The organism is Dyella sp., assembly GCF_036384435.1.
Taxonomy (GTDB): domain Bacteria; phylum Pseudomonadota; class Gammaproteobacteria; order Xanthomonadales; family Rhodanobacteraceae; genus GSA-30.
Genome location: NZ_DASVMI010000114.1, coordinates 1 through 57311, shown reverse-complemented (window position 1 = coordinate 57311; position 57311 = coordinate 1). Strand labels below are relative to the sequence as shown.

At 62.0% G+C, this 57311-nt stretch carries 51 protein-coding genes and 1 pseudogene (1 of these 52 running past the window's edge); 35 read left to right on the top strand and 17 right to left on the bottom strand.

Annotated features, from left to right (window positions below):
• From VF436_RS11700 to tgt, 3 genes are all read left to right on the top strand, one after another.
• Positions 1 to 1428: the 3' portion of a hypothetical protein gene (locus VF436_RS11700; RefSeq protein ID WP_330904206.1), read on the top strand. The gene continues 1095 nt to the left of window position 1, outside the view; only the last 1428 of its 2523 coding nucleotides appear in the window; the start codon falls outside the window, past its left edge; its stop codon occupies positions 1426 to 1428.
• 92 nt (positions 1429 to 1520) lie between these two features.
• Positions 1521 to 2549, top strand: a complete 1029-nt coding sequence (queA, locus tag VF436_RS11695; RefSeq protein ID WP_330904205.1) for a tRNA preQ1(34) S-adenosylmethionine ribosyltransferase-isomerase QueA — start codon at positions 1521 to 1523, stop codon at positions 2547 to 2549.
• Positions 2550 to 2588: 39 nt separating this feature from the next.
• Positions 2589 to 3713 (top strand): tRNA guanosine(34) transglycosylase Tgt, encoded by a 1125-nt coding sequence (tgt, locus tag VF436_RS11690; RefSeq protein ID WP_330904204.1) that lies wholly within the window; start codon positions 2589 to 2591, stop codon positions 3711 to 3713.
• Between the two features lie 164 nt (positions 3714 to 3877).
• Here the strand turns inward: tgt and VF436_RS11685 are convergent, their stop codons facing one another.
• Positions 3878 to 5293: a porin gene (locus VF436_RS11685; RefSeq protein ID WP_330904203.1), complete on the bottom strand. Its 1416-nt coding sequence runs from the start codon at positions 5291 to 5293 to the stop codon at positions 3878 to 3880.
• Positions 5294 to 5591: 298 nt separating this feature from the next.
• Between VF436_RS11685 and yajC the strand changes: the two genes are divergently transcribed.
• The 4 genes from yajC to VF436_RS11665 all read left to right on the top strand — a co-directional run bounded on the left by yajC (position 5592) and on the right by VF436_RS11665 (position 9516).
• Positions 5592 to 5936 carry a preprotein translocase subunit YajC gene (yajC, locus tag VF436_RS11680; protein WP_330904202.1) on the top strand — a complete coding sequence of 115 codons (345 nt, stop codon included), beginning with the start codon at positions 5592 to 5594 and terminating at the stop codon, positions 5934 to 5936.
• A gap of 87 nt (positions 5937 to 6023) precedes the next feature.
• Positions 6024 to 7904, top strand: coding sequence for a protein translocase subunit SecD (gene secD / locus VF436_RS11675; protein WP_330904201.1), 1881 nt, complete (start codon positions 6024 to 6026; stop codon positions 7902 to 7904).
• A 15-nt stretch (positions 7905 to 7919) separates the two neighbouring features.
• Positions 7920 to 8876 carry a protein translocase subunit SecF gene (gene secF, locus VF436_RS11670; protein WP_330904200.1) on the top strand — a complete coding sequence of 319 codons (957 nt, stop codon included), beginning with the start codon at positions 7920 to 7922 and terminating at the stop codon, positions 8874 to 8876.
• 70 nt (positions 8877 to 8946) lie between these two features.
• Entirely contained in the window at positions 8947 to 9516 is a 570-nt protein-coding gene (locus VF436_RS11665) for a DUF4339 domain-containing protein (RefSeq protein ID WP_330904199.1), read from the top strand.
• Positions 9517 to 9601: 85 nt separating this feature from the next.
• On the opposite strand, the gene VF436_RS11660 is transcribed toward VF436_RS11665, so the two are convergent.
• The 3 genes from VF436_RS11660 to VF436_RS11650 form a co-directional block, all read right to left on the bottom strand.
• A complete protein-coding gene (locus VF436_RS11660; RefSeq protein ID WP_330904198.1) occupies positions 9602 to 10720 on the bottom strand; it encodes a sterol desaturase family protein in 1119 nt (372 codons plus the stop codon).
• Positions 10721 to 10786: 66 nt separating this feature from the next.
• The gene (gene murU, locus VF436_RS11655; RefSeq protein WP_330904197.1) at positions 10787 to 11503 is read right to left on the bottom strand and encodes an N-acetylmuramate alpha-1-phosphate uridylyltransferase MurU; all 717 of its coding nucleotides are present in this window, start codon (positions 11501 to 11503) and stop codon (positions 10787 to 10789) included.
• The gene (locus VF436_RS11650) at positions 11500 to 12516 is read right to left on the bottom strand and encodes an aminoglycoside phosphotransferase family protein (RefSeq protein WP_330904211.1); all 1017 of its coding nucleotides are present in this window, start codon (positions 12514 to 12516) and stop codon (positions 11500 to 11502) included. The genes murU and VF436_RS11650 overlap by 4 nt, the downstream gene beginning before the upstream one ends.
• Before the next feature lie 102 nt (positions 12517 to 12618).
• On the opposite strand from VF436_RS11650, the gene VF436_RS11645 reads away from it, so the two are divergent.
• From VF436_RS11645 to VF436_RS11630, 4 genes are all read left to right on the top strand, one after another.
• Positions 12619 to 12978 (top strand): hypothetical protein, encoded by a 360-nt coding sequence (locus VF436_RS11645; RefSeq protein ID WP_330904196.1) that lies wholly within the window; start codon positions 12619 to 12621, stop codon positions 12976 to 12978.
• 68 nt (positions 12979 to 13046) lie between these two features.
• On the top strand, positions 13047 to 14294 hold the full coding sequence (locus tag VF436_RS11640) for a TolC family protein (protein ID WP_330904195.1): 1248 nt from the start codon (positions 13047 to 13049) through the stop codon (positions 14292 to 14294).
• Complete coding sequence (locus VF436_RS11635; protein ID WP_330904194.1) at positions 14291 to 15379, top strand: efflux RND transporter periplasmic adaptor subunit; 1089 nt, start codon at positions 14291 to 14293, stop codon at positions 15377 to 15379. The genes VF436_RS11640 and VF436_RS11635 overlap by 4 nt, the downstream gene beginning before the upstream one ends.
• Positions 15379 to 18465: a CusA/CzcA family heavy metal efflux RND transporter gene (locus tag VF436_RS11630; RefSeq protein WP_330904210.1), complete on the top strand. Its 3087-nt coding sequence runs from the start codon at positions 15379 to 15381 to the stop codon at positions 18463 to 18465. Before VF436_RS11635 ends, VF436_RS11630 begins: the two co-directional genes overlap by 1 nt.
• Positions 18466 to 18528: 63 nt before the next feature.
• Here the strand turns inward: VF436_RS11630 and VF436_RS11625 are convergent, their stop codons facing one another.
• Positions 18529 to 19872 carry an ammonium transporter gene (locus VF436_RS11625; protein ID WP_330904193.1) on the bottom strand — a complete coding sequence of 448 codons (1344 nt, stop codon included), beginning with the start codon at positions 19870 to 19872 and terminating at the stop codon, positions 18529 to 18531.
• On the bottom strand, positions 19862 to 20200 hold the full coding sequence (locus VF436_RS11620; protein WP_330904192.1) for a P-II family nitrogen regulator: 339 nt from the start codon (positions 20198 to 20200) through the stop codon (positions 19862 to 19864). The genes VF436_RS11625 and VF436_RS11620 overlap by 11 nt, the downstream gene beginning before the upstream one ends.
• A 236-nt stretch (positions 20201 to 20436) precedes the next feature.
• Between VF436_RS11620 and VF436_RS11615 the strand changes: the two genes are divergently transcribed.
• From VF436_RS11615 to VF436_RS11590, 6 genes are all read left to right on the top strand, one after another.
• Positions 20437 to 20898 carry an SUF system Fe-S cluster assembly regulator gene (locus VF436_RS11615; protein ID WP_330904191.1) on the top strand — a complete coding sequence of 154 codons (462 nt, stop codon included), beginning with the start codon at positions 20437 to 20439 and terminating at the stop codon, positions 20896 to 20898.
• Entirely contained in the window at positions 20895 to 22364 is a 1470-nt protein-coding gene (gene sufB, locus VF436_RS11610) for a Fe-S cluster assembly protein SufB (protein WP_330904190.1), read from the top strand. The genes VF436_RS11615 and sufB overlap by 4 nt, the downstream gene beginning before the upstream one ends.
• Before the next feature lie 21 nt (positions 22365 to 22385).
• Complete coding sequence (sufC, locus tag VF436_RS11605) at positions 22386 to 23150, top strand: Fe-S cluster assembly ATPase SufC (protein WP_330904189.1); 765 nt, start codon at positions 22386 to 22388, stop codon at positions 23148 to 23150.
• 23 nt (positions 23151 to 23173) lie between these two features.
• Positions 23174 to 24460: a Fe-S cluster assembly protein SufD gene (sufD, locus tag VF436_RS11600; RefSeq protein WP_414649844.1), complete on the top strand. Its 1287-nt coding sequence runs from the start codon at positions 23174 to 23176 to the stop codon at positions 24458 to 24460.
• Positions 24461 to 24480: 20 nt separating this feature from the next.
• A complete protein-coding gene (locus VF436_RS11595; RefSeq protein ID WP_330904187.1) occupies positions 24481 to 25722 on the top strand; it encodes a cysteine desulfurase in 1242 nt (413 codons plus the stop codon).
• 74 nt (positions 25723 to 25796) lie between these two features.
• On the top strand, positions 25797 to 26816 hold the full coding sequence (locus tag VF436_RS11590; RefSeq protein WP_330904186.1) for a TPM domain-containing protein: 1020 nt from the start codon (positions 25797 to 25799) through the stop codon (positions 26814 to 26816).
• Between the two features lie 33 nt (positions 26817 to 26849).
• Here the strand turns inward: VF436_RS11590 and VF436_RS11585 are convergent, their stop codons facing one another.
• Positions 26850 to 28898: a M13 family metallopeptidase gene (locus tag VF436_RS11585; protein ID WP_330904185.1), complete on the bottom strand. Its 2049-nt coding sequence runs from the start codon at positions 28896 to 28898 to the stop codon at positions 26850 to 26852.
• A gap of 201 nt (positions 28899 to 29099) precedes the next feature.
• Here VF436_RS11585 and VF436_RS11580 point away from each other — a divergent pair, with 201 nt between their 5' ends.
• A complete protein-coding gene (locus tag VF436_RS11580; protein WP_330904184.1) occupies positions 29100 to 29648 on the top strand; it encodes a GNAT family N-acetyltransferase in 549 nt (182 codons plus the stop codon).
• Positions 29649 to 29656: 8 nt separating this feature from the next.
• A complete protein-coding gene (locus VF436_RS11575) occupies positions 29657 to 29971 on the top strand; it encodes a non-heme iron oxygenase ferredoxin subunit (protein ID WP_414649843.1) in 315 nt (104 codons plus the stop codon).
• A 12-nt stretch (positions 29972 to 29983) separates the two neighbouring features.
• On the opposite strand, the gene VF436_RS11570 is transcribed toward VF436_RS11575, so the two are convergent.
• Genes VF436_RS11570 through VF436_RS11550 form a run of 5 tightly spaced genes read right to left on the bottom strand, consistent with a single transcriptional unit; the run spans position 29984 to position 35029 of the window.
• Positions 29984 to 30775: a MipA/OmpV family protein gene (locus tag VF436_RS11570; protein WP_330904182.1), complete on the bottom strand. Its 792-nt coding sequence runs from the start codon at positions 30773 to 30775 to the stop codon at positions 29984 to 29986.
• Positions 30772 to 31710: an efflux RND transporter periplasmic adaptor subunit gene (locus VF436_RS11565; RefSeq protein WP_330904181.1), complete on the bottom strand. Its 939-nt coding sequence runs from the start codon at positions 31708 to 31710 to the stop codon at positions 30772 to 30774. The genes VF436_RS11570 and VF436_RS11565 overlap by 4 nt, the downstream gene beginning before the upstream one ends.
• A complete protein-coding gene (locus VF436_RS11560) occupies positions 31707 to 32459 on the bottom strand; it encodes an ABC transporter ATP-binding protein (RefSeq protein ID WP_330904180.1) in 753 nt (250 codons plus the stop codon). Before VF436_RS11560 ends, VF436_RS11565 begins: the two co-directional genes overlap by 4 nt.
• 6 nt (positions 32460 to 32465) lie before the next feature.
• On the bottom strand, positions 32466 to 33599 hold the full coding sequence (locus tag VF436_RS11555; RefSeq protein WP_330904179.1) for an ABC transporter permease: 1134 nt from the start codon (positions 33597 to 33599) through the stop codon (positions 32466 to 32468).
• A complete protein-coding gene (locus VF436_RS11550; RefSeq protein WP_330904178.1) occupies positions 33596 to 35029 on the bottom strand; it encodes a TolC family protein in 1434 nt (477 codons plus the stop codon). The genes VF436_RS11555 and VF436_RS11550 overlap by 4 nt, the downstream gene beginning before the upstream one ends.
• Before the next feature lie 304 nt (positions 35030 to 35333).
• Here VF436_RS11550 and VF436_RS11545 point away from each other — a divergent pair, with 304 nt between their 5' ends.
• From VF436_RS11545 to VF436_RS11515, 7 genes are all read left to right on the top strand, one after another.
• Positions 35334 to 36035, top strand: coding sequence for an MtnX-like HAD-IB family phosphatase (locus VF436_RS11545; RefSeq protein WP_330904177.1), 702 nt, complete (start codon positions 35334 to 35336; stop codon positions 36033 to 36035).
• Positions 36036 to 36069: 34 nt separating this feature from the next.
• On the top strand, positions 36070 to 37476 hold the full coding sequence (locus tag VF436_RS11540) for an aspartate aminotransferase family protein (protein ID WP_330904176.1): 1407 nt from the start codon (positions 36070 to 36072) through the stop codon (positions 37474 to 37476).
• 195 nt (positions 37477 to 37671) lie between these two features.
• On the top strand, positions 37672 to 38337 hold the full coding sequence (locus tag VF436_RS11535) for a response regulator (RefSeq protein ID WP_330904175.1): 666 nt from the start codon (positions 37672 to 37674) through the stop codon (positions 38335 to 38337).
• Positions 38334 to 39728 (top strand): ATP-binding protein, encoded by a 1395-nt coding sequence (locus VF436_RS11530; RefSeq protein ID WP_330904174.1) that lies wholly within the window; start codon positions 38334 to 38336, stop codon positions 39726 to 39728. Before VF436_RS11535 ends, VF436_RS11530 begins: the two co-directional genes overlap by 4 nt.
• Before the next feature lie 107 nt (positions 39729 to 39835).
• Entirely contained in the window at positions 39836 to 41146 is a 1311-nt protein-coding gene (locus tag VF436_RS11525; RefSeq protein ID WP_330904173.1) for a TolC family protein, read from the top strand.
• Positions 41143 to 42162: an efflux RND transporter periplasmic adaptor subunit gene (locus VF436_RS11520; protein WP_330904172.1), complete on the top strand. Its 1020-nt coding sequence runs from the start codon at positions 41143 to 41145 to the stop codon at positions 42160 to 42162. The genes VF436_RS11525 and VF436_RS11520 overlap by 4 nt, the downstream gene beginning before the upstream one ends.
• Complete coding sequence (locus VF436_RS11515) at positions 42159 to 45191, top strand: efflux RND transporter permease subunit (RefSeq protein ID WP_330904171.1); 3033 nt, start codon at positions 42159 to 42161, stop codon at positions 45189 to 45191. Before VF436_RS11520 ends, VF436_RS11515 begins: the two co-directional genes overlap by 4 nt.
• A 12-nt stretch (positions 45192 to 45203) precedes the next feature.
• Here VF436_RS11515 and VF436_RS11510 read toward each other — a convergent pair whose 3' ends face one another.
• Positions 45204 to 46646, bottom strand: a complete 1443-nt coding sequence (locus VF436_RS11510) for a sensor histidine kinase (RefSeq protein ID WP_330904170.1) — start codon at positions 46644 to 46646, stop codon at positions 45204 to 45206.
• Positions 46643 to 47335 carry a response regulator transcription factor gene (locus VF436_RS11505; protein ID WP_330904169.1) on the bottom strand — a complete coding sequence of 231 codons (693 nt, stop codon included), beginning with the start codon at positions 47333 to 47335 and terminating at the stop codon, positions 46643 to 46645. Before VF436_RS11505 ends, VF436_RS11510 begins: the two co-directional genes overlap by 4 nt.
• A gap of 225 nt (positions 47336 to 47560) precedes the next feature.
• On the opposite strand from VF436_RS11505, the gene VF436_RS11500 reads away from it, so the two are divergent.
• Genes VF436_RS11500 through VF436_RS11480 form a run of 5 tightly spaced genes read left to right on the top strand, consistent with a single transcriptional unit; the run spans position 47561 to position 52136 of the window.
• Positions 47561 to 48193 (top strand): PepSY-associated TM helix domain-containing protein, encoded by a 633-nt coding sequence (locus VF436_RS11500; protein ID WP_330904168.1) that lies wholly within the window; start codon positions 47561 to 47563, stop codon positions 48191 to 48193.
• Between the two features lie 11 nt (positions 48194 to 48204).
• A complete protein-coding gene (locus VF436_RS11495; protein ID WP_330904167.1) occupies positions 48205 to 48720 on the top strand; it encodes a DUF2271 domain-containing protein in 516 nt (171 codons plus the stop codon).
• A gap of 20 nt (positions 48721 to 48740) precedes the next feature.
• Positions 48741 to 49553, top strand: a complete 813-nt coding sequence (locus VF436_RS11490) for a DUF4198 domain-containing protein (RefSeq protein ID WP_330904166.1) — start codon at positions 48741 to 48743, stop codon at positions 49551 to 49553.
• Positions 49554 to 49563: 10 nt separating this feature from the next.
• The gene (locus VF436_RS11485) at positions 49564 to 50526 is read left to right on the top strand and encodes an FAD:protein FMN transferase (protein ID WP_330904165.1); all 963 of its coding nucleotides are present in this window, start codon (positions 49564 to 49566) and stop codon (positions 50524 to 50526) included.
• Positions 50527 to 50534: 8 nt separating this feature from the next.
• Entirely contained in the window at positions 50535 to 52136 is a 1602-nt protein-coding gene (locus VF436_RS11480) for a sulfite reductase flavoprotein subunit alpha (protein ID WP_330904164.1), read from the top strand.
• A gap of 24 nt (positions 52137 to 52160) precedes the next feature.
• On the opposite strand, the gene VF436_RS11475 is transcribed toward VF436_RS11480, so the two are convergent.
• From VF436_RS11475 to VF436_RS11465, 3 genes are all read right to left on the bottom strand, one after another.
• Positions 52161 to 52700, bottom strand: a complete 540-nt coding sequence (locus tag VF436_RS11475; protein WP_330904163.1) for a GNAT family N-acetyltransferase — start codon at positions 52698 to 52700, stop codon at positions 52161 to 52163.
• Entirely contained in the window at positions 52700 to 53182 is a 483-nt protein-coding gene (locus VF436_RS11470) for an SET domain-containing protein (RefSeq protein ID WP_330904162.1), read from the bottom strand. Before VF436_RS11470 ends, VF436_RS11475 begins: the two co-directional genes overlap by 1 nt.
• Before the next feature lie 151 nt (positions 53183 to 53333).
• Positions 53334 to 53681, bottom strand: a complete 348-nt coding sequence (locus tag VF436_RS11465) for a ComEA family DNA-binding protein (protein ID WP_330904161.1) — start codon at positions 53679 to 53681, stop codon at positions 53334 to 53336.
• Between the two features lie 182 nt (positions 53682 to 53863).
• Between VF436_RS11465 and VF436_RS11460 the strand changes: the two genes are divergently transcribed.
• From VF436_RS11460 to VF436_RS11445, 4 genes and pseudogenes are all read left to right on the top strand, one after another.
• Entirely contained in the window at positions 53864 to 55285 is a 1422-nt protein-coding gene (locus VF436_RS11460) for a M20 family metallopeptidase (RefSeq protein ID WP_330904160.1), read from the top strand.
• Between the two features lie 49 nt (positions 55286 to 55334).
• Positions 55335 to 56057, top strand: coding sequence for a YggS family pyridoxal phosphate-dependent enzyme (locus VF436_RS11455; RefSeq protein WP_330904159.1), 723 nt, complete (start codon positions 55335 to 55337; stop codon positions 56055 to 56057).
• 241 nt (positions 56058 to 56298) lie between these two features.
• Positions 56299 to 57003: a C40 family peptidase gene (locus tag VF436_RS11450; RefSeq protein ID WP_330904158.1), complete on the top strand. Its 705-nt coding sequence runs from the start codon at positions 56299 to 56301 to the stop codon at positions 57001 to 57003.
• A gap of 169 nt (positions 57004 to 57172) precedes the next feature.
• A pseudogene (locus tag VF436_RS11445) lies at positions 57173 to 57311 on the top strand (IS3 family transposase); the annotation flags it as partial.

Here is a 57311-nt window from a genome sequence, read left to right as displayed (position 1 = left end):
AGTGCGCCTGCCGCGCCGGAGAAAGACTCCAAGGTCGCCACGCTGGTCGATGCCATCGTCGCTGCGGGCGGCGAGCCGGCGGTGGGTGCCGATCGCCTGGCGGCCTTGTGCTACGAAGCTGGTCGCTACGATCTGGCCGCCAAGCTCTTGGACAAGACGCATGGACCGCTGACCAGTTGGCTGCGGGCCAAGCTTGCCCTGCAGAAGGGCGACATGGCCGCCGCTGCGGCCGCCTATGCCGAGGCCGCCAAGGCATTTCCGAAGGCCGATGATCCTCAGGCAAACATTGAGCCCAGCAATACCCAGCTGATCCTGGGCGAGCAGGGCGTGCTGGCGCTGGCTCGCGGTGAATACGTCGAGGCGATGGGGCATCTGTTCGATGCCGCAGTGCGTGTCGGCGGTGATGGTAACCAATACAACGGTGAAGAGGCCGACCCCGACGATGCCGGTACCGGTTACGCCAATGATATGAACTTCGTTGCCGAGCGCGTGTTGACCGTTGACGAGCTGAAGTCCTTCGTCGATGCGCATGCCCCGGCTTCACCTGCCCCCCAGCCGAAAGCTGACAAGAACGCCGAGGGCGGCGGCTATAGCGTGATCCCCGTTGCCGATAGCCTGCGCTGGTTGCTTGCGCGTCGATTGATGCGGGCCGGGCGCTACGATGAGGCCTTGGCGTATTTTCCCGCCAGCGGCGATTCGCGCTTCGGCAATGTGGATCTGCGTGCCAAGGCCAAGGAATATGCGCAGGATCTGCACGACGCCGAGCACCGTTGGACCGACATCGGCAAGGCGCAGGCGGCCTATGCTGCCGCCGCGATCGCACGTGCCAATGGCATGGAGATCCTTGGCTATGAGCAGAATCCGGACTTCACTGACAACGGTGGCTCGTTCCCGGGTGGCAGTGGCCAGGACGAGAAGAGCATGAAGCAGACCTTCGTCACCGATGGCGAGCGCCAGCGTTACGACCAGAGCCAGGCCAAGCCCAACCAGCGTTTCCACTACCGCTATCTTGCGGTGGATCAGGCCTCCCGTGCGGCCGACCTGCTGCCGCCGCGTTCCCAGGCCTTCGCCGCCGTACTTTGCAAGGCCACGGGCTGGATGATGGATGGTCCGGGCGATGACTACTTCGACTATAACGACCAGTCGCCCGCGAAAGACAAGGACGACGAGCGCACCCGCCGCATCGGCGCTCTGTATGGTCGTTACGTCAAGCAGGGGCCTTATGTGGAGTGGGCCGACGACTTTGGTCGCGGCTGTCCCGAGCCCGATTTCGACGCTGCGCGCAAGCTCAAACGGGCTCAGCAGATTCGCGCGATCAAGCATGCCATTCGCCGCCACTGGCCGATGGAACTGGGTGGCCTGGTTGTCGTGGTGGCCGGTGTGGCATTTGCCCTTGGACGCCGCCGCAAGAACAAGCCGCAGGTTTGATCGAATCGTCGTTTATCGGGTGCGCCAGGAGGTGCACCCGACGTCCTCTCGGGTTTGCGCGATAATACCCGTCTGTTGCTGCGGGTATTACCGTGAAAAAGTCTGATTTCGATTTCCAGCTTCCCCCCGAGCTGATCGCCCAGGTGCCATTGGCGGAACGCTCGGCCAGCCGCCTGCTATGGCTCGATCCGGTTGCCGGCTCCCGGCAGGATCGCACGTTTCGCGAGTTGCCCTCGTTTCTGCGACCGGGCGATCTGTTGGTCTTCAACGATACCCGGGTGTTGCCCGCGCGCCTGTACGGTCGCAAGGAGTCCGGGGGAGCGGTCGAGATCCTGATCGAGCGTGTCACCGGCGCGCATGAGGCGATGGCGCAACTGGGCGTGAGCAAGAAGCCCAAGGAGGGCGGGCGGATCGAACTGGCCGATGGCAGCCACGCCACGGTGCTGGGGCGCGAAGGGCCGTTTTTCAGATTGCGCTTCGAATCGCACGACCCGCTTGAAAAACTGCTTGGACGCCTTGGCGAGATGCCGCTGCCGCCCTATATCGAGCGTGGCGCCGACGATAGCGACCTGGAGCGCTATCAAACGGTTTACGCGCGTGAACCGGGTGCGGTGGCCGCACCCACGGCAGGCCTGCATTTCGATGAAGCCATGCTCGCGCTCTTGCGCGAGAAGGACATTGATTTTGGTTATGTCACCCTGCACGTGGGGGCCGGCACGTTTCAGCCGGTGCGTGCCGACAATATCCAGGACCACCAGATGCACCGCGAGTGGTTGAACGTGGGGGCCGGGCTGGTGGAACAGATCCGGCGTACGCGTGCCGCAGGTGGCCGAGTGATCGGCGTGGGCACCACCGTCGTGCGTGCGCTGGAAAGCGCAACTCGCGACGGCCAGGTACAGCCCTTTGCTGGCGAGACACAGATATTCATCTTTCCTGGCTACCGCATCACCAGCATCGATGGCCTGATCACCAACTTCCACTTGCCGCAATCGACGTTGCTCATGCTGGTCTGTGCGCTGGCGGGACAGGATTTCGTGCTGGAGGCGTACCGCCACGCCGTGCAACAGAAGTACCGCTTCTTCTCCTACGGGGATGCGATGCTGATCCTGGCCGGCCAGTGACCGGCCCTTCCGAGCTGGCAAACAAGCGATAATTGCGTGATGAATCCTTTGAATTTTGATATTTCCGCCACCGATGGCGCGGCGCGCCGCGGCCAGCTCACGCTCAATCATGGCGTCGTGGAAACACCTGCCTTCATGCCGGTGGGTACCTATGGTTCGGTCAAGGCGATGACCCCTCGCGATATTCGCGACATCGGTGCGCAGATCATCCTGGGCAATACCTTTCACTTGTTCCTGAGGCCGGGACTGGAGGTGGTGGAGCGTTTCGGTGGCCTGCACCGCTTCATCGGCTGGGACGGCCCAATCCTCACCGACTCCGGCGGCTTCCAGGTATTCTCGCTGGCACACAAGCGCAAGATCACCGAAGAGGGCGTGAACTTCGCCTCGCCGGTGGATGGTTCAAAGGTATTTCTATCGCCGGAAGTGTCGATGCGGATTCAGACCGCGCTGAACTCCGACATTGCGATGATCTTCGACGAGTGCACGCCGTATCCGGCCACGGAGAAAGTGGCGCAGTCGTCCATGGAGCTCAGCTTGCGCTGGGCAGAGCGTTCGCGTCGTGCCTTCGACGAGCTGGGCAACCCCAATGCCCTGTTCGGCATCGTCCAGGGCAGCACGTATGAACACTTGCGTCGCCGTTCGGCCGAAGAACTGGTGCGTATCGGTTTTCATGGCTATGCGGTCGGCGGCCTGGCCGTGGGTGAGCCGGAGGCCGAGCGCAACCATACGCTCGACGTCACGCTGCCGTTGCTGCCGCATAATCAGCCGCGCTATCTGATGGGTGTTGGCCGTCCGGAGGACATCGTCGAGGCGGTGTGCCGTGGCATCGACATGTTCGATTGCGTGATGCCCACTCGCAACGCTCGCAATGGTTTTCTGTTCACCGACCAGGGCACGCTGCGCATCCGCAATGCCAAGTTCATCACCGACACGCGAGTGATCGAGGAGGGCTGCGACTGCTATGCATGCGCCAATGGTTTCTCGCGCGCCTACTTGCGCCACCTGGATCGCTGCAATGAGATCCTTGCCAGCCAGCTCGCGACGATGCACAACCTGCGTCACTACCAGCGCCTGATGGCCGGCCTGCGCCAAGCCATCGCCGAGCAGCGCCTGGACGCTTTCGTGGCCGAGTTCTATGCGGCCCGCAAGGATGGGGTCAGCTAAGCAGCCAGGAGTGAGTGGCTGGAAGCGAGGAGTGAGGAGGCCTTGGCTCGCACAAGGGTGTTGCGACATGGCCTCGCCACGCGGTTGGATCGCGATGGTCTTAAAGCGTGCGCCCTCGCTACTTATTCATCATTCATCACTAAAGCCATCAGTCTGTGCGAGCCTCAGTAGTTGACCTGCAACTGCATGCGCAGCAGGTCGCCTTGCACCCGCCGATAAGGCGCATTGGCCAGATGGGTGCGGCGCATGTTGGCATAGGCGATGGCGATCTCCAGGGCTTTGGATACCTGCCATTCCACGCCTGCCTCGACTTCGTTGAGCAGGAAGCGCGGCGCGTTGGTGTCGAACTTCGATGCACCGCGATACGTCTGCCATTTCACGTACGGCACCAGGGAACCGCCAGCGCCATCGATCTTGTACATCGCCTGCACATAGCCGCCGCGCAGCGAACGTTGGCGGATCGTACGGTTGGCGAGGTCCAGCTCCGGGCCGCGCCCGACGGTCCACTCGGCCTGGAAGCCGAAAGGCTGCGGGTAATAGATGACGTGTGCGGCCACGCGCTGGTCCAGTGCGCCGCGTGCGCCGGTTGAATCGCGCGGCGTGAACGATTGCCCGTCTGCGGTGATGCTGGAGAGCGAGGTGACCTTGAAGCGACCGGTGTAGGCATCGGCGCCTACTTCCAGGAACTGGCCGTTGTCGAAGCGGAAGGGATAGGTCAGGTGCAGCACCGTATGCATGTTGTTGTTCTGCTCGGAGCGGTTGGCGCCCTGGCCGTTGTATACCCCCAGGCCGACGATGCCGTAGTCACCGGAGCCTTTCAGGCCCGACTGCACCAGATACTTGAAGCGATCCGCAGCCACGCGGGGCGTGTAGTAGAGAAACAGGCCCAGGTCGCGCTCGTCGCGCACGCCCGCGTTGAGGGCGTCGGCGCGATCCGGAGCAATGCGGTTTTGGCTCGATTGCAGGTTTTCCCAGCCATACGGTACTTTTGACTGGCCGGCGCGCACGCGCCACTCCTTGCGCGTATCGAGATAGATATCGGCATATGCGTCGCGCAATTGGGCAAAGTTCGACGTGCTCGAACCGGTCGGCGTGCTGGCCAGATCCGGCTGCAGATAGAGTGAGACGCGATCGTTGAGGTCGCCGCTGATCACCAGGCGCGCGCGCCGTATGCCCAGGTTTTGGCGGTCACCAATGAAGCGGTCGCCGGGCGCGCGAAGCAAGGATGCGCTGTCATTTAATTTATGGTTGTAGCGCAACTGCATGTAGCCGCGCAGCCCCAGGCGTTCGTACCAGGCGCGTTCGCGGACCGGCTGGGGAGTGGCGACATCCGCGGTTGTCGCCGGCATCCTGCCGTTTGCTGGGGAAGGGGTGGGCTGGGGCCCGGGAACCACCACGCCCTGGGGCTTGTCATCTATGCGGGCAAAGCGACCGAGCCTTTCGCGTCCTGGACCCGGTTGGGCAAACAACTGCTGGGTCTGGGGGTCCACATAAAGATCCATGGCTGTCGTGGGACTGGATTCGGCCATGACGTCTGCGGCAAGAACCCAAACCAATGATGCAAGAGCTTTTTTCTTCACGCGTACCACGTCCGTATGCAGCTTGGACCGGCTTAAGGCGCCGGTCCCTCCGTCCTGGAATGTTCCATATGACACCCGGATGGGTGCTAGTCCGTAAGAAATTACGATGCGGCGACGATACAACTGGCCTGTGTCCGTTGTGTGACAGCCTGCAAACGGCGTCACAACCGGACCCGCAGGGTTTTCCAGCATCGAGGCCGCGTCATGCAAGCGTTCAGGTCGCATGGCATAATCGGCGATCTTTTTCCAAGGTGCCGGCAAAAAATCCCGCCGACACCGTTACTTGCGAGACAATAAGATGACTTTGCCGATCTCCTTCATGCTGGCCCAGGCCGCTGCTCCCGCCGCTGGCGCCCAGAGCCCGGGCAGCTTGCTGAGCTTCCCGATCCTCATGATCCTGATGTTCGGCGTGATGTACTTCATCATGATCCGCCCGCAGATGAAGCGGCAGAAGGAGCATCGCTCTATGGTCGAAGCCCTGTCCAAGGGCGACGAAGTGGTGACGAACGGCGGTATCGCCGGGCGCGTGGAAGAAGTGGGGGACTCCTTCATAACGGTCGAGATCGCCGCGAACGTGAAGGTCAAGGTGCAGAAGGGGGCCGTGTCGCAGGTGTTGCCCAAGGGCGCGCTGAAGGGCAATTGAGCCGACCGGCGGTAGCCGGTCGACACGGTGCAACGACGTTTTCGCCGCGTGGTCCAGAGGGTTTCGCGGCATTCATGGATTCAAGGCATGAGTGATTTTCCACGCTGGAAATATGCGCTGGTCGCAGTCGTACTGATTCTCGGCATCGTTTATGCGATTCCGAACATATTCCTGCCCATCCAGGCCGTGCAGGTATCGGCCAACCACGAAGCGCCTGTAGACCAGGCCCTTCAGCAGAAGGTCGTGGCGGCGCTGGCGCAACAAAAGATTGCCTATCAGGACATCAATATCCGTGATGGGCGCCTGACGGTCGGTTTTGCCAACGGTGACCTGCAGAAGGCCGCGGCTGACGCGATCAAGCCGGCTGTGGGCGACGACTACACCGTGGCGTTCAACCTCGAATCGAGCGTGCCGTCGTGGTTGCGCGGCATCGGGGCCAACTCCATGCCGCTGGGTCTGGACTTGCAAGGCGGCGTGCATTTCCTCATGGAAGTGGACCAGAGCGATGTGCTGAACAAGCAGGAGACACGTTACGCGGACGATATTCGCGCCTTGCTGCGCGAAAAGAACATTCGCTACGAGTCGGTGGCACGCGATGCCAGCAACCGCGGCCAGGGTGTGAACGTCGTGCTGCGTTCGGCCGACGATCGAACGGCCGCATCCAACGCCATTGCGCTGGCCTATCCTGACCTCAACGTCAAGGATGGTCCGTCCACCGGCGATCGTTTCGTGGTTACCGCGGGTCTCAAGCCGGAAAAGCTACGCGAGATCTCGCAGAACACCATCCGCCAGAACCTCAGCACGCTGCGTAACCGCATCAACCAGCTGGGCGTGTCCGAACCGATCATCCAGCAACAGGGCGATAGCCGCATCGTGGTGGAGCTGGCTGGCGTGCAGGATACAGCCGAAGCCAAGAAACTCATCGGCGCGGTGGCCACACTCGAATACCGTGCAGGTATCGGTTCGGCTGGCGACGCGGCCGCCATGGAAGCGGCTCGCACCGGCAATGTGCCGCCGGACGCGAACCTCTACTACATGCGTGATAGCAAGCTGCCCGTGCTGGTGAGCAAGCGTGCCATCGTCACCGGTGACGAGCTGACCAGCGCCATCGCCACGACCGATACGCAGACCAATGCCCCGGCTGTGTCGGTCACGTTGAACGAGGCTGGCGCGAAGAAGATGCTCGCGTTCACCCAGGACAACCTCTACAAGCCGATGGCGGTGGTGTACGTCGAGCGCGTCTTCGATACCAAGATCGTCGATGGCAAGGAAGTACGCACGCCGACGGTGACCTATTCGGTGATCAACGATGCGCGCATCAATGGCACCTTCGGCAAGCAGTTCCAGACCACCGGCCTGCGCACGAAGGAAGCCAATGACCTGGCGTTGCTGCTGCGCGGCGGTTCGCTGGCCGCGCCGGTCGATATCGTCGAGGAGCGTGTGATCGGTCCGAGCCTGGGTGCCGATAACATCGATAAGGGCATGAAGGCTGTGCTGATCGGGCTTGGCCTGGTGCTGCTAGCCGCGGCTTTCTATTACAAACTCTTTGGCCTGGTGGCCGATATCGCGCTGTTCTTCAACCTGGTGATCCTGGTTGCCGTCATGTCGGCGATCCACGTGACACTGACGATGCCCGGCATCGCCGGCATCGTGCTGACGCTGGGTATGGCAATTGATGCGAACGTGCTGATCTGCGAACGCGTACGCGAAGAATTGCGCAACGGATCGACGCCGCTGGCGGCCATTCGTGCCGGCTATGACAAAGCCTGGGCCACCATTCTCGATGCCAACGTGACCCACCTGATCGCCGCATTGGCACTGACCACGATGGGATCGGGCCCGATCCGCGGTTTCGGTCTGACATTGCTGATCGGTATCCTCACCTCGATGTTCACTTCGGTCACCGTGACGCATGCGATCACCGCATTGATCCACGGCAACCGCAAGCTCAAGACCCTTTCGGTCTAAGGGGCACAGGGACTCATGGAAATCTTCAATCCCAACAGTAACGTCAATTTCCTTGGCATCCGCAAGCTGTCGATCGGCGTGGCCATTGGCCTGCTCATCGCCTCGATCGTGCTGATCGCCACGCGCGGGCTCAATTACGGGCTGGACTTCACCGGCGGTATTTCGATCGTTGCCGATTACGAGCAGCCGGTGGCCATCAACGATGTGCGTAATGCCATGGTGAGCATCCACGTGGAAAATCCAGTCGTCACCAGCCTGGGCGGCACGCGCGAAGTCTCCATTCGCCTGCAACCGACGCAGGCCATGCTCGATGACAAGGGCAAGGTCAACCTGGACAAGGTCGTTGCCGTGGTGCTGCCTGCACTGCAAGCCCAGCGCAAGGACGCCACCATCAAGAGCCGCGACTATGTCGGCTCCCAGGTGGGCGAAGAGCTGCGCAGCGACGGCATTATCGCGGTGATCCTGGTGATCGTGGGCATCATGCTTTACCTGTGGATACGCTTCGAATGGCGTTTCGCCGTCGCCGCATTGCTGACGGAGGTGCATGACGCATTGGTCACGGTCGGCATCTTCGCGCTTACCCAGCGCGAATTCGACCTCACCGTGCTGGCGTCGGTGTTGGCGGTGGTCGGTTACTCGATCAACGACAAGGTGGTGGTGTTCGATCGTATCCGCGAGCTTTTCCGTCTGGCGCGCAAGGCCGAGCCGGAGGAAGTGTTGAATCGTTCGATCAACAGTACGCTCTCGCGAACGATCATCACCTCGTTGTTCACCGGCATTACCATGGCAGCGCTATATTTCTTCGGCGGGCCGGTGGTGCACGGTTTTGCCATCACCATGTTGATCGGTATCGTCGTGGGTACCTTGTCCTCGATTTTCGTGGCGAGTCCGATCCTGCTCTGGTTGGGTGTGTCCAAGCAGGATTTGATGCCCAAGACCCGGGAAAACCCCGAGTTGGCGCGTCGCCCCTGAGCGATATGCAGCAAGCGACAAGAAGCCCGGTTCAGCCGGGCTTCTTCTTTTCAGAAGGGAGATGGAAGGGATGACTGAAGCGATTTGGCATTACCAGAACGGCAACCTGCCGGCCGGACCGGTTTCGGCGGCAGAAATCCGCCAGAAGATCCGTGACGGATATATTCGCCGCGAGACCTTGCTTTGGAAGGAAGGCATGGCCGAGTGGGCGGCGGCGAGTGACACGGAGTTTGGCCCGGATACGGAAACGGCATTGCACAACCCGTTTGCGGTGACGGCCGCCAGTACCCAGCCAGAGCAGGATGTCATCCTGCCAGTGACGCCGGTCAGCGCGGCACCGGCATGGACCATGGCATTGATACCGCTGATACTTATCCCGCTGGCCTATGTGAACTTCAACTTTGTCGGCCTGGCCTTGTACATCAGCACCTCGATCTGGGATCGCAACCAGATCAAGGCGTCCGGTCGCAAACCGTCCATGGCTTTCCTGTGGCCGATTTTGCTGGGTGGTCTGGGGGCGCCGATCTACCTGTTCCTGCGCGCCAATCGCACCGATCGTCAGTGGGCCTACGCCATCGTCAGCATCGTGACCATCATCGTGTTCTTCGTGGCGATCATGGCGCGTTTCGGCGTGTTCTGATGTGGCTCTGGCCGTGAACCGCAGCAGGGCCCCTTCGGGGGCTCTGCTGCGTTCTACGTATCGATGCCGTGCTGCGGAACAGCTCTCAGGATGCCTGCCCAGCCTCGGCCACGGCATCGAGCGGTAAATCCAATGCATGCCCATCGGGCGTATCTTCTGATTGCCGATGGTGACCGACGCCGTGCGCCTCCCATTCGGCTACGGGAATCGGGCGGTAGCCTTCGCCGAAGGCGACCTCGCCCAGCTTCCAGCCGGCGGGGCGTCGCACCGCACCCCAGAAGCGCTTGAGCGCATTCCAGTGCAGGCCGATCAGGCCGTGGTTGTTGTCGTCATCGACCAGGGGATCGCCTACGCCTGTGGGACGCACCGGTTCGCCATACAGCGACGTACCGAAGACGACGTCCCAGATCGAGAGCACCTGCCCAAAATTGCAGTTGTGCAGGTTTGGGCGATCCGGATCCACCAACATATGGTGCAGGCGATGGAAGGTGGGATCGACGAAAATCCTGCCGAATACCCGGCCGAAATGCAGCCGGACATTGGTATGCGAGAAGTTCTGCACCAGCTCGCCGAGCAGCATCAGCCAGGCGAATTCGTCCGGTTCCACACCCATTACGATGCCGACCACTGCAAGAATGATCGACTGGATGAAGCCATCCACCGGACTGCCACGGTCGTTGGTCCAGCAGCTCATCTGGCGCGTGCTGTGATGCATGCTGTGCAGCGCCCACCACCACGGCAGCGCGTGCTGGAGGCGGTGCATCCAGTAGTAAACGAAGTCGTAGACGATGTAGTAGATGAAAAACAACAGATAGGGATGCGCCTTCAGTCCCGGAAACCAGTGCGTAATGGCCAGCGGCGAGGCACTGGCGTCGCTGGGGCCGGTATCGGCACCTCCGAAGTAGTTGGCAAGCGGCGTCAGGATCAGGAAGCTGAAGATCGGGAAGATGCCGACCAGCATCATCACGGTGTACTGGAAATCGGGCCTGGTGAGTTTGCGATCGCTCCATCGCTCGGCAGGGGCCAGGGTTTCCAGCGGGCGAAACACGAAGCCGATGATGCACAACTGCAAGGTGGCAATCAGCAGCGCTGCGGCAATATCCTTCGGATCGCCGGCCAGCCCCTCCAGGTGCAGCACGTGCAGGACAGGCATCACGCCATGCGCGCTGAACCAGTCAACCAGATGAGACCAAAACTCGGACATCACAACACCATCGACGGGGAAATCGGGCCACTTCCTGCAAAAGGATACGCCGACCGGGGCGGGCGATCAGCCGCGCAGGCTTGCGTTCAATGCGGCATCCAGGGTCGCCAGGCGTTCGGGCGTGCCGACATCGGTCCAGGCACCGGCATGGTGGCTGCCCGATATCTCGCCTCGCGCCATGGCGGCACGCAGCACGTCGCGTAGCTTGAACCGCGGCGGTTTCGTTGCGCTTTCAGCGGTTGTCCCGACGGCTTCACGCCACTGGCGCAGGAGTTCGGGTCGATAGATGCCCAGGCCGCTGAAGGTCAGGCGTGGCACATCGGTCATGTTCAGGCGGCCGGTTGTATCGAGGGCGAAATCGCCTTCGGGATGATGGGGCGGGTTGTCGACCATCACGAGATGGGCGAGTCCAGCCGGCTCGCGTGGGAGCGTGCTCAGGTCCACATCCGTCCAGATATCGCCGTTTACGGCGATGAAGGGTTCAGGCCCCAGCAGGGGCAGGGCATTGAGCATGCCGCCGCCGGTTTCCAGCGGCACTGGACCCTCGTACGCGTAACGGATGCGCAGGCCCCAGCGTGCGCCATCTCCCAGCGCTTGAGGTAACTGTTCGGCCAAGTGCGAGCTGTTGATCACTACGTAATGCACGTCAGCGGCGGCTAGTTTTTCCAAGTGCCACACGATCAATGGCTTGCCGCCAGCCACCAGCAGGGGCTTGGGGGTATGGTCGGTCAACGGTCGCATGCGTTCGCCCAGACCGGCGGCAAAGATCAGGGCGTGTCTCATGTGGTCTGCGACTCGCGTAGGTCGCGCGTACCGACATGGCGCTCCAGCAGCGCGGCAACGTCGGCGAGCTCGTGATAACGCCTGGCGACACGCGACACGTAGGCAAAGACGCGTGGCAGGTCATCCAGATAGCCGCGCTTGCCATCGCGATACCAGAGCCGGCAGAACAGGCCCAGTACCTTGATGTGCCGTTGCAATCCAATCAGGTCGAACCATCGCTGGAAACGATCGGTGTCGACCGTGTCGTCGATCAGGCGAGCCTCGCGCAGGCGCATGCGGTAGTTTTCGACCCAGCCCTCCACTCGTTCACGATCCCAGGTGATGTAGCAATCGCGCAGTAGCGACGCCAGGTCGTAGGTGATCGGGCCGATCAGTGCTCCCTGGAAATCGATGATGCCGGGATTGCCGCCCTGATCGACGATCAGCAGGTTGCGGCTGTGGAAATCGCGATGCACGAAACTCAGTGGTTGTTCCTGTGCGCTATGGAGCAGCACTTCGAATGCCTGGCCCAGAACCTCGCGTTCAGCTGTCGTCAGGGTCACGCCAAGATGCCTGCCCAGGAACCACTCTGGCATGATGTCCAGTTCGCGCCGCAGAAACGCCTGGTCATAGGTTTGCATGCCAGCCACATCGACATGCATCTGCATGCGCAGTAATGAATCCATCGCATCGCCATAGAGCTGTTCGACGGTTTCGTCGTTGAGTGCGGGCAGGTACAAGTGCGAGCCAAGGTCTTCGATCAGCAGCAGGCCCTGCTCGACATCGTGAGCATGCACAGCCGGGACGTGCAGTCCTGCCGCGGCCAGGCGAGCGCCGATATCAAGCCATGGACGTGGATCTTCCTGAGCCGGCGGGGAATCCATGATGATCCAACTGGAGTGCGCTGGCCCCGTCACGGCACGCCAGTAGCTGCGGAAACTCGCATCAGCCGATGCTGGCGCCAGTTCCAGCGACGCATCGTCGAGTACTTTTCTCGCCCAGGCGAGGCGAAGCGTGGCGCGATCGTTGTGCATGGAAGTCAGGTGGACTGGAATAGCCTGGGAGCTTAGCGCCGAACGAGCCAGGCGCAAGCGTTGCAATTGTCTAACACCGATGCCACTGGTTAGCATCGAGCCATGATCGGCTCTCCCTTACCTCTGCTGACACGCCTGCGCCCCCATCGTGGCGCATGGCTGCTATTGGCGGTGGCGATCATGTTTAAGTTGGTCAGCAGCAGCATCTGTGTGGGCGATGTACCCGGTTTTGCTGCCGATACCCAGGCCGTGACCCTCCTGGACCAGGCCGGCGATGGCGAGGATGGTTGCCTGCTTGGCGAAGGGGCCGGCTGCCATTGCAATTGTATGCATTCTGTCGCATTGCCAATTCCGACAGCGTTGCATGTAGTACGCGTGGCGCCCGATGCCGCACTTGCCCAGTCTGTCTCATTTGTCGTTGTGTTCCCTGCACCTACACCACTGCGCCCTCCCATCGCCTGAAAAACCGTCATCCGTGGTGTGCCCGGCTTTCAAGGGCGCGACTTGACCGTTTTTCAGGAGCATGACCCATGCTATTTCTACGTGCGGCCCTCTTTGGGGCTGCGTTGTGTTGCCGTGCCTTGCCGGCTTTCGCCCAGGCACCTGCCGCGTCCCCGGCGCTTCGTGAGTCCATAAGACATCTCTGGGAGAACAGCCCCGAGGTCCAGGCTGCCCGGGCCTCCATGGATGCCGCCAGAGCAGGTTCGCGCGCAGCAGCGCAACCGTTTTACAACCCATCGCTATCGATCGATGCGGAAAACGCCGATGTGAATCGCCGCACCGTCGGGGTGAGCTTGCCGCTCGACGTTTCAGGCAAACGCCGGACGCGTGCCGCCGAGGGTGAGGCTGCCCTCCAGGTCGAGGACGCCAGATACGAACTGGCACGCCGTGATGTAGCGGCGCGATGGCTCAAGGCCAGATCGGCAGCGACACTGGCTGCGCAGCAGCGCTTCTGGGGCGAGCGCCGTGTGCTGTTGATGAAACGGTTTGACGAGCTTGCTGGCGAACGCTTGGCAGCTGGCGATATCAGCAGCAGCGAGCGCGACCTCGCAGGGTTGGCACTGGGCGAGGCGCAGTTGCAGCAGGCATCGCTGATCGCAGACGAGGCCGCCGCGCAGGCCCAGATGATGGCCTTGACGGGGCAAGAACAGATGCCGACTTTGTCGTTGCCGCAAACGCTTTCGGCGCCCGAGTCCATCCGGCCGCTGGCGGCCGAAGCGTTGCCGGAATCGCGCATGGCAACGGCGCAACAGGCGCTGGCCGACGCGAGCGTGGCGGTGGCGCAAAGTATGCGCCGGTCCGATCCCACGCTAAGCCTGACCACAGGGCAGGTGCGTGCTGGACGGCAGAGCGATCCGGTCATCGGCTTGAGTCTGTCCATCCCATTGCCGGTGCTCAATACCGGACGCGCCGATGTCGAAGCAGCGCGGGCGCGGGCGAACGCGGTTGCCGTGCAACGGCAGGCCCAGCTGTGGAACTTGCGGGCGCGCCTGAGGGAGGCGCAGGCGCGATACCGCGCGCTCTATGTTGCCCATGAGGCCTTCATCCGGGGGCGCGCCGGGGCTTTCGACGAGCGAGCGGCCTTGCTGGAGAAACTCTGGCGCGCTGGTGAAATCGGTACATCCGAATACCTGCTACAGCTCCGGCAAAGTCTGGATACGGTGCTATCGGGCGTGGATTTGAAATCGCGCGCTTGGCAAAGCTGGTTCGATTACCTCCAGGCCGCCGGCCAGCTTACCGCGTGGATTGATGGCGACGACAAGGAGCTGCAGCGATGAAGACACGCATTTACCCATGGGTCTGGAGTGCTTTGATGGTGTCGCTGGTTATGGGTATCGCCAGTGCCCAGGACGCCCCCCTGTCGCGAGCCTGGGATGCCGCATCCATCAAGGAGGCCGGCATCGTTATTCAGACCGTCGAGCGCAAATCGCTGGCGCAGGCATTGCGCGCGCCAGGCGAGGTCAAGGCAGACGCGTACTCGACGGAGCTGGTGACCCCCAGGGTCGAGTCGATCGTACTGGAACGCAAGGTTCGGCTTGGCGACATGGTAAAAGCAGGGCAGCCATTGATGGTGCTGTCCAGCGTGCAGGTGGCTGAAAGCCAAGGTGCGCTGATCGTTGCCGAGCAGGAGTGGCGCCGTGTTACCGCGTTGGGACCCCAGGCTGTGTCCGGGCGCCGCTATGCCGAAGTGCAGGTGCAACGCGATCAAGCCCGTGCGCGCCTGAAAGCCTTTGGTTTGTCCGATGCACAAATTGGCCGCGTATTGCAGGGCGGCTCGGCCCGAGCCGATGGTAGTTATGCCTTGCTCGCGCCTACCGCGGGCCGCGTGACGACCGATCAGTTTCTGGTTGGAGAGCGAGTGGAGCCCGGGCGCACGCTGTTCACGCTAGTCAAGGAAGATACCGTATGGGTTGAAGCGCAGCTGCCTCCTGCCGACGTGCGTGGGATCGCCGCAGAGGCGGGCGCAAGGATTCTGGCGCACGGCATAGAGCTGGGCGGTCATGTGGTGCAAGTGGGGCATCAACTCGATGAGCGCACACGCACCGTGCCGGTGCGCGTGCGCGTGGATAATCGTCGGGATCTGCTGCATCCGGGCGACTTGGTGGACGTGCGGTTGCAATTGCCCGGACATGTCGAAGAACTGGCGGTGCCCGTCGAGGCGGTCGTGTGGCTGAAAGGGCAGTCAGTCGTGTTTGTCGCCGAAGACGATCATGCATTCGATCCGGTACCGGTGACCACCGGAGAGACACGCAATGGCTGGGTCGTGATTCGCGAAGGACTGTCCGCCGGGCAGCGTTACGTGAGTGCGGGCACCTTTGCCATCAAGGCGCGGCTGCTGCGTTCACAGCTGGGAGAAGAATGATGCTGGCGCGCCTTGTCGAATTATCGCTTCGCTATCGATGGCTTGTGCTTATCGTGTTCGCTGGCATCGCCTTGGCTGGTTACCGCGCGGTGAGTCGTTTGCCGATCGATGCGTTTCCAGATGTCACGCCCGTACAGGTCAATGTCTACACCGAAGCGCCCGGACTGGCAGCCGAGGACGTGGAGCAGATGCTTACCGTGTCCGTGGAGTCGGCACTTGGCGGACTGCCGAAAGTCCAGCAGATCCGTTCGGTCAGTCTGTTCGGCCTGTCCTATGTGTCGGTGTATTTCGATGACGACATGGACATCTACTTCGCGCGACAGCTGGTGAATGAACGCCTGCAACAGGTCGCCGACCAGTTACCGCAGGGTTACGGCAAACCGGAAATGGGGCCCAATACATCAGGGCTTGGGCAGGTTTTCTGGTACACGGTCGAACGCGATGCGGGAGATGGTGGCGACACGGAAATGCGCACCTTGCAGGACTGGAACATTCGCATGGCTTTGCGTACCGCCCCCGGCGTCGATGACATTGTGTCGTGGGGCGGCAAGGAGCGCCAGTTCCAGGTGCGCGTCGATCCGCTCAAGCTGATTGCGCACGGACTAGGCTTCAAAGACATCGTGCAGGCATTGCAAGCGAACAATGCGCAGGCTGGAGGCAATTTCATCGACCTTGGTCGTGAGCAGTACCTCGTTCGCGGCCTGGGCCGTCTGGGCTCGCTCCAGGACATCGAGCGAATCGTACTCAGGACACAAGACGGTACACCGGTATACCTGCGCGATGTTGCCACGGTGGTCGAGGGAAGTGCATCGCGCACTGGCGCAGTCACACGCGATGGCAAGGAAGTGGTGATGGGGCAGGCGCTCGCGCGAATTGGCGAGAACGCCAAGACAGTCGTCGATGCGGTCAAGGGGAGGCTGGAGACCCTCAAGCGTTCCTTGCCCGATGGCGTTACGGTTCGTTCCGTGTACGAGCGGACCGATCTGGTCAACGAAGCGGTGGGTACGGCTGTACGTGCGCTGGTGGAAGGCTCCTTGCTGGTGGCACTGGTGCTGTTCTTCTTTCTGGGTGAAGTGCGTAGCGCGGCAGTGGTTATCGTGGCCTTGCCATTGGCGATGTTGATCGCTTTCATCTGTATGTCGCAGCTGGGGATGTCGGCCAACCTGATGTCGCTGGCTGGCTTGGCGATCGGTATCGGCATGATGGTCGACGGTGCAGTGGTGATGGTGGAAAACGCCTTTCGCATCATGGCCGAACGCCGCGCCGAGGGGCGCGAAGTCGATCGTGGCGCGGCGGTCATCCAGGCGGCGCGAGAAGTAGCGAGCCCGATGGCATTCGCTATCTTGATCATCATGGTAGTGTTCCTGCCGCTATTGAGCCTGCAGGGCCTGGAGGGCAAGATGTTCAAGCCCATGGCCTTCAACATCAGTTTCGCCATGGGCGGTTCGCTGCTGCTGGCGCTAACGTTGATTCCGGTGCTTGCGGCATGGCTGCTTCGGCCCGGAGAAGAAAAGGATACGCGCCTGGTTGGCTGGCTCAAGCGTGGTTATGCGCAACTGCTGGGGTGGGCCTTGCGCCGGCGTGTGGTGGTGGTCACGGTAGCGATGCTTGCCCTGGTGGCGAGTCTTGCGTTGTTCCCGTTTCTGGGCAAGGAGTTCATGCCCAGCCTCAAGGAAGGCGCCATCATGTGGCGGGTAACATCCATTCCCTCGGCATCACTGCAGGAATCGATTGCCATCTCCCAGCGCATATCCAGCCGAATCGCAGAGAAGTTTCCTGAGGTGGAAACCACGCTGGCAATGATTGGGCGCGCCGAAAAGGGCGAGACCGCAGACGTGAACTACATGGAGGTGTATACGCCGCTGAAGCCGGCCTCACAGTGGCGCAAGGGACAGACGCTTGAAAGTATCGAGCAAGGGATGCAGGCCGAACTCATCGATGCATTGCCCACCGCCGTGGTCAGTTATACCCAGCCTATCCAGATGCGCGTGGAAGAATTGATTTCCGGTGTGCGCGCCACGCTGGCGCTCAAACTCTACGGCCAGGATCTTGCCGAGCTGGATAGGCTCAGTGCCCGGTTACGCGATATCCTGGCCGAAGTTCCTGGCGTGGCCGACTTGTCGCTGGAGGCCAACGTCGGTAAGCCGCAGATACGTATCGTGGCCGATCGCGATGCCCTGTCGCGTTACGGGCTCAACGTCGACGATGTGCTGGACGTGGTCAGGCATGGTATCGGCGCGGAGCCAGTGGGCAGCCTGATCGATGGAGTGCGTCGTTTCGATATTGCGGTGAGTCTGGACAACGCAGATCGCGCATCCATCGAGACGATCAGGCGCATCCCGATTCACGCGCCCTCGGGCGCGATCGTTCAGTTGTCACAGGTGGCCAGCGTGGAGGTGCAGGAAGGCTATTCATTTATCCGTCGCGAACAGTTGCAGCGCCAGGCCGTGATCCAGATGGATGTGCGTGGACGCGACATCGATGGTTTCGTGCGAGACGCCAATGCCGCGATCGCGCAGAAGCTAAAATTGCCGACGGGGTACTACACTGAGTGGGGCGGCGCTTTCGAGAACCAGCAGCGTGCATTGCAGCGCCTGGCGATCATCGTGCCGATGACGATCCTGTTCATTTTCATATTGCTCTACACCGCGTTCAATTCGGTGCGCCACGCATTGCTCATTCTTGCCAACGTTCCGTTTGCCACCATCGGTGGCGTGCTGGGCCTGGCCATGACCGGCCAGTATCTCTCGGTGCCATCCGCCATCGGCTTCATCGCCGTATTCGGCGTGGCGATGCTCAACGGTATCGTGCTGGTCAGTTTTCTCAATGCGCAGCGCGCGGCCGGGCTGAGTGTTCGCGAGGCCGTATGGCGCGGGGCATCATTGCGATTGCGTCCGGTCTTGATGACGGCCACCGTTGCGATACTCGGCCTGCTGCCGATGCTGTTGTCGTCCGGCGTGGGTGCACAGACGCAACGCCCTCTCGCCACCGTGGTGGTTGGTGGACTAATCACCGCGACATTGCTGACACTGGTGGTGTTGCCGGTGATCTATGACTGGCTGGAAAGCCGGTCCACGGATCAATGAAAAAGGCGGCCGGGACAAGTGCGTCCCGGCCGTTGTTCTACAGGCGAACCATGGCGATGCGTGTCAGAGGTTGTAGGCTTTTTCCTCGTGCAGCGAGATATCCAGGCCGACCATCTCCTGTTCGTCGTCGACGCGCAGGCCCAGGGTCAGATCCAACGCCTTGAGGATCACGTAGCTGGTGAGGGCACTCCAGCCGACGGTTAACAGAACGCCCTTGGTCTGTATCCACAGCTGGGCGCCAAGGTCGGTAACTGTGCCAAAACCACCGAGTGAGGGCGCCGCCAGAGGGCCTGTAAGAACGCCGCCGATGATGCCGGCCACCGCGTGCACGCCGAATACATCCAGCGAGTCGTCGTAACCAAGCTTGTGCTTGAGCCTGGTCGCGGTGAAGAAACACACCACGCCTGCAACGGCACCAAGCACGAGGGCGCCACCAGGGCCCACGGTACCGGCGGCGGGTGTGACGGCCACCAGGCCGGCTACCGCACCTGAGACAATGCCCAGCACGCTCGGGCGACCATGACTGACCCACTCGGCCACCAGCCAGCCCAGTGCGGCGGCAGCCGTGGCGATCTGGGTGACCAGCATGGCCATGCCCGCGCTGCCATTGGCGGCTACGGCCGAGCCGGCGTTGAAGCCGAACCATCCCAGCCACAACAGACTTGCGCCGACGACGGTGTAACCGAGATTGTGCGGCGGCATCGGCGTATGCGGGTAACCGCGTCGCTTGCCGATGACCAGGCAGGCAACTAAGCCGGCAATGCCTGCGTTGATGTGCACGACCGTACCGCCGGCAAAATCGAGCACGCCCAGGTCACCCAACAGCGATCCTGGACCACTCCACACCATGTGCGCCATCGGTAGATAGGCGATGGTCAGCCACAACCCGCTGAACCATAGCAACGCACTGAACTTCATGCGTTCGGCAAAAGCGCCGATGATCAGCGCGGGAGTGATGATCGCGAAGGTCAACTGGAACATCACGAAGACTGCTTCGGGCACAGTCTGGTACAGCGAATCGGGTTTGAGCCCGGCCAGCATCGTCCTGTCCAGGCCACCGATGATCGAATGCAGGTTGGTGACGTGTGCCTGCATGCCTTGCGTGCTGAAGGCCAGCGAATAGCCATAGACCATCCAGAGCACGGTGACCAGCGCGGTGATGGCAAAGCATTGCATCAGCACCGATAGCAGATTCTTGGCGCGCACCATGCCGCCGTAGAACAGCGCCAGGCCGGGAATGGTCATCAACAGTACCAGCATCGTGGACGTGAGCATCCACGCCGTATCGCCACTGTTGAGCACAGGGGTGGGCGCCACGGCTTGGGCGAGGGCCGGAGAGGCCGCGCATGTCAGTCCCAGTGCCAGCAAGCCTTGTATCAACGTCTTCGTCTGCATGTCAGAGCGCATCGGCGTCGACCTCCTGCGTGCGGATGCGGATCGCCTGTTCCAGTTCGCTGACGAAGATCTTGCCGTCTCCGATTTTGCCGGTGCGTGCCGCACCGCTGATCGCCTCGATCGCCTGTTCGAGTTGCTCGTCCGTTACAGCGATCTCCACCTTCAGCTTAGGCAGGAAATCCACCACGTATTCGGCACCCCGGTAGAGCTCGGTGTGCCCATGCTGCCTGCCGAAGCCTTTGACCTCGGTCACGGTCATTCCCGTGATGCCCACATCGGTCAGCGCCTGGCGAACATCATCCAGGGTGAACGGCTTGATGACTGCTGTAATCCACTTCATGCCTGCTATCCCCAGCAGTGGCTTTGTGGCGGTGCAGCAGGATGCGTGCCAATTCATCAAGGCATGCCATGATGATTAAAATCAGTGGGTTAAGATTTGCCTTAGGGGGCTCTTGCGCGATTGTGGGGCAATCGGGATGCACGAAGGCGCCCGTGCGGTGCAATGCGTCAGATTGACCGAGTGAGGGTAAATCAGTACCATTTTAGTCCCGATTCCACCGGCCATCCTTTCGCCCCATGCTTCGCGTCAGCCGCCTAACCGATTACGCCACGGTGGTGATGACCTGCATGGCCGGTCACCCGGACGAGGTGCTCAGCACGGCGCAGATCGCCGATGAGACCCGTTTGGAGTTGCCTACCGTAAGCAAGCTGCTCAAAGCGCTGGGGCATGCCGGCCTGGTGGAATCGTTTCGCGGCGTCAATGGCGGCTATCGCCTGGCCAGGGTGGCCAGCGACATTTCGCTCGCGCAGATCGTCGAAGCCATGGAAGGGCCGATTGGCATGACCGAATGCAGCATGGTCGACGGCCAGTGCGAACGCGCATCGCAATGTTCTGTGCGCGGTAGCTGGCAACAGGTGAGTCTGGCCGTCGAGCGCGCGCTCAAGGCCATGAGCCTGGCCGACATGCTGGCACCACCGCAGACCATCGCACTTCCCACCGGCCGCGCCGGTGAAATGAAAGGCACAACTGCATCATGAGCATCGAAATCAGCGAAAACGCCACCGTGCTCCGGGACAACGCCGAGGTCGCCTCGGCGCTTGGTCGTCGCTACGAGGCCGGTTTCGTGACCGACATCGAAACCGACAGCCTGCCGCCGGGCCTGTCCGAAGACATCGTGCGCCAGCTTTCCGCGCTCAAGCATGAGCCGGATTGGATGACCGAGTGGCGACTGAAAGCGTATCGCCACTGGTTGACCATGGCCGAACCGCATTGGGCCAAGTTGAAGATCGGTGCGATCGATTTCCAGGCGATCAGTTACTACGCCTCGCCGAAGAACCGGCCCAAGTCGCTCGATGAGGTCGATCCCAAACTGTTGGAAACCTACGACAAGCTCGGCGTGCCGCTGCATGAGCGGGCCAAGCTCGCAGGTGTAGCGGTCGATGCGGTATTCGATTCGGTATCGGTCGGCACCACCTTCCGCAAGGAACTGGCCGAGGCCGGCGTGATCTTCTGCTCGATGAGTGAAGCCATCCGCGAGCATCCCGAATTGGTAAAGAAGTACCTGGGCTCGGTAGTGCCCGTGGGCGATAACTATTTCGCAGCCCTCAATTCGGCGGTGTTTTCCGATGGTTCGTTCGTCTTCATCCCCAAGGGTGTGCGTTGCCCGATGGAATTGTCGACGTACTTCCGCATTAATGCCGGGCACACGGGCCAGTTCGAGCGCACCTTGATCATCGCTGAGGACGCCGCTTACGTGTCCTACCTGGAAGGCTGTACGGCGCCGATGCGCGACGAGAACCAGCTACATGCGGCAGTCGTGGAACTGGTGGCGCTGGAAAAAGCGCAGATCAAATATTCCACCGTGCAGAACTGGTATCCGGGCGACGAAGAAGGGCGTGGCGGCATCTACAACTTCGTTACCAAGCGCGGCGACTGCCGCGGTAACGATTCGAAGATTTCCTGGACGCAGGTGGAGACCGGCTCGGCGATAACCTGGAAGTACCCCAGTTGCGTGTTGCGCGGCGATCGCTCGGTGGGCGAGTTCTACTCGGTTGCGCTGACGCACCATCGCCAGCAGGCTGATACGGGCACCAAGATGATCCATATCGGCAAGGACACCAAGTCCAAGATCGTTTCCAAGGGCATCAGTGCCGGTCGCAGCTCAAACGCGTATCGTGGCCTGGTGCGTGTGGAAAAGGGCGCCGAGGGCGCGCGCAACTATACCCAGTGCGACTCGCTGCTGATCGGCAAGCGCTGCGGCGCGCATACGTTCCCGTACATGGAAGTGAAGAATCCCACGGCCATCGTCGAGCATGAGGCAACCACCTCGAAGATCTCCGATGACCAGCTGTTCTATTGCCGCGCGCGTGGCATTGGCGAGGAAGACGCCGTCTCGATGATCGTCGATGGCTTCTGCAAGCAGGTATTCCGTGAGCTGCCGATGGAATTTGCCGTCGAGGCCAAGAAGCTGCTGGAGATCTCGCTGGAAGGCGCGGTCGGTTAATCACTTTCGGATAGAAACACCATGTTGAAGATCGAAAACCTGCATGCCCGCGTGGAGGGCAAGGAAATCCTCAAGGGACTTAGCCTTACCGTGAACCCGGGTGAGGTGCATGCCATCATGGGCCCCAATGGCGCGGGCAAGTCCACGCTGGGTAATGTGCTGTCCGGGCGCGATGGCTATGAAGTGACCGAAGGGTCGGTGATCTTTGAAGGTCGCGACCTGCTGGCTCTGGAGCCGGAAGAGCGTGCTGCCGCCGGCATGTTCCTGGCCTTCCAGTACCCGGTGGAAATCCCCGGCGTCAACAACACCTATTTCCTGCGTGCCGCGCTCAACGCGCAGCGCAAGCAGCGCGGTGAGGGCGAGTTGGATTCCATGCAGTTTCTCAAGCTTGTGCGCGAGAAGCTCAAGATCATGCAGATCTCCGATGAGTTGCTGCATCGCGCCGTGAACGAAGGGTTTTCCGGCGGTGAGAAGAAGCGCAACGAAATTTTCCAGATGGCTGTGCTCGAACCGAAGCTGGCCGTGCTCGACGAGACCGACTCAGGCCTGGACATCGATGCGCTCAAGCAGGTCTCGCAAGGTGTCAATGCGTTGCGCTCATCCGAACGTGCATTCCTGGTGATCACCCACTACCAGCGCCTGCTCGACTATATCGAGCCCGACTTCGTGCACGTGCTGGCCGACGGCCGTATCGTCGAAAGTGGCGACAAGGCGCTGGCATTGAAGCTTGAGCGGCTCGGTTATGCCTGGGTCGGCGAACGCGAACCGGCTGGAGCACAGGCATGAGCCAGCAGCCGGCCTCATCGCCGATGCTCGAATCGCTGCTGGAAGCGCCGCTGCCACAAGGCGCTGCCTGGCTCGACGTGATTCGTCGCGAAAACCTCGATGCGCTGGCTGCCCATGGTTTGCCGGATAGTCGCCATGAAGCCTGGAAGTACACCGCACTGCGTGGGCTCGCCCAACGGCGCTTCCATCAGGGCGACGCACTTGCTTTGACGCGTGAGGTCGATGCGGGCTTATTGCAACTGCCTGGTATTGATGGTCCGCGCCTGGTGTTCGTCAATGGGGCATTCCGAGCCGATCTTTCGCGCTTGGACGACTTGCCCGATGGCCTGGAAGTGCTGCCGCTGTCGCGGGCCCTGGCGCAGGACGACGAGCCGCTGCGTTTCGCGTTGAGCCAGCGTTACCGGGACGTGGCCGATGCCTTCGCGCAACTCAATATCGCCTACGCTACCGATGGCGTCGTGCTGCGGGTAGCCGCTGGCGCCAGGATCGATGCTCCCTTGCAGTTGAGTTTCCTGGGCGCCGAAGCTGGTGAGCTGGCCTGGCACTTGCGCCACGTGATTGCCTTGGGTGACGGGGCGCAACTGAGCTTGGTCGAGCATCATGCTGGGCTATCCAATTCGCCGCAGTTGGTCACTTCGATGGCCGATATCGTGCTTGGCGAGGGAGCGCGGTTGCAGATGACCGTGTTGCAGCAGGCCGCGTCAGAGGCCGCGCTGGTGCGTCGTACCGGGTTGCAGTTGGGCGTTGCGGCGCACGCTACCATGCATGTGGCCGAACTTGGCGGCGGGCTGGTTCGCCATGACCTGTATGGCGAGTTGAAGGGTGATGGTGCGCGCCTGGATACGCGCGGAGTGTTCGCGCTGCGTGGTCGCCAGCATGTCGATACGCAGTTGGCATTGCGCCATGACGCACTCGCTACCGCATCCGAGTCGTTGTGGCGAGGTGTGGCCGACCAGCGAGCGCGTGGTGTATTCCGTGGCGCCATCGTCGTGGCCGAAGGTGCCGATGGCAGCGATGCGAGCTTGAGCAACAAGAACCTGCTGTTGTCGGCACAGGCCGAGATCGACACCAAGCCGGAACTGGAAATCTACGCCGACGAGGTCAAGGCAGCCCACGGCGCCACGGTCGGCCAGTTGGACGAGCGAGCCCTGTTTTATCTACGTTCGCGTGGCATTGCGTTGGCCCAAGCGCGCACGTTACTGACCGCCGCGTTCTGTCGCGCCGTGCTGGCCGATATTCCGCACGAACCCCTGCGCGATCACATATCGGACCTGCTATTGGCGCAGCTGCCCGCCGACGTGTCCGCCTGAAGCGATTCGAGTTCCTTCCCATGAATGCACAGCCGCAGTCCCCGGTTTTCGACGTCGAGCGTATCCGTGCCGACTTTCCCCTGTTGTCGCGCACCGTTCACGGCAAGCCGTTGGTGTACCTGGACAATGCCAATACCAGCCAGAAGCCGGCTGTCGTGATCGATGCCGTGGATCGGCACTATCGCGAGCACAATGCCAATGTGGCGCGTGCTGTGCATCTGCTGGGCGAAGAGGCGACGGCAGCCTATGAAAGTGCTCGCGATGGCCTGGCTCGGTTCATTCATGCCGAATCGCGCGACGACATCGTGCTTACCTCGGGTACCACGCAATCGATCAACCTGGTGGCCTACAGCTACGCGCTGCCGCGATTGAAGGAAGGCGACAGCATCCTGACCACGGTCATGGAGCACCATGCCAACATCGTGCCGTGGCAACTGGTCGCCGCGCGAAGCGGGGCCAAGGTCAAGGCTGCGCCGATCGACGAGCGCGGTGAGCTGATCGTCGAGAAGTTCTTCGACATGCTCACCCCCGAGGTAAAGCTGGCTTGCGTCACCCACGTCTCCAATGTGCTCGGTACCGTCAATCCCGTGCGCGAGATTGCGCGCGAGTGTCGCAAGCGTGGCATTGCCTTGCTGGTGGATGGCTCGCAGGCGGTACCGCATCGCCCGGTGGACGTGAAGGCCCTGGGATGCGATTTCTATGCGCTGACCGGACACAAGATGCTCGGTCCCACAGGGACCGGTGCTTTGTGGGCCAGGCGCGAGCACCTGCAATCCATGCCGCCGTTCTTTGGCGGCGGCGAGATGATTCGCGAGGTGCGTTTCGACGGCACGGTCTTCGCCGATGCGCCGCACAAGTTCGAGGCAGGCACGCCGAATATCGCCGGTTTCGCCGGCCTGGCCCAGGCCATTGGCTACTACGAGGAACTTGGTTTCGAGGCCACCCACGCTTGGGAGCAGACATTGCTTACCTACGCGACCGAGCGCCTGTCCGAGATCCCCGGCGTGCGTATCTTCGGCCAGGCGAAGGACAAGGAGCCGGTGATCTCGTTCCTGTTGGAAGGTGCTCAGGCGACCGACCTGGCGACGCTGCTGGACCTGGAAGGTATAGCGGTCCGTTCGGGCCATCATTGCGCCCATCCCTTGATGCAATTCTTCGGGGTGCCGGCAACCTTGCGTGCGTCGCTGGCCTTCTACAACACCAGGGCTGAAATAGACGCCTTTGTCGCGGCCATACTCAAGGTACGCAAGTTGCTGCTCTGACCGCACGCGCGTGCGGTCGGCCTGATGGGTTACATTGGGCCGGATCGACAGGATGATCGAAGGGAGAGAGCATCATGCCGAAGGGGAAGGGGCGCGTGGTCGCGCTTGGCAGGTGGCTGACACTGTGGCTGCTTTGCATCGGACTGGCCTCGCTGGCCATGGCCGACGAATTGCCTTCCCTGGAAGGGCGTGTCAATGACTATGCCAAGGTGCTTGGCGATACGTCCGTGCTGGAGCAGAAGCTGGCCGCCGAGGAGGCTCGGTCCGGCGACCAGGTCGTGGTGCTGACGGTGCCCGATCTGAAAGGGCGGGATATCGAAAGCTTCTCCAACGACACCTTCCACAGGTGGCGGCTTGGCCACAAAGGCGTGGATAACGGCGTCTTGATCGTTCTAGCCATCAATGATCGCCGGGCACGCATCGAGGTCGGCTATGGATTGGAAGGCGACCTGACCGATGCAACGACTGCGATGATCCTGCGCGATCACATGCATCCATTCTTCACACGCGGCGATTACGCCCGCGGCGTCAATGAAGGCGTGGATGCGGTGCTCGATGTGCTTGCCCATGCCGAACCCGTCGCCACTCCCGAACCGCATGAGCAACATACGTCGAATGTACCCGGCTGGGTGGCGGTGTTCGCGTTTGTCCTTACCCTGATCTTCGCCTTGATGGCGTCCACGGGGGGCGGCCTGTACACACTGTGGACACCGTTCGCGTGCAGTATCTTCGTGTTCATTGCGGCGCCCTGGATGCTTGCGCTCGGCATCCTGGTGCTGGCTTTGGTGAGCGTTTACCTGTTGCGTCGGCGTGACATGCGCAAAGCCTTCAGGCGTGATGGCCGCGTTCGCAAGGCGTATGTCGATCGAGGGCTGACGGCTTGGCCGCCGTCGCTGTGGCAGATCATGCTTTGGACCGGAACGTGGACGGTTGCGACATCATCGCGTTCGACAGGCTGGTCCAGTAGCGACAGCGCTACGTCCTGGAGTAGCGATTCGAGTTCATCCAGTGACTGGTCTTCGTCATCGGACAGCTCGGATTTTTCCGGTGGCGGTGGTGATTCGGGCGGTGGTGGTTCATCCGACAGCTGGTGATCGCCCCCTCAGGAGAGGGGGCGATACCATCGATTACCAGATCTTTACCTGCTCATCGCCGGATCGGACCATCTTCGAGCCGGCCTTGCACTGGAACGCCTGCGCAAATGCCGGCATGTTCGAGGGCGCACCGATCGCGCGGAACTGCGCCGGGGCATGCGGATCGGTATTGAGCGAGGTCAGTTGCGCTTCCGGGCGGATATTGCCACGCCATACGCGCGCCCAGTTGAGGAAGAAGCGCTGATCCTGGGTGTAGCCGTCGATCTTGCGGCTGGCTTCCTGCGGGTTGTTCTTCAGTGCCATCTGCAACGCGTCGTAGGCGGCATTCAGGCCACCCAGGTCACCGATATTCTCGCCCATGGTCAATTGACCATTCACGTGCTTGCCCGGAAGCGGCTCGTAGCTGTCGAACTGTGCGGCAAGCTTGGCCGTGCGAGCCTCGAATGCCTTACGATCGGCATCGGTCCACCAGTTGACGTTGTTGCCCTGGGCGTCGAACTTGCTGCCCTGGTCGTCATAGCCATGGCCCATTTCGTGGCCGATGACCGCGCCGATACCGCCGTAATTGAGCGCGTCGTCCGCGTCGGCGGAGAAGAAGGGCGGTTGCAGGATGGCCGCGGGGAAAACGATCTCGTTCTTCTGCGAATTGTAATAGGCGTTGACGGTCTGGGGTGTCATGCCCCATTCGGTGCGATCGACCGGCTTGCCGATCTTGTCGACCATGTATTGGTAGTTGAATTTCCGGGCGGCTCGCACGTTGGCAAAGTAGTTGTCCGGGCTCAGCTCCAGCGCGCTCCAGTCGCGCCATTTATCGGGATAGCCGATCTTCGGTACGAAGCTCGCCCATTTCTCCAGCGCTTTGCGCTTGGTGGAGGCGCTCATCCAGTCAAGGTTCTCGATGCGCGTCTTGTAGGCTGCGCGCAGGTTGTTGACCAATTCGAGTGCGCGCTGCTTGGACTGCGCCGAGAAGGTGCGATCGACGTACAACTGGCCCAGCGCCATGCCCATGCTTTCGTTGACTGTGTCGAGCGCGATCTTCCAGCGAACTTTCATTTCCTTCTGGCCATTGAGCGTCTTCTCGTTGAAGGCGAAGTCTTCCTGTTGGAACGGCTTGGACAGGAAGGGGGCGGCTTGATCGATCGCATGGACGCGCAGGTATGCTTGCCATTGCGCTACCGGTACGTCACCGAGCATCTTGTCGATCTCGGCGAAATATTTCGGTTGCGACAGCGAGAACCCGTCTGTGACATCGGCGTGCTGCGCCTTGAAGAACGCCGCCCATTCCAGATGGGGCGTGATCTTGTCTGCTTCCGCGATACTCATGTAGTTGTAACGATTTTCCGGCTTGCGCATCTCCGTGGGTACCAGCGATGCCGCGGCGAGGCGTGTCTCGAACTTCATCACCGCGTCGGCCTGTGTTTTCGCATCGGCACTTGCTATGCCTGTCAGTTCAAGCAGCCTGGCCAGGTGCGCAACATAGGCGATGCGGATCTTTTCGTAATCGGGCTTGGTGTAGTAGTCGGGCGTGGGCAATCCCAGGCCACCTTGTCCGGCGAAGGCGATCTGCTTGTTGGAATCCTTGAAGTCAGGGCTGCCGCCGAAGCGGAACAGCACGGGCGTGCCTTGTGCGTAGGTGCTGGTGATGTAGGCGACCACGTCGGTTGGCGACTTGATCGCGTCGATGCTCGCCAGCTGTGGCTTGATCGGGTCGAAGCCAGCTTTTTCGATTGCCGCCTCATTCATGCCGGTGGCATAGAGATAGCCGATCTTCTGTTCGATGGAGCCGGCCTGGGCATGGCCGGCGCTGCTCGACGCGGCTTCCACGATCTGGCGCTGCACATTCAGACTGTCCTCGCGCAGGGCGTCGAACGAGCCCCAGCGTGTGCGATCGGCGGGAATCGGATTGGCGGCGACCCATTTGGCATTGACGAAGCCATTGAAGTCGTTACAAGGATCGATCTTCTTATCCAGGTCCTGGATATTGAAAAGATGCTTGGGCGAAGCGTCGGCGGCCATCGCGCCGACGCTGCAAAGGCTCAGGCTCACCGCCAGGGCCAGCGGCTTGAAAAGATGCTTACTCATGGTTACTCCACGCACGATCCGGATACCCGCGCCCCACGCGCAGGTCAATCGATCCAGGCTAGGCAGGGCAGCAACCAGGCCGACAGTGTCGAAGGTCATTGTCGTTGCGATGCCGCCGACAGATCTTCCGCGGCAGCAGCCTCTTCGCGCGGCTTGCTCGGGACATCGCCGATATCGGGCGAACGCATTATCATGCGTGGCATGTCCCAGTCCCCGTCTCTTCGTTTTCGCGCGGCCGCCGTGGCCGATATTCCTGCCATCGTGGCCCTGGTCGAATCGGCGTACCGCGGCGACTCCGGTCGCCTGGGCTGGACTACCGAATCGGACCTGCTCGACGGACAGCGCACCGATGTCGAGGGTGTTGCCGCGCTGATCGGCGTAGACGGCAGCCAGGTGCTGCTGGCCGAACATGATGGTGCATTGCTTGCCTGTTGCCACGTGGCGGTCAAGCAAGGCGACGGCTATTTCGGCATGTTTGCCGTCAATCCGTTATCGCAGAAGGCGGGCCTGGGCAAGGCGCTGCTTGGCGAGGCCGAGAGGATCGCGGCGCAGGAGTGGCGTTGTCCGGTGATGCGCATGACGGTGATCGAGCAGCGTGCCGACCTGATCGCCTGGTACGAGCGCCGCGGATATCGCCGCACTGGCCAGTTCGAGCCGTTTCCCTATGGCGACGAACGTTTTGGTATACCACGACGTGACGACCTGCGTTTCGAATGGCTTGCCAAGAACCTTGCGCAGGTGTCCGCATGAGCGAGGACATGAAGGACTGGGTGTTCGTCGGCACACGCAGCGAACTGCTGCCTGGCGAATTCAAGGTCGTGTGGGATGGCGACACTGCGATCGCGGTGTACAACATCGATGGCGATCTTTATGCCGTCGAGGACGTGTGCAGCCATGACGGTGGCGAGTTGGCTGGTGGGCCGGTGCACGGATTCGAAGTGGAATGCCCGCGCCATGGCGCACGCTTCGACTTGCGCAACGGGGAGGTGACTTGTCCGCCGGCTTATGAGCCAGTGGCATGCTTCCCGGTGCGCGAGGCTTTTGGTGGCATCTGGACCCGCGATGATCGCTAGTCCTTGCGGTTGCTAGAATCGGTACACGAGTCCCAGTGATGTCGAAATCTGGTTGGCCGAACCGAAGTGCCTCACCAGTGGGCTGTCGGCTGCATCGCCAAGCAGTCGCGCATAATCGAGCGCAAAGAGAATGCCGGTACGACGAGTGACCGGAACCATCGCGTCGTACTCCAGCTCGATTTGCTGGCCGCCCGCGCCTGGGCGCCATGCCTGGGTACCCAGCAACGCGGCCTGGTCGTAGGTCACGCCGAAAAAGCGACGCATGGCTGCCTGGTTCATCGCCTGCCACTGGATCTGCACCGAGTGCTCGATGCCCCAGATCGGCGGCAGCCCGCTATCGAGATAGAGGTTGAAATAGGCACCGGCGCCCTGGGTGTCGTGGCTGAGGGTAGCGCCGAAGTTCATCGCTTCGTTGGGGTGATACTCGATGTAGCCGCCACCATTGAGCCGTGGCGATAGCGAGTCGATCTTGCCGGCCAGACGCGCACCCAGGTCATCGTGGCTGCGCCCCCACATGTAGTTTCCGTACAGTCCGCCCTGCCACCCATCATGGTGGATGAAATCCACGGTGAGCCCGTCGGAGGTGGACAGGGTGATCACCTTGTCCACCGTGACCTGCACGAAGGGCGCCCATTGATCACGATGGTTGTTCGATCCGAGCCAACCGGGCATGCGAATCACGCCCGCACCGATATAATTGGTCAGGTCCGGCGCGGCGGGAGCGTCTTCACCGTGTGCCTGAGAGGCACCAAGGGCCGCGATACCCCATAGCAGCGCCAGCGGCGCATGCCTGCGACGCCTCACGAAGAACGCACCGTGGCAGGCGTGCCGTTGGCGCCGGGAAAGCGCACCAATACACGTTGTCCGATGCGCATCGATAGCGGCGGGGGCTGGTCGAAGACCAGCACGCATTCCACGGATCGGGTCGTCGAGCGCACCATGGGATCTTCTTCAAGAGTACTGGGGCCAAACACTGCACCAATGCGCAACACGCGCGCGTGAAGAGGGTGGGCAGCGCTTCCGCTATCGTCCAGTACCTCGGCCTCCATGCCCTCATGCACGACGCCGACGAAGGATTCGTTGAGCTCCGCGCGTACGATGCGCGGTACATCCGGCAGGAGGGTAAATACCGGTGTGTTAACGCTGGCGGAGGCGCCGGGCTGGATGTTGCGATTCACCACCACTCCGTCGATGGGGGCAATCAGGCTGCGTTGTGCCAATTCGTATCGCGCCGAGGCCACTTTTTGTGCTGCCATGGCGGTCGTGGCGCGCGTGCTCTCAAGTTCACCTTGTAATTGCATGGCAGCCTGTTTCGCGTCGTCAGCGGTCTGGCCGTCGCTGGCACCCGCCGCAGCGGCATTGGCAAGTCGCTGGGCGCGTTGCTGGGCTGCCTTGATGCGGGATTCCAGCAGGGTTGCCTGGACCTGTAACTGCTTTTGTTCGGCCAGTGCCGTATCCAGCGCCAGCTGCGCTGGCTGCGTGTCCAGGCGCGCCAGCAATTGTCCCTTATGCACCTGGTCGCCCTCATGAGCCTTCACCTCGGCGACCACTCCATCGCGCGGCATCGCCAGACGCAACAGGCCGCCCTCGATATCGATGCGGCCGCGTGCCATGGCCTGGTAGGCAGAGGTGGCCGATGTGCCCGGTTTGTCCTTGGCATGGGTGTCATTGTTGTTCGAGCAGCCGGCGAGGCAGGCGAGCGCGATCAGCACAGACGGATAGATCAGGCGCGAGGTCATGCGAGGGGTTCCTTGAAATCATCGCCAGTGGGGCTGGAAGCGATGGTGGGGCGATGATCGCTCAGGATGCGACCATCCTCCATGTTGAGTACACGATCAGCGTGGCTGACCAGGCGCGGATCATGTGTCACGCACAGCACCGTGGTGCCGTGCGCGCGCGCGATGCGATGAAGGATGTCGATGACGATCTGGCCGTTGGCAGCGTCGAGCGCGCTGGTCGGCTCGTCGGCGAACAGCAGCTCGGGCTCCTTGGCCAGCGCGCGGGCGATCGCTACGCGCTGTTTTTCGCCACCGGACAGCTCCGAGGGGCGAAGCGTCATGCGTGGACCCAGGCCCACTTCCTCCAGTGAGGTGGTCGCACGCTTGCGTGCCTGCGTATCGGACAGGCCCAGGTAGCTCAGCGGCAACGCGACCTGTTCGAGCGCATTGAGCGCCGGGAAGAGGTTGAAGCCCTGGAATACGAAGCCGGTGTGATGCAAGCGGAAACGTTCCAGCGCATGCGTGTCCAGTTCGGCCAAGTCCTGGCCTAGTGCGCAAACCTGGCCACTGTCTGGACGCTGCAAACCGCTGAGGATCGCCAAGAGGGTGCTTTTGCCGCAGCCGGATGGGCCAGAGATCAGCGTAAGCTCTCCGCTCCTGACATCCAGCGTGAGGTCCTGCAGCACGGTGCTGCGCAGCTTGCCGGTCGTGAACGCCTTGCTGATCTGGCGTGCCTGCAACGATGTCGATGGGAAGTAAGGCTTTTGCAACGTCGTCTATCTCAGCAAGGTGGCGGGATCAGCGCGGCGCAGGCTGCGCATGGCCGCCAGGCCCGACACCACGGCAAGCCCGAGGATCAGCACGATGCAGGCAATGATCGCCACCGGCGACAGTGCCACCGGCACGCTGTAGCTGCGCGCTATGACGAATAGCAGCGTGCCTAGCGCCAAGCTGCCGAGCAGGCCGAGTGCGCCAACCCAGAAGGCCTGTTCCAGCACGACCTTGCGTAAGGCGCCGACACCGACACCGAGCGCGTTGAGCGTAGCGTATTCGCGCACCGATCCCACCACGGCGGCAACCAATGTCTGGCTGGTGATTACCGCCCCGACCAGGAACACAATGCCGGCCAGGAACAGCACGGCCGCGCCGGCGCCCGTGTCTAGCATCCAGTACATTTGCGAGCGGCGTGCGAATGCCTTGGCCGCCCAGATGTCGTAGGGACCGAAGCTGGTCGCGCCGCGCAGGCGCTTGACCACCGCATGCGGCCTGATGCCGTCGCGCAGCTTGGCCACGAAGTAGGTCATGCGCCCGGCGTTGCCCGGATCGGTGTCCAGGTCATGCGCGGTGGCAAGCGAGGCCAGGATGTTGACCCCGCCGAGTGCACGCAATCCATGGCCCACGCCCACGACCCGCACGCGTTGGCCGTTGATGATGGCACTGTCGCCCACGTTTACGCCCAGGCTGTCCAGGTCGGCGCGATCGACCACGACGGCATGCGGCTGGTTGAGCAGGGCACGCAGCTCAGGAGCTAGCACGCGAGAGAACATCAGGCCATCCGGTCGCGTGTCGATCCCCGAAACGAAGACCGAAACACCGCCGTTGTCGCCCGGGCCGCGCCAGTCCGCATCCACCCAATGAAACGGCTCGACCTTGCTGACAGCAGGATCCATCAGCAACCGCATTTCCACGTCGGCATCGATCGAGCGGCCCAGGTTGACGCTTTGCGTGCCAGGATAGCCCGCCCACAGATCGGCGGATGAACCGGTGATGTAGACACTGGCACTTCCGAAAATGCCCAGCACAAGTGCCGCTTGCAGCAGTTGCAATAGACCAGCGAATCCCACGGCCAGGATGGCTGGGAGGAAACGGCGCCACTCGTAGACAAGGGTCTTGCGTGCAAGAGCGATCATTTCTTCGCAGCCCCGTGCTTGGTATCCGCATCGATGGGTGCGCCGCCAAGTGCCTTGTAGAGCGATACATAGGCCAGATCTCTTGCGGCACGTGCTTCGATAAGCTGCAAGCGCGCACGCTGCCGATCAAGCTGGCTGTCTTGCACTTCCTGGCCGCTGGCCAGATTGAATTCATGACGCTTGCGGGTGGCTTCCATGGCAAGGCTCAAGGCATCCATGGCTTGCTGGGAGGACGTTTCGCGCATATGTGACTGCTGCAGTTCTCCCATAGCCGATTCGACCTCCGCCACGCCTTGCAGGACCGCCTGGCGATACGCGTAAACGGCGGCCGTAAGCTGATGGTTCTTTGCGCTGGCCTCGGCCTTGCGTTTTCCCCAATCGAACAGCGGCACATCAATCACCGGGCCGATCGAGAAGATTCCGTCGCTTGTACGGACCCTGCGATTGCGTACCAGATTGGCCGACCATTGCAGCGATGTGCCGATTCCCAGGTGGGGGTAGATATCGGCCTTGCTCAAGCCGGCTTCGCCGGCGGCGCGTAGCACCTCAGCCTCTGCTGCGTTGATTTCCGGCCGCGTGCGCAGCAGATCCCCGGGTGCCTGGGTGACCTGGTAGTTGCCTAGTTGCGGTTGCGGGCCGGGTTCCAGCCAGGCTGCATCGGGTTCGCTCTGACCCAGCAGTACAGCCAGTTGTTGGGCCTTGCTGGTGATCTGCTGCTGGGGAGCGGCCAGGTCGGCGTTTGCCCGGGCCAGTTCCGCACGAGCCCGCTGTGTTTCAAGCGAAGCGCCCAAGTGAAGATTCTCGCGGACTTCGGCCAGGCGCAGCTTTTCGCTCTGCGCGTCACGAATGTCTGAAAGCGCGGCCCATTGCTGTTGCGCCGAACGCAGTTCGATCCATGTGCGCACGACTTCCGCCACCAGCGAGACGCGCGCCCCCTGCATCGCTGCCTGTGCTTGATCCTCCTGTGCCTGACCAACGCGTTTGGCATTGGTCCAGGCGCCGAAGAGCGGAAGCTCCCAGATCGCATCGAAACCGACGATGAAAAATGACGCGGTCGCATCCGGATCGATGACGTCGTTGGTGCGCAAATTCAACGAAGGCAGATAGTTGTCATGACTATGGCCGTTCAGTGTGCGCGCGGCGCGTAGACGCTCGGCGGCCTGGGCCAGTTCAAGATTATCCTGCAAGGCCCGTTCGACCAGGGCGTTGAGCTGGGGATCTTCAAGGGCCTTCCACCAGTCGCGCAAGTCTGCCTGGACCGGACGTGCATCGTTGGGCATGTTGCGCCAAGCATCGGGTACCGAGGGCTTCAATTCGGGCAAGGGCGCCGCCGAGCAACCCGCCAGCGTGACCAGCACTGCGGTCCATACCAGAGGGGCGAGGTGCCAGCGGCCACCTCGTGCGGACCAAGCATGTAGGAATTTCGACATAAACGAAGACAGGGTGAAACTCCCGGGGCCGCGGAAACTGAAATGCTCGGAGGTCAGGAACGGCCGGGAAGTTCCCGCCCCTACGTACACCGTGCAAAAACCTGTCGGACCCGTCCTAATTTCCCGGGTTGCCGAAGAGGCCGTCTGACTGTGCGAAGCATACCTCCTGCAGCCATTGAATGGCCCCGTGCGCAGCCTTTTGTCGTCATCTTCATGAATAAAAGCCGCTTTCTTCACCCCGGAAAGGGGGCCGAAAGGGGGGCGTCCCAAGATGCGCCCAACTGAAGATGCCGGAGCGGCGTGCGTGACTGCTTGGAAAATCCTCTGCGACTTTGATGGCACCATTTCCGTCGAGGACGTGATCGACTCATTGCTGGACCGGTTCGGACGTCCGGGCTGGGAGGCGCTGGAGCGCGATTGGCGTGCAGGTAAGATTGGCTCGCGTGAGTGCATGACCGGGCAGGTGAGCCTGTTGGACATGACTCAGACCGATCTGGACAAGCATCTGTCCACGTTGTGGATCGACCACGCCTTTCCCGATTTCGTCGCCAAGGCCCAGGAGCTGAACACGCCCATCCGCGTGGTGAGCGATGGCCTGGACTATGCCATTCACCAGATCCTTGGCCGCTACGGCCTGGATAACCTGCCGTTGGCCGCCAATCACCTGGCGCCAGCCATGCCACCACGCCAGTGGCAGCTCACTTCGCCTTTCCAGGCCGAGGGTTGTCGCAGCGGCACATGCAAGTGCGCTTGCGTGTCGCAGGCGCGCCAGGGTGGTTACAAGACGTTACTGATCGGCGATGGCGCTTCGGATTTCTGCGCTGCCGATCGGGTCGATTTCGTGTTCGCCAAGCATCGCCTGATCGAGCACTGCCGCCATGCCGGCATTTCCTACGTGCCGATCACCGGCTTCGAAGACGCCCTGGAACTGCTGCCGCGCCTGCTCGATGGCAGCCTGACCGAATATGTTGCACCCGCAGTGGCTGCCTCGGCTGCCGCGCGCTGAATCTCCTGCCAGACCCCACATCCGGATTTCCCCCATGAATGCTTACGACAAGAACGCAGGCGTCGTCATTGACGACGCGCAACTGCTGGCCGATGAGGCGCAGTACAGCTCGTTTGGCGATACCGTGCACTACGTCGATCCGCCCAAGATCTTCCGCCACGGCCAGGGCAGCTACATGTACGACACGGCCGGTGTGCCGTTCCTGGACCTGCAGATGTGGTATTCGGCGGTCAACTTCGGCTACGGCAACAAGCGCCTGAACGACACGCTCAAGCGCCAGATCGATGTGCTGCCGCAGGTTGCCAGCCAGTATCTGCACCAGACGCGCATCGAGCTGGCCAAGACCATCGCGGTCGATGCCCAGGAGAAATTCGGCCTCAAGGGCCGCGTGCACTTCAACGTCGGCGGCGCTCAGGCGGTTGAGGATTCGCTCAAGCTGGTGCGTAATTACAGCAACGGCAAGAGCCTGATGTTCGCCTTCGAGGGCGGTTACCATGGCCGTACCCTGGGTGCTTCGTCGATTACCTCCAGCTATCGCTATCGCCGCCGCTTCGGCCACTTCGGCGAGCGCGCGATGTTCATTCCGTTCCCGTATCCGTTCCGTCGCCCCAAGGGCATGACGCCAGAAGAATATTCCGATGCCTGTGTGCGTCAGTTCGAGCGTCTGTTCGAGACCGAATACAACGGCGTGTGGGATCCGAAGGTCAATCAGGCCGAATACGCCGCTTTCTACGTCGAGCCGATCCAGGGCACCGGTGGCTACGTCGTGCCGCCGCGCAACTTCTTCAAGGATCTCAAGAAGGTGCTGGACAAGTACGGCATCCTGATGGTCGTCGACGAAATCCAGATGGGTTTCTGGCGTACCGGCAAGCTGTGGTCGATCGAGCATTTCGGCGTCACACCGGACGCGATCGTATTCGGCAAGGCGCTGACCAATGGTCTCAATCCGCTGTCGGGCCTGTGGGCGCGCGAGGAGCTGATCAACCCGACCATCTTCCCGCCGGGCTCCACCCACTCCACCTTCAACTCCAATCCGCTGGGTACGTCGCTGGGACTGGAAGTGATCAAGATGGGCTATGAGCTCGATTACGAGACCAGCGTGGCAAAGAAGGGCGCGCACTTCCTGGACGGCCTGAAGGATCTTCAGAAGCGTCACAAGGAAATCGGCGACGTCGATGGCCTTGGCTTGGCGCTGCGCGCGGAAATCTGCACCGACGACGGCTTCTCGCCCAACAAGGCGTTGCTCGACAAGATGGTCGATATCGGTCTGGCCGGTGACCTTGAGCACAATGGCAAGAAGATTGGCCTCGTGCTGGATGTCGGTGGCTGGTACAAGAATGTGATCACCTTCGCGCCGTCGCTGGACATCAGCCATGAAGAGATCGACTTGGCGATCGCCTTGCTCGACCAATTGCTGACCAAGGCGAAGAAAGCCATGTAATGCATCGGTGCGGGCCGTATGGCCCGTGCCTGCTATTTTATGTCCGTGATTTCCCGTGCAGGGGAAGTGTGACAGCGGCGACGCCCTTGGGCGTCGCCGTTTTTTTCAGGCCCGCGTGGCATGCGGCGGGACGGTCTTAAGGTTTTCATAAGAGGCCCTCCTGATAATGGAGCCCGGCCCAAACCTGAAAGAACCATGCATATCCTCGTCGTTGAAGACGATGTTCCCCTGGGCTCGGCGATCGAGCGAGCCCTGTCGCGTCTGAGTTATACGGTCAGCTGGTTTCGCGATGGCCGCGAGGCTGCAGCGGCGATACGTGACGGTTCGGCCGATCTCGTACTGCTTGACCTGGGCTTGCCTGGCAAGGATGGTCTGGACGTGCTGGTGGAGGCGCGCAAGCACCAGGTACGTACCCCGGTCATCGTGATGACCGCCCGCGATGGCCTGGATGCGCGCGTGCGCGGCCTGGATGCAGGCGCCGATGACTACCTCACCAAGCCTTTCCATCTGGAAGAACTGGCCGCGCGTATCCGATCGTTGTCGCGACGCGCGCAAGGGCTGGCCGCCAACACGATCCACGCAGGCGCATTGAGCATGGACCTGGGGGACATGAGCGTGAGCTTCCGTGGGGAGGCAGTGGAACTGACCCGCCGTGAATTTGCCCTGCTGCAGATCCTGATGGAACGTGCCGGCCGCATCGTGCGCCGCGAAAGCCTGGAGAATTCGCTCTACGGCCTGGAAACCGACGTAGGTACAGGGGCGCTGGACGTACTCGTGCATGCCCTGCGGCGCAAGCTCAGTTTCGACACGATCAAGACAGTGCGTGGCTTTGGCTACATGATTGCGCTGGAACCGCAATGAGCGCGCCCAGCCTGGGCCGGCGCCTGCGCTGGACGATTATCGCGGTGCTTATTGCCGTATTGCTGCCCTTGGGCTTGCTCAGTTTCCAGCGTACGGTCTCGGAAGTGGACGAACTGTCCGATGGCCGGCTGGCACAGGCGGCACGCACCCTGGATGTGTTGATTGCACATGCGGGCATCGACGTGCTGCGCGGCAAGGACGACAACATGGTGCAGGTGCCGATAAAGGCCGCCGCCGATGGCGCAGTAACGCTGTATGGGCACACTTACGAATCGGAAGTCGGGTTCCAGGTGTTCGATACCACCGGCCGCGTGGTGCTTGCGACCGCAAATCTGGCGAACATGCTGCCTCCCGGTCCTCATGAAGCGGGCTTCCGGGATATGCGCCATGCTGGCTACCGCTGGCGTGTCTTTACCCTGGCCCGGGACCCCAAGGGTGTGGTGATCAGGGCGGCCGAGCGTTACGACAGCCGGCATGACATCACACAGGCGTTATGGATCGAGCACGGCGTACCGCTGGTGATCGGCATTCCGCTCCTGGCGCTGCTGGTGGGTTTGGCGGTGCGGCGCGGCCTGGAGCCGTTGGCACGACTGGCGACGCTATTGTCCGCGCGTGAGATGGGCGGCCACGAGCCGGTTGTGCTGCATCACGCACCGATCGAACTACGGCCGGTGATCGATGCGCTCAACATGCAGTTCGCCCGCATGGACGATGCCCTGGAACGCGAGCGCAGTTTCAGTGCCGATGTCGCGCACGAACTGCGCACGCCGTTGGCCTCGGCCATGATCAACCTGGAAAGCGCGATGGCCGAGAGCCATCTTTCCGCCCCGGACCCGGCATTGGTGGGCGCCCATGAATGCCTGGTGGCGTTGGCACGACGTGCCGAGCAGTTGCTCGCGCTGGCACGGCTGGAATCGAGCGCCGGCCGGACGCGACGTGAGCCGGTGGACCTGGGGAGCGTAGTCACCGATGTGATCGATGAAATGGCGTCCGCCATTGCACAAAGCGGCGCGGAGCTGAGCCTTGCACCGTTGGACGACGACCTGTGGGTGCCTGGCGACGAAGTGGCCTTGCGTGCACTGCTGCGTAACCTGGTCGAAAATGCCCTGCGCCATGTGCCTACAGGCGGACAGGTACAGCTTGTGCTGACTCGCACCGCGCTGGATGTATGGATCGACGTGATCGATAACGGCCCGGGCATTCCCCCCGAGCGACGCGCCGATGTCTTCACGCGCTTTCATCGCGAGAAGGACAGTCGCGGCGAAGGGTATGGTCTGGGTCTGTCGATCGTGCAGCGCGCCGCGCAATTGCATGGTGCATCCATCCAATTGCTCGATTCGCCGCTGGGACGTGGCTTGCAGGTGCGCGTGGCAATTCCACGTCAAGGATGATGAAGGGCTGGGGGGCGGTAGTGGGGGCGTAAATCCTTATTTTCAAAGTTGGCACTAAGACGGCCTCGCTACGGTGCATGCATCGAATGCATCGAAGGTCGCTAGCCTTGAAGAGGTCTTTCACGCGCTTGCTGTCGTTGTCATGGATGGCTGTCCTGGCCGGTTGCGCCACTTACCGGCCGATGCCATTGCCCGACCAGCCGCCTGCGCCAGCTTCATTTTCCACGGAAGGACCGCTTTCGCTTGCCGATATCGATCGGCGCGTTCTGCTGTCTGACCCTGAACTGGTTTCCGTGCGCGCACAACGCCGTGTAGCCCGAGCACAACTATTGCAGGCGGGTTTGCTGCCGAACCCGGTCGTAGGCGGCAACCTGGGATACCTGATGTCCGGTACCGGTGACGCGACGGCATGGACGGCATCGATCAGCCAGGACGTCCAGGCCCTGGTGACTTGGCGGCCCCGGCATGAGGCAGCGCGCGCCCAGGCCGAACAGGTCGATGCCAGCTTGCTCTGGCAGGAATGGCAGACGCTGGGCAAAGCGCACCTGCTGGCCGTGGACATCAGCGAAGGCCAGCGTGAATTATCGGTGCGACAGGCGATGCTGGCGCTTTCGCAAGCGCTTGATGCCAAGCTTGGCGACAGCCTCGCGCAGGGTGATGTCGAACTTGCCGTGGCGGGCACGAGCCGAGCGGCGACACGTGACGCCCAGGCGACTGTCGATGATCTGCGGCGCCAGTTGCTTTCACAACGGCGACAACTGGCAGCCATGATGGGTCTGGCGCCGGATACGGTGCTGTGGTTGCGCATGTCCACGCAAGGAGATGCGCACGATTGCAGTGGGGTCGATGGGCAACTGGAGCGGCTACAGGATCGCCGTCCCGATCTGGTGGCCTTGCAGTTGGGCTATCACGCGCAGGAGGCGCAGTTGCGGGCAGCTGTGCTTGCGCAATTCCCAACGCTGTCGTTCGGTGTTGCCGAGGCACAGGACAATAGCCGTGTACGCAATGGCGGCCCGTCGATCAGCCTGTCGCTACCCCTGTTCGACCGCAACCAGGGGCATGTCGCCATTGAGCGCGCCACGCGGCAGCAACTGTATGACGAATATGTAGCGCGGCTACGGCAGGCCAGGGATGAGGTAGCGCTGCTGCGTTCACAATGCATGCTGGCGCGGGCGCAACGCGATGCGCTGGAGCCTGAGCGCTTGCAGGCGCGCCAGCAGGCAGACACCGCGCTCGCTGCCTGGCAGGCCGGCCTGCTTGATCGCCGCGCTTATGTTGACTTGATGACCACGGCGACCGCACGTGAGATCGCGGCGATCGCGCTGGATCGCACGATGCTTGAACAGCACGCAGCTCTGGAAACTCTTCTTGGTTCCGGTATGCCGGAGACCTTGCCGGAAATGGCGGAAATCCCATGAATCGATGCACTTTCACTGGCGTGATATGCCTGTTGCTTGTTGCCTGTCACGCGCCGGACGATGCGCCATCGGTTTCACCGCAGGCCCAGGTCCATACCGTGCCTGTGGCTATGGGCGACCTGGTGTTGAAAGAAGACATCTATGGCGTGGCGCAGGTCAATGTCGCCCAGGTTCAGTCGGTCACGACGCAGGCTTCCGGTGTCATCGCGCAATGGGAGGTCGTGCCGGGCATGCAGGTACGGCGTGGCGCTCCCTTGTTGACGATCGCCGTCACGCCGGCTGCCCGTGCGGCCTGGCGCCAGGCTCGCAGTGCTGTGGCAGCGGCAAGGGTCGACCGTGATCACGTGGCTGCATTGCTTGCGCGACAGCTTGCGACACGCGATCAGTTGAGCCACGCGGACAAGGCGCTCGATGATGCGCAGACCACCTGGGATGCCTTGCGCGAACAACAGGGTGATGCATCCAGGCTGGTCGTCAAGGCACCATGTGATGGTGTGATCGATGCCTTACGTGTGGCGCGTGGGGACAATGTCTCGCCGGGGACCTCATTATTATCGATGTCCCCGTCCGACCAGCAGGTCGTTCATGCTGGCGCCGAAGCGTACAGCCGTATCCAGCAGGGTGATGTGGTGTCGCTGGTGGCATTCGATGGCGCAGCCTCCATGCATGGCAAGGTGAGGTATATCGCGCGTGCGCTGGATACGCGGACACATCAGCTCGATGTGGATATCGCTGCTGATCAACCGTTACTGGTCGGGCAGGGGTACCGAGCCCGGATAGAGGTTGCCACGCAGCATGGCTGGATCGTGCCTGACCAGGCCTTGGTTGGCGAAGCGTCAGACCGGCATGTTTTTCAGCTCGCAGCAGGCAAGGCGGTAGCGGTGCCAGTGACTATCCTGGCCGAGCAGGATGGCTTGAGCGCGGTAAAGGCCAACCTGGATGCGGCACGCCCCCTGGTCACCATGGGTGCTACGCAGCTCCAGGACGGCATGGCCGCCTCGGAGTCGGCTCGATGACGTGGACCGATCGACTGGTGCGCCATGGCCGTACATTCGCCCTCATGGTGCTGGTTCTGGCAGTGGCGGGCCTGGTCGCGGGATGGGACATGCCGATGGGCTTGTTTCCGCAGGTATCGTTTCCGCGTGTGGTGGTGGATCTGGACGCCGGTGACCGGCCTGCCGACCAGACGGCCCTGCTGTTGACGCGCCCGGTCGAGGAGGCGATTCGCACGGTGCCTGGTGTAGCGGGTGTGCGCTCGGAAACCACGCGTGGCTCGGCTCAGGTATCGGTGGATTTTGGCTGGGGGCGCGACATGCTCGCAGCGACATTGATGGTGGACGCGGCTATCGCCAAGGTCCTGCCGCAATTGCCGACCGGCAGTAGCTACGGTGTGCGGCGCATGGACCCGACCGTGTTTCCGATCATCTCCTATGCACTGCGTTCGGACACGATGTCTCCGGAGGCACTGCGCGATCTCGCGCAATATCGCATCGTGCCCCTGCTGGCCTCCGTGCCGGGCCTGGCGCGGGTGGATGTCCAGGGCGGCGAGACTGCCGAGATCGAAGTCGAGGCGAATCCGCACCGGCTGGCGTTGTATGGATTGAGCATGTCCGATCTGGCGAGCAGCGTGGCCAAGGCCAACGCCTTGCAGGCCGTGGGGAGATTGCAGGACGACCACAAGCTGTACCTGGTGGTGGTCAACCAGGGCTGGCGCGATGCATCGGCCTTGCACGATGTGGTCTTGCGGTCCCAGTCTGGCCGCGAAGTGAAGCTGGGTGACGTGGCCGATATTCATCCCGGTCACGTGCCGCAATGGATCAAGGTTGCCGAGGATGGCAAGCCGGCCGTGCTGTTCAACGTCTACGAGCAGCCCGACGGCAACGCCGTGCAGATAGCCGCGCAGGTGCGTACGCGATTGGCGCAATGGAATATGCCGCCTGGCGTGACCCTGGTGAACTGGTATGACCAGAGCGAACTGGTGTTGCAGTCGGCGCATGGCGTGCGCGATGCAATCGCGATCGGGTTGCTGCTCGCCGCGGTGGTGTTGCTGGTATTCCTGCGCAGTGTGCGCATCGTGGCTATTGCGATGCTAGTGGTGCCGGCGACCCTCGCCATCACGGTGCTCTTGCTGCGTGGCCTGGGCATGAGTTTCAACATCATGACGCTCGGGGGCATGGCAGCAGCTGTGGGACTGGTCGTCGATGATGCGATTGTGATGATCGAGCATATCGCGCGGCGTGCCGGTGCGCATGAAGGGGCGAAGGCCGTCTGGCAGGCAGCCGCGGAATTTGTGCAACCTTTGTCTGGTTCGAGTCTGGCCACGTTGATCGTATTTGTGCCGTTGGGGCTGCTGCAGGGCGTTACCGGCGCATTTTCCAGGGCGCTTTCCATCACCATGGCCTGCGCGCTGACGGTGTCATGGCTGCTGACTGTCTCGATCGTGCCGTTGCTGGCTGGGCGGCTGATCGATTTCACGCGCTGGCGTGATCCTGGACATTCGCGACATCGGCTGGATCGGATCCACACCTGGCTTTATCTGCGCCTGGCGCGCCGGCCTGTGTGGCTGGGCGTCATGCTGGCGGGCGTCGTGGCCGTCGGCATCATGGCAGGCCTGCATGTGGGCACCGGTTTCATGCCTGCCGTCGATGAAAGTGGTTTCGTCATGGATTATTTCACCGCGCCAGGCACCTCGATCGACGAAAGCGTGCGTCAAGTGGGGCAGGTTGAGGACATCCTGCGCGCCACACCGGAGGTAGCGACATTCTCACGCCGCCTGGGGACCGGCCTGGGTGGCGACCTGGGGCAGGCGCATCACGGCGATTTCTTCGTACGACTCAAGCCGGGGCATGCGCGAAGTACCGACGAGGTGATGGGCGACGTGCGTGAGCGCATCGAGAAAGGCGTGCCGGGTGTGGAGATCGAACTGGCGCAGCTGATGGAAGATCTCATCGGTGATCTCACCGCAGTGCCGCAACCTATCGAAATCAAGTTGTATGCCGTCGATCCATCCGTGCTGCCCGCGCAGGCGGACAAAGTTGCCTCTGCCTTAGCCGGTATCGCGGGTGTAGTGGATGTGCGCAGCGGCCTGCAACTGGCAGGCGATGCGATCGATATCCACGTCGATCCGGATCGGGCAGCGTTCGAAGGCATGGGAGTGGATGAAGTCACGTCGCAACTGGATCAGGCCATGAATGGCACGATCGCCACGCAATGGCTTGCCGCAAACAAGAGTGTGGGTGTGCGTGTGCGTATGCCCGGGATCGACCGTGCACACATCACCGATCTCCTGGCCTTGCCCTTGCGTGCCTCCGACGGGCATGTCTTTCCGTTGCGCCGCATCGCCTCCCTGGAGACGGTCAGTGGGCAGCCCCAGATCAGCCGCGAAAACCTGCAACCCATGCTGGCGGTGACGGCGCGTATCGAGGGTCGCGGCATCGGTGCGGCGGTGGCAGATGTACAGCGGCGATTGGCACGCGCTGGCGTGATGGAGCCAGGGGTGCGATACGAGTTGGGCGGCCTTTACCAGCAACAACAGATCGCCTTCGGCGGGCTGGTGCGTGTCTTCGTCATGGCCCTGATGGCCGAATTCGTGCTGCTGATGTTCCTCTATCGCCGTATCGTGCTGGCCGCCTGGGTAATGGGGAGCTCGTTGCTGTCGGTCATGGCGGTTTTCGTGGCGCTATGGTTGAGCGGAGTCGATCTCAACGTCACGGCCATGATGGGCATGACGATGATCATCGGCATGGGGACGGAGATGGCGATCTTCTACGTATCCGAATATGTGTCGTTGGCGGCGCGCATGGCACCGGCGCGCGCCTTGCGTCGTGCCAGCCGTGATCGGCTGCGGCCCATCACCATGACCACTCTGGCCGCGGTGCTGGCGCTCGTGCCGCTGGCACTCGCGTTGGGGCCGGGAGCCGGAATCGAGCAGCCCCTGGCGATCGCGATCGTGGCGGGCCTATTGCTGCAATACCCGATGGTGCTGCTGGTGTTGCCGATTCTGATTGGATTTACCGACCGCCGTCACCCGACCCTAGTCGGGTAACCACGTGCATGCCTAGCGCTCGCGGCGCTCGGTGCGTGCACCAGGGAACACGATCTCCACACGTAACCCGCCTTCATTGCCGCGCAAGAAGAACACTTGCGCGGCGTGGCGTTCGGCGATGCGCTGCACGATCGCCAGGCCCAGGCCAGTACCTTCCTCACCACTGCCGGGAACGCGAAAGAATCGCTCGCCCAGGCGCGCCAGGAATTCCGGTGGCACGCCAGGGCCATTGTCCTCGATGGTCAGGCGTGGACGGTGATCGAGCTGGTCGACCGTGACCGTGACGATGCTGCGGCGACCGGCATAACGCAGGGCGTTATCGATCAGGTTATCTAGCATTTCCTGCAAGGTGTTGCGGTCGCCATCGATCCAGGCCGGCTTGTCGCAGCCATCGTAACCAAGGTCCACGCCCGCGGCCAACGCTTCATGCACGCGCAGGCTGAGCATTTCCGGCACTACGCGATTGAGGTCGATCAGGTCCGGCACACGGCTTTCGTGTTCGGGCGATTGCGCGCGTGTCAGTGCCAGCAATTGGGTGGACGTGCGACTGGCACGATGCGTCAGCCGTCCGATATGTTCGAACGCATCGTGTACCGTGGCGGGAGTCGGATCGCTTTGCGCGCGTTCCAGATGGACCCGCAACCCCGCCAGTGGCGTACGCAATTGGTGAGCTGCGTCGGCGATGAACCGATCCTGCAGTGCCAGCATGCCGCGCAAGCGGGCGAATAGCCCGTCGATGGTCCGGGTCAGTGGCAGGATCTCCACCGGCACGTCAGCGTCGCCGATCGGTGCCAGGTCATGTTCGCGCGTGGCCAGTCGTTCGGTGAGTGGATCGAGCACGCGCAGGCCGATGCGTACGCCATACCAGACCAACGCAAAGACACCGGCGATCAGCATTGCCTGGGCGGGAATACTCAGCAGCAGGATTTCCTTGGCGCGCTCGTGGCGGTCGTGCAGGGTCTCGGCAATCGTCAACGTGAGCTCATCGCCTGGATCGTGACTGCTGGGGATGCGCGCGGTAGCGGCACGTACCGGGCGGCGGTCGATGACCAGGTCGTACAAGCGCGGCGCGGTGTCGACGGTGAGTGTCAGGCTTGCGGGAGGACGCAGTTCGCTCGTGCCGGCCAGCAGGCCACGCTTGTCGCTGCTGACACTGAAGTAGTTATGACCTTGCGGATCGAATTCGAGCAGGAAACGCGCCTGCGGAGAGATCTGGTCTCCCATGTCCTGCTTACTGAGCATCTCGGCCAGGGTGACGACGCTGTCGGCCAGGTCGCTATCGTGCACATGATTGGAGTACACCAGTGCGCCCGTATAGGTCACCAGGCTCTCGATCAACAGCATCAGCATCAGCGGTACAAGCAGGAACGACAGCAGGCGCCGATGCAGGCTTTGCCGTCCGTCGGGAGTCAGCTTGCGGTATAGCCAGGGTTGCGAAGGCCGGTCGCGGCTCATGCGGCGCCCGCGTCAGAGTCGTCCTTGACCTGTTCGAGCAAGTAGCCCAAGCCTCGGATGGTGCGCACCTGGGTTCCTGAATCGGCCAATTTGCGGCGCAAGCGATAGATGGCGATATCCAGGCCGTTGTCGGTGAGTTCTTCGTCCCAACTGCATAACGCTTCGACAAGTTGCGCGCGGCTGGTGACCCGGTCAGGACGCGCCGCAAGGGCTTCGAGCAGGCCGAATTCGCGCGCGGTCAGTTCCAGCGGGATGTTGTCGACCCAGGCGCGATGGCCGGGGAGATCCAGACGCAGCCGGCCGATACTCAATTCCGGCGCGCCTTGAGAGGTGTACCGGCGCAGCAGGGCGCGCACGCGTGCCTCGAACTCGGCCAGGGCGAATGGCTTGACCAGATAGTCGTCGGCGCCCAGGTCGAGCACGCGTACCCGTTCGCGCAGGCCCTCGCGCGCCGTGATCACAAGCACCGGGGTACCTGATCCGCGACGGCGCAGTCGTTGCAGCACGTCGCTGCCGTCCAGGGCAGGCAGGCCCAGGTCAAGCACCAGCAAATCATAGGGCGTATCACGCAGCGCGCTGTCGGCACGGGCACCGTCGGTGACGTGGTCCACCGCATGGCCCCCCTGGCGCAGCGAGGCACAGACGCCTGCGGCAATGGCCGGGTCATCCTCGGCAATCAGGATACGCATGCTTTTTCTCCTTCCACGTTAGGGCTTGCACCGACGAGTTAAAATTGCGAGTGATTCTCATTTATGAGATCATGCCGAACTCATCAGCGGTAATGCGATGGCACGACAGCGAGCTTAAGGGGGTGCAGCCCGCGCGGCAAAGATCTGGGGCCTGTGGGCCTGCTTTTCAGATCGGTCGTTGCATTCCCTTCAGCTCCCGCCCGGTTTTTGACGAGGATCCTGTAGTTGTCGACACAGCCTATCCAGCGCAGTGCCGGGCGCGCCTTCTGGCTCAGGCAACTGCACCAGTGGCACTGGATCAGCTCGGCGCTGTGCCTGATTGGCATGCTGGCATTCGCCATCACCGGCTTCACGCTCAATCATGCCGGTCAGATCGAGGCCAGCCCGCATACGACCCATCGAAGTGCGTCATTGCCCGCACCGCTATTGCGCGCCTTGGCCGGTCAGGCTGAGCGCAAGAGCATGGCGGTGCCGACGGTGATCGTCGACTGGGTGCGCGAAACGCTTGATGTCGATGTTTCCGGCTACTCGGGCGACCTTTCTGATGATGAGTTCTACGTCTCGCTGCCGCGCCCAGGCGGCGATGCATGGCTCAGCATAGACCGCCAGACCGGCAAGGTGGACTTCGAGCGCACCGATCGCGGCTGGATCTCCTATCTCAATGATCTTCACAAGGGTCGCAATGCCGGCGCAGCCTGGGGATGGTTCATCGATGTGTTCGCCCTGGCTTGCGTGATCTTCTCGGTCACCGGGCTGCTGTTGCTCAAGATGCACGCCGCGCAGCGTGGTGCCACCTGGCCCCTGGTGGCCATGGGCCTGCTGTTGCCGTTGCTGCTTGCCCTGATTTTCATCCACTGACGAGGTTGCCGATGCGTCGCCTGCTGATTTCCATACCCGCCGTTGCCCTCGTTGCCCCCGCCTGGGCGGCCGACATGAATGTCACCGTGAACATTCCGCGGCTCAACGTGGCCGAATACCACCGCCCTTATGTCTCGGTGTGGATCGAGCGCGCGGACAAGAGCATCGCCTCGCAACTGGCGGTGTGGTACGCGCAGAAGGACAGCAAGGAAGGGGCTGGCACCAAATGGCTGCCGGAGTTGCGCCTGTGGTGGCGCCATGGTGGGCGCGAGCAACAACTGCCGGTCGATGGTGTATCCGGCGCCACGCGCCCGGTGGGCGATCAGGTGCTGAAATTCCAGGGTGGCAAGGCGCCGCTCGGCGACCTGCCCGCTGGCAAGTACGAACTGGTGGTGGAGGCCGCGCGTGAGACAGGTGGACGCGAAGTGGTGCACGTGCCGTTCGAGTGGCCGGTCACCAGCGCCCAGCACATCGACCAGAGCGGCAGTGTGGAACTGGGCGCGGTCAAGCTCGACCTCGCACCGTAAGACTTCAAGGAGCTACCGATATGAATCGTTCCGTATTCAAGATGGCCGCACTGTCCATGGTGCTTGCGCTACCCCTGACCGCGCATGCGCACAAGATGTGGTTATTGCCTTCGGCCACGTCCGTGGCCGGCGCCGATCCGTGGGTGACCGTCGATGCGGCCGTTTCCAATGACCTGTTTTTTCCCGATCACTTTCCCGGTTCGCTCGACCGCCTGGTGATCACCGGACCGGACGGCCAGCCGGTCAAGCCGGATAACGCCTCGACCGGAAAGTACCGCAGCACCTTCGATGTTCATCTGGTCCAGCAGGGCACCTACAAGATCGCCATGGTCAACGCTGGCGTATTCGCCAGCTACGAACTCAACGGCGAGAAGAAACGTTGGCGCGGCAACGCGGCAGACATGGCGAAAGAGCTGCCAGCCGGCGCAAAAAATGTCGAAGTCACCGAGTCGCTCAATCGCGTGGAGACCTTCGTCAGCAATGGCAAGCCGAACGATGTCGCCTTGAAGACCACCGGCGACGGTATCGAGCTGGTACCGGTCACCAAGGTCAATGACCTGGTCTCCGGAGAAGCGGCAACGTTCCAGTTGCTGCTCGATGGCCAGCCGGCGGCCGACCTGAAAGTCACCGCCATCGCCGGTGGCGTGCGCTATCGCAATGCACCGGAAGAAGTCGAAGCCACCACGGGGGCTGATGGCAAGTTCACGCTTCGCTGGCCGCATCCGGGCATGTACTGGGTCAATGCCAATACCCAGGACGCCAAGACGCAGGTCAAGCAGGCCTCGCAGCGCCGCGTGGCGTACTCGGCAACGCTGGAAGTGCTGCCCGAGTAAGTCGCAGCGCATGTCGACGATCGAGGCCGTCATGCCCGTGTCGCAACTGCACGGGCGTACCATGGGAACTTCCTGGGCCGTGCGGGCTGTGCTGCCTGTCGACATGGCACTGGAGCCTGTCCAGGCTGGCGTGCAGGCCTGCCTCGATCGCATCGATGGCTCCATGAGCACGTATAAACCCGAATCGGAGCTTTCGCGCTTCAATCGCGCCCAGGCGGGAACGTGGCATGTCTTGTCGCCAGCGTGCTTTGAGGTAATCACGCATGCGTTCGCGCTTGCACGTGAAACTGGGGGTATCTACGACCCGACGGTCGGGCCGGCGGTGAACCTATGGGGATTTGGCCCGGATGCGACGCGGCAGGAACCCGTAGCGGAGCATGCGGTGCTTGCTGCGCGCGAACGAATCGGTTGGCAACGAATTGAACTGGATCAGGCCACACTCGCCATGCGCCAACCCGGCGGTGCCTATGTCGACCTCTCCTCGATCGCCAAGGGATACGCTGTCGACGTGGTCGGTGACTGGCTCCGTGCCCATGGCGTGACATCCTGGCTGGTCGAAGTGGGCGGCGAGATGAAGGCCCATGGATGCAAGCCCGATGGCTCTGCGTGGCGTGTCGGTATCGAGATGCCCGATGCCCAGGGCCGCTATTTCTGTTCGCTGGCATTGAACGCGATGGCCATTGCGACATCCGGCGACTACCGTCGTCGGTTCGCCAGCGCCGGCGAGGTCTACTCACACCATATCGATCCGCGCACGGGACGACCCGTGTCGCAGGCGGTGGCCTCCGTCAGCGTACTGGCGTCGCGTGCCTTGCATGCCGACCCGCTGGGGACCGCCATGACCCTGCTGGGCCCCGAGCGGGGGCTTGCATTTGCCCAGGCTCGCGACATCGCTGTGCTGTTCGTGCTGCGCACCCCAGATGGCCTGGAACCCCGTTTGACCACGGCATTTGCGGCGGCCTTGCAGGCATGAGTCGGAGCGTGTCCGGAGCGCCCGTGGCGCGCGGCAATATTGTGCTGCTTTTTCTGTTGGCTGTGACCTGGGTGGTGCTGGCGGCATGGCACGCGCGTGACATGAGCTGGAGCATGCCGCGTCCGGCGCGCGTTCTGGCGGCTGCGGCAGCCGTGACGGCCTGGGGCTGCTTGTGCCTGCTGGTTTTCCTGCGGCGACGTATACCGCCGGTGCAACACGCCGGTAGCGAGTCATGGCTGGTGGCTTTCGCCAGCCAGACCGGGTTTGCCGAGGAAGTGGCCTTGCATACGGTACAAAGCCTGCAAGCCGCTGGTACGCACGCGCATGCGCTTGCGCTGGGTGGACTCGACGCCGCATCGCTACATGGCATGACGCGTGTCTTGTTCATAGTCAGCACCACCGGCGAGGGCGATGCACCCGATAGCGCTGCGGGATTTGTTGGCCGTTGCATGACTGCTTCCATAGACCTCGGCGGTTTGCGCTTTGGTCTGCTTGCCCTGGGCGATCGCCAATACGCACATTTCTGTGGCTTCGGCCGACGACTCGGGCATTGGTTGCGCGAAAATGGCGCGCAGATGCTTTTTGATCCGGTGGAAGTGGACAACGGCGATCCGGCAGCCTTGCGCCATTGGCAACATCATCTTTCATTACTTGCCGGTGTCCAGGACATGCCTGACTGGCACGCCCCCCGCTATCAGCCGTGGACCTTGGTGGAGCGTCGACTGATGAACCACGGCAGCCAGGGCGGCGCCTGCTTTCATCTGGTGCTGCAATGCCAGCAAGAGAGCGCAACCTGGCAGGCGGGCGACCTAGTTGAAATCGGGCCACGACAAGCGCCTGATGATGTGACCGACTGGCTGCACGACGCGGGTTTCGACGGTAGCGTGCGTGTCATGGTCCAGGGTGAGGTGACTACCCTGGCCGATGCCTTGGCACATGCCCACTTGCCACTGATCGATGACGTACGCGATTCGTCCCCGCAGGACGTCGCCGACGCCTTACTCGCCCTGCCGCATCGTGAATATTCGATTGCCTCTACGCCTGCGGATGGCGCGATTCATTTGCTCGTTCGTTGCAAGCATCGTGCTGACGGACGTCCGGGTCTGGCATCTTCTTGGTTGACACGGCATGCCCCGGTGGGGGCAACGATCGCACTGCGCATTCGCAACAACGCTAATTTCCACCTGCCAGACGATGATCGACCCCTGATCCTCATGGGTAACGGCACCGGACTGGCCGGACTGCGCAGCCTGCTAAAGACACGCATTGCGGCCGGTCATCGACGCCATTGGTTACTGTTCGGCGAACGCCAGGTGGCACATGATTTCTTTCATCGTGCCGATGTCGAATCCTGGGCTGCTGAAGGTAGCATCGAAAGGCTGGATCTGGCCTGGTCGCGCGACAGTACGCAGAAGGTCTACGTGCAGCATCGTTTGCGCGAAGCGTCGGACACCCTCAGAGCCTGGGTCGAGGAGGGTGCGGCTATTTACGTCTGCGGCAGCCTTGAGGGCATGGCTCCGGGCGTTGATGCGGTGCTTGCCGAGGTGCTGGGCACGGCCACGATCGAACGCTTGCGCATGGAAGGCCGCTATCGTCGCGACGTGTATTGAGCGCAAGCGTTGCCCGTTACCGGGTCAGGCGTAGGACACCCTGCGCGGCTGACAGGGGGCGTAATAGGCAAAGACATGGCTTGTATTGCCGTGGAAATCCATGTCATCGATATGCTCGCCACCCAGTCGTTCTGCGACTCGGTCGGATGCTTCGTTGCCAATGCGGACCAGGCTGATCACGCGCTGGAGGCGCAGCGAGGTCCATGCGAAATCCAGGATCGCCCGGCCAGCTTCCGTGGCGTATCCATGATGGCGATGTTCGGGCTTGAGCATCCAGCCCAGCTCGGTGTCCGGCCATCCTTCCGGGTGCATCAGTCCGGCGCGACCGATGAATTCGTTGCCTTCTTTCAACTCCAGCGCCCACATGCCGTACCCGAGCAACTGCCAATGACCAAGCAGCATCGCCAGTGAGCGCCACGCGGTAGTGCGGTCGAGCGGCTCACCGTCGCCAAGCCAGCGCGTGTTCGCCGGGTCGGCCAGCATCTGGGCATAGGCGTCGAAATGGCGCTCGGTGAGTGGCGCAAGACGCAGGCGCGCGGTTTCAAGGGTGGGGATATCGAACATCACGGATCAACGACAGTGGCGGAAGACAGAAGCCGCGAAAGCGCCTGTGTACTCAGCGACAGGCTTTCGTGCCAGGACCAGCCGATTATTTTCTCACCAGTGGCCGTGTCGATAAAGTCCTCCTCCTGGCCCGGAGGTAGCAGGTGTCGGTAATCGACCGTAATCTCTGTGCCTGGAGCCAAGTCATTGAGCGCGAAGACAAAACCGAGGTGCCACAGACCGCTGGGGGAAAAACTGTGGTTGATGTAGCACTCGTCGGGCCAGTCAGGGGACAAGGTATAGCGGTCTTCGAACCAGCGTGCCGCCGAATACATTTCGTTTCCAAGCAGGGGGTCGCTTTCCAGTTCGGTCTGGCGCCAGGTTTGGTGGATGGCGTCAGGCGCGGTGATGATCTGGCCCGCCGAGACTTTTTCATTCAGAAACAGCCCCTTGCCAGCGCCACTGATGGTCGAGGCGGCTATGCGATATCGCGGCAGGATCATGAGGGTGCCGTTGGCTGAAAGTGCGGCGAGTGTAATGCAACCGGTGCAGTTGACCAGATGCCGTTGAGAAGGCCCGCGGCGGTCATGGGAATGTCGGTCCAGAAGGGAGATGGGCCTAGATCGCCATGCCGCCGCGGATAAACGTGGTCGGTCAGGTGTCGGGTGAGTCGGCTCGTTTGCTGTTGGAGGCCCTGCTTTTCTTGGCGGTGGGCTTTTCCGGCTCGGTATCGAACGTGATGGCTTGGCGATTGCGCTCCACGACTGCGCTGCCAATGCCCTTTATTTGTGTCAGCTCATCTGCACTCTTGAACAAGCCATGGGCCTGTCGGTGTTCGACGATGGCCTGGGCCCGCGCCAGCCCGATGCCGTCAAGGGATTCGGCGATGGTCTTGGCATCGGCCGTGTTGATGTTGACCGACGTGGCGGCCATGGCATATCCGGTCCAGAGGCTAAACGTGACCAAGGCAAGGCTGGTGACACGCAAGGAAAATTGCCGCATGCAGTAGCTCCGTGGGAGGGACTCTCACTATCCCCGGCCAGACTGGAAAAGGCAGTCGGCGCATGCGATTGCCGGTTGCCGCATGCAAGGATTAGCTACGTAGTCTTAAGCCCTGATGGCCTGTCGCCGAGGATACGAGGCATCGCGGTACACTAATCATTTCCGCTTTTCGAGGACCCGCCATGGACACTGCTCGCCTTTCGAGCTTCATCAGCGGCCTGTGGGACGACGAGATCGTGCCGCAATTGGTCGAATACATCCGCATTCCGAACAAGTCGCCGATGTTCGACAGCAAGTGGGTAGAGCACGGCTACATGGATGCTGCGGTGAAGCTGATGGAGACCTGGGCAAGGTCCAAGCTTTCCTCCCTGCCGGGAGCCACGCTGGAAGTGGTTCGCCTGGAAGGCCGCACCCCGCTGATCTACATCGAAGTTCCCGGTCAGAACGAAGACACTGTGGTGCTCTACGGTCACCTGGACAAGCAGCCAGAGATGACCGGCTGGGCCGAAGGGCTGGGACCGTGGATGCCGGTACTGAAGGGCGACAAGCTCTATGGCCGTGGTGGCGCGGACGATGGCTATGCGATCTTCGGCTCGCTTGCCGCGCTGTTGGCTTTGCATGAGCAGGGCATCCCGCATGCCCGTTGCGTGATCCTGATCGAGGCCTGCGAGGAATCGGGCAGTTATGACCTGCCGTACTACGTCGATCACCTGGCGTCGCGCATCGGCAACCCATCGCTGGTGGTGTGCCTGGATTCGGGTTGCGGCAACTATGACCAGTTGTGGCTGACTACTTCACTGCGCGGCATGACTGGCGGTGAGCTGAGCGTCCAGGTACTCGAAGAAGGCGTGCACTCGGGCGACGCCTCCGGCGTGGTGCCATCGAGTTTCCGTATCCTGCGCGAGCTTTTGAGCCGTCTGGAAGATCCGCAGACAGGCAAGATCAAGCCCGAGGAACTCTACGTGGAGATTCCCTCGCAGCGTGTCGACCAGGCCCGGCGCTCGGCCGACGTCCTGGGCACGGCGATCTACGACAAGTTTCCCTTCGTCGCGGGCATGAAGCCGGTCACCGAAGATCTGACCGAACTGGTACTCAACCGCACCTGGCGTCCGCAACTGGCGGTGACGGGTGTGGATGGCATGCCGCCGCTGGAGAGCGCAGGTAACGTGCTGCGTCCGCGTACTGCCGTGAAGCTGAGCTTGCGCGTACCGCCCACGCTCTCGGGCGCGAAGGCCGGTCAGTTCGTCAAGGAACTGCTTGAGAAAGACCCGCCGTATGGCGCGAAGGTCACCTTCAAGCTGGAGAAGGATGGCAGTGGCTGGAATGCCCCACAGCTGTCGCCCTGGCTGGAGCAGGCGGTGGCCGAGGCTTCGGAGCACTTCTTTGGTGCGCCGGCAGCTTATATGGGGGAGGGTGGCAGTATCCCGTTCATGGGCATGCTGGGCGAGAAATTCCCGCAGGCGCAGTTCCTGATCACCGGTGTGCTTGGCCCGCATTCCAATGCGCATGGCCCGAACGAATTCCTGCACATTCCCACCGGCAAGCGGGTCAGCATGGTCGTGGCCGAGGTCGTGGCGCGCCACTTCGCACAAGGCGCCGCCTGAGCAACAGGCCGGCGGGGCGGTCCCGCCGGCCATCCTGAGGAGCCATGCCATGCCTGCCGATATCTCCGGAGATTTTTCGTATATCGCCGGCCAGTGGTCGGCAGTGTGCGAGCGCGTCGCCGCAGCCTGCCGCGATGCGGGCCGTGATCCCTCGGAAGTGTCGATACTTCCGGTCAGCAAGACCTTTCCCGTCGATGCCATCCGCGAGGCCTCCCGGCTGGGCCTGCGTCGCTTTGGCGAAAACAAGGTGCAGGAGATCCGTGACAAGGCCGGCCCCCTGGCCGATTGCGCGATCAACTGGGTGGTCATTGGCCATTTGCAAACCAACAAGGCCAAGGATGTCGCCAGGCTTGCCTCGGAGGTGCAGTCGCTTGATCGGCTGGACCTGGCTCAGGCTCTACAACGACGCCTGGAACAGGAAGGGCGTTCGCTGGATGTGCTTGTCCAGGTGAAGACCTCGCCCGAGGAGAGCAAATCTGGGCTCGCCCCCGCGCAATTGCCCGGGTTCCTGGATGCACTTGAACCGTTGACGGCGCTGCGAGTGCAAGGCTTGATGACGATGGCGGTCCATTCGCTGGACACGGAGGCAGTACGTGCCTGCTTTCGTGAACTGCGCTTGCTGCGGGAGGACGAAGCCCGGCGCGGCCGGGTATTGCCGCGCCTTTCCATGGGCATGAGCGGTGATTTTCCATCGGCCATCGCCGAGGGGGCGAGTGAGATTCGGATAGGTACCGCGATCTTCGGTCGGCGCCAGCCTACAGTCATAGATTAATGAACCTTACAATCTAAAGAGTTTATTTATCTGGCCTGCACCTGGCGATAACAAAAGAAAATTCATTAATTTCAATTGTTTGCATATGTCCCGATCGCTTTCGGGAATTTTGGAACGATGGAGTTCAGTTAACCTCGATCGAACAAACGGCCTATGCCTCTTTGCTAACTTCACTACTTCGTCACGGTCGCCGGTCAGTCCGGCGGCCAATCTCGTGAATAGCTACAGGGGATGTTCCTGCATGCCGCTCAAGCGATTGACCGCCAGTGCCTTGGCTAGCGCTTTGTTTCTGTCCGCACCGTTATTTGCCCAGGACGCCGCACCCGAAGCCTCTTCGAACCTGGCGTCCTTCTCGTCCACAGCCTCCCTGTTGATGACGCAGCTGCCGGCCTTCAGCCCGGCGCCCGGTCTCGCGCAGTCCGTGGTCCCCAGTGCTGACGCCCTGGTCGCGACGCAGGCTGACAAGTCCGCCACCAGCAGCGCGGCCGATAACGTGGCCGATGCCGACGATGAGGGTAATCTGGACAGCGCCAACGGCCTGGACCTGCGCAACGCGCTGATCGGTCTGGCGATGAAGCTGCGCGACATCCGCTACACCCGTGGCGGCCACGATCCGTCCACCGGTTTCGATTGCAGCGGCTTTGTTCGATACGTGTTCGCGCATGCCGTGGGCCTGGAACTGCCGACCAACTCCGCGTCGCAGTTCGTCGCTGGCCTGGCGGTCAAGCGTGCGGACATGCGGCCGGGTGACTTGGTGTTCTTCCGCACGGCGGGCCGTGGTGGCCGCGGCCGCATCTCCCACGTCGGTATCTACATCGACAACGGGCAGTTCATCCATTCGCCCTCGCGCGGCAAGACCGTGCGGGTGGATAACCTCTCCGAAGCCTACTGGGCCAAGCGTTTTGCCGGTGCCAAGCGCCCGGAAGGCATCGCCCAGAACGGCTGATTCACCGCTTCACATGTGTTCCACAGTTCAAAGCCGCCCTCATGGGCGGCTTTTTTTAGGTTCATCGCGGCGTGCTGTGGAGCCCTTTTGCAACCCGGCATGCTCTTGAGGCTCGATTAGGTGGCATCGATGCTGGACCGCAAGATGATCGAGAAGTTGGGCCGGTGGCATCTACCCCACACGGACGGCGGCAGCCTCGGACGTATTCGATTACATCGAGATGTTCTACAACCCGATTCGCCGGCACAGTTTCGCCGGCGACCTGTCACCGGTAGAGTTTGAACGGCGCTATGCGCAAAGCGGCTCGT

What these genes read in the sequence shown, in the direction of transcription:
- tgt (WP_330904204.1), top strand. Translation starts at nt 2,589, where the DNA reads ATGAATCCTTTGAATTTTGATATTTCCGCCACCGATGGCGCGGCGCGC.
- yajC (WP_330904202.1), top strand. Translation starts at nt 5,592, where the DNA reads ATGACTTTGCCGATCTCCTTCATGCTGGCCCAGGCCGCTGCTCCCGCC.
- secD (WP_330904201.1), top strand. Translation starts at nt 6,024, where the DNA reads ATGAGTGATTTTCCACGCTGGAAATATGCGCTGGTCGCAGTCGTACTG.
- secF (WP_330904200.1), top strand. Translation starts at nt 7,920, where the DNA reads ATGGAAATCTTCAATCCCAACAGTAACGTCAATTTCCTTGGCATCCGC.
- VF436_RS11665 (WP_330904199.1), top strand. Translation starts at nt 8,947, where the DNA reads ATGACTGAAGCGATTTGGCATTACCAGAACGGCAACCTGCCGGCCGGA.
- VF436_RS11660 (WP_330904198.1), bottom strand. Translation starts at nt 10,720, where the DNA reads ATGTCCGAGTTTTGGTCTCATCTGGTTGACTGGTTCAGCGCGCATGGC.
- murU (WP_330904197.1), bottom strand. Translation starts at nt 11,503, where the DNA reads ATGAGACACGCCCTGATCTTTGCCGCCGGTCTGGGCGAACGCATGCGA.
- VF436_RS11650 (WP_330904211.1), bottom strand. Translation starts at nt 12,516, where the DNA reads ATGCACAACGATCGCGCCACGCTTCGCCTCGCCTGGGCGAGAAAAGTA.
- VF436_RS11645 (WP_330904196.1), top strand. Translation starts at nt 12,619, where the DNA reads ATGATCGGCTCTCCCTTACCTCTGCTGACACGCCTGCGCCCCCATCGT.
- VF436_RS11640 (WP_330904195.1), top strand. Translation starts at nt 13,047, where the DNA reads ATGCTATTTCTACGTGCGGCCCTCTTTGGGGCTGCGTTGTGTTGCCGT.
- VF436_RS11635 (WP_330904194.1), top strand. Translation starts at nt 14,291, where the DNA reads ATGAAGACACGCATTTACCCATGGGTCTGGAGTGCTTTGATGGTGTCG.
- VF436_RS11630 (WP_330904210.1), top strand. Translation starts at nt 15,379, where the DNA reads ATGCTGGCGCGCCTTGTCGAATTATCGCTTCGCTATCGATGGCTTGTG.
- VF436_RS11625 (WP_330904193.1), bottom strand. Translation starts at nt 19,872, where the DNA reads ATGCGCTCTGACATGCAGACGAAGACGTTGATACAAGGCTTGCTGGCA.
- VF436_RS11620 (WP_330904192.1), bottom strand. Translation starts at nt 20,200, where the DNA reads ATGAAGTGGATTACAGCAGTCATCAAGCCGTTCACCCTGGATGATGTT.
- VF436_RS11615 (WP_330904191.1), top strand. Translation starts at nt 20,437, where the DNA reads ATGCTTCGCGTCAGCCGCCTAACCGATTACGCCACGGTGGTGATGACC.
- sufB (WP_330904190.1), top strand. Translation starts at nt 20,895, where the DNA reads ATGAGCATCGAAATCAGCGAAAACGCCACCGTGCTCCGGGACAACGCC.
- sufC (WP_330904189.1), top strand. Translation starts at nt 22,386, where the DNA reads ATGTTGAAGATCGAAAACCTGCATGCCCGCGTGGAGGGCAAGGAAATC.
- sufD (WP_414649844.1), top strand. Translation starts at nt 23,174, where the DNA reads ATGCTCGAATCGCTGCTGGAAGCGCCGCTGCCACAAGGCGCTGCCTGG.
- VF436_RS11595 (WP_330904187.1), top strand. Translation starts at nt 24,481, where the DNA reads ATGAATGCACAGCCGCAGTCCCCGGTTTTCGACGTCGAGCGTATCCGT.
- VF436_RS11590 (WP_330904186.1), top strand. Translation starts at nt 25,797, where the DNA reads ATGCCGAAGGGGAAGGGGCGCGTGGTCGCGCTTGGCAGGTGGCTGACA.
- VF436_RS11585 (WP_330904185.1), bottom strand. Translation starts at nt 28,898, where the DNA reads ATGAGTAAGCATCTTTTCAAGCCGCTGGCCCTGGCGGTGAGCCTGAGC.
- VF436_RS11580 (WP_330904184.1), top strand. Translation starts at nt 29,100, where the DNA reads ATGTCCCAGTCCCCGTCTCTTCGTTTTCGCGCGGCCGCCGTGGCCGAT.
- VF436_RS11575 (WP_414649843.1), top strand. Translation starts at nt 29,657, where the DNA reads ATGAAGGACTGGGTGTTCGTCGGCACACGCAGCGAACTGCTGCCTGGC.
- VF436_RS11565 (WP_330904181.1), bottom strand. Translation starts at nt 31,710, where the DNA reads ATGACCTCGCGCCTGATCTATCCGTCTGTGCTGATCGCGCTCGCCTGC.
- VF436_RS11555 (WP_330904179.1), bottom strand. Translation starts at nt 33,599, where the DNA reads ATGATCGCTCTTGCACGCAAGACCCTTGTCTACGAGTGGCGCCGTTTC.
- VF436_RS11550 (WP_330904178.1), bottom strand. Translation starts at nt 35,029, where the DNA reads ATGTCGAAATTCCTACATGCTTGGTCCGCACGAGGTGGCCGCTGGCAC.
- VF436_RS11540 (WP_330904176.1), top strand. Translation starts at nt 36,070, where the DNA reads ATGAATGCTTACGACAAGAACGCAGGCGTCGTCATTGACGACGCGCAA.
- VF436_RS11535 (WP_330904175.1), top strand. Translation starts at nt 37,672, where the DNA reads ATGCATATCCTCGTCGTTGAAGACGATGTTCCCCTGGGCTCGGCGATC.
- VF436_RS11530 (WP_330904174.1), top strand. Translation starts at nt 38,334, where the DNA reads ATGAGCGCGCCCAGCCTGGGCCGGCGCCTGCGCTGGACGATTATCGCG.
- VF436_RS11520 (WP_330904172.1), top strand. Translation starts at nt 41,143, where the DNA reads ATGAATCGATGCACTTTCACTGGCGTGATATGCCTGTTGCTTGTTGCC.
- VF436_RS11515 (WP_330904171.1), top strand. Translation starts at nt 42,159, where the DNA reads ATGACGTGGACCGATCGACTGGTGCGCCATGGCCGTACATTCGCCCTC.
- VF436_RS11510 (WP_330904170.1), bottom strand. Translation starts at nt 46,646, where the DNA reads ATGAGCCGCGACCGGCCTTCGCAACCCTGGCTATACCGCAAGCTGACT.
- VF436_RS11505 (WP_330904169.1), bottom strand. Translation starts at nt 47,335, where the DNA reads ATGCGTATCCTGATTGCCGAGGATGACCCGGCCATTGCCGCAGGCGTC.
- VF436_RS11495 (WP_330904167.1), top strand. Translation starts at nt 48,205, where the DNA reads ATGCGTCGCCTGCTGATTTCCATACCCGCCGTTGCCCTCGTTGCCCCC.
- VF436_RS11490 (WP_330904166.1), top strand. Translation starts at nt 48,741, where the DNA reads ATGAATCGTTCCGTATTCAAGATGGCCGCACTGTCCATGGTGCTTGCG.
- VF436_RS11485 (WP_330904165.1), top strand. Translation starts at nt 49,564, where the DNA reads ATGTCGACGATCGAGGCCGTCATGCCCGTGTCGCAACTGCACGGGCGT.
- VF436_RS11475 (WP_330904163.1), bottom strand. Translation starts at nt 52,700, where the DNA reads ATGTTCGATATCCCCACCCTTGAAACCGCGCGCCTGCGTCTTGCGCCA.
- VF436_RS11470 (WP_330904162.1), bottom strand. Translation starts at nt 53,182, where the DNA reads ATGATCCTGCCGCGATATCGCATAGCCGCCTCGACCATCAGTGGCGCT.
- VF436_RS11465 (WP_330904161.1), bottom strand. Translation starts at nt 53,681, where the DNA reads ATGCGGCAATTTTCCTTGCGTGTCACCAGCCTTGCCTTGGTCACGTTT.
- VF436_RS11460 (WP_330904160.1), top strand. Translation starts at nt 53,864, where the DNA reads ATGGACACTGCTCGCCTTTCGAGCTTCATCAGCGGCCTGTGGGACGAC.
- VF436_RS11455 (WP_330904159.1), top strand. Translation starts at nt 55,335, where the DNA reads ATGCCTGCCGATATCTCCGGAGATTTTTCGTATATCGCCGGCCAGTGG.
- VF436_RS11450 (WP_330904158.1), top strand. Translation starts at nt 56,299, where the DNA reads ATGCCGCTCAAGCGATTGACCGCCAGTGCCTTGGCTAGCGCTTTGTTT.